Source organism: Nonomuraea sp. NPDC051191 (assembly GCF_044455665.1).
GTDB lineage: Bacteria > Actinomycetota > Actinomycetes > Streptosporangiales > Streptosporangiaceae > Nonomuraea.
The window spans coordinates 219,229-274,005 of record NZ_JBITEZ010000012.1; the positions used below are offsets into that span (position 1 = coordinate 219,229).

Below are 54,777 nucleotides of genomic sequence, written 5' to 3' on the forward strand. Positions count from 1 at the left end.
TCCCCGGCGAGGGCGAGCGCATGGAGCAGGCGATGCGGACCTACCGGCTGGTCTTCCGTCCCAGGCCAGCGGCCTTCTTCGCGCGCAGCCTGGCCGATCTGGCGTGGGCCGCGGTCCGCAGGCAGCCCGGGGTCGGCGAGTTCGCCGACGCCAGGTGGCCCGCGCACCTGCACATCAACGTGGCACCCGAGGCGCGAGGGACCGGCGCCGCCGACGGGCTGATGAGCCGATGGCTCGACCGGCTCAGGAAGGCCGGATCTCCCGGCTGCCACCTGCAGACCCTGGTCGAGAACACCCGGGCGGTGCGGTTCTTCGAGCGCATGGGTTTCGCCGAGCACGGCCCGGCACCACTGGTGCCCGGCCTCCGGCACGACGGCCGGCGGGTCCACCAGCGGACGATGATCTGGAGTGCCGGCCGCGCTGTCGAGGAGGCCGGAGCGCGGACGTCCGCCGAACGTCACTAGTCCCAGCCGCACCGGGCCGTAGGGGCTGACGTGCCCGGGGACCGGCGTGCGCCCACCGACGACGAGCCGAAGCAGTGACGATCAGCGCACCCTGGGCCGGCTGCCGGGCCGGGGTCCTGGGATTCCTCGTAGACCCTGGTCTTGGTGGGCCATCGCCGGTGCGCGGCCTCACCGCTCGGACGGCACCTGCGCGCGCCCCATCAGGACCCGCAAGCCCTCCAGCAGGTCCGCCGGAGCCGGCGCGCCGTCCGGGTCCACCAGCCACTGCGCCGCCAGGCCGCCCACCAGCGTCTGGATCACCGCCCCCACCTTCTCGGAGTCGGAGCCGAACAGCTCCGCCAGCCCCAGCCTGGCCTGCCGTCCCGCCTCCGCGAACGACTCGCGCAACTCGGGGGTGCGCGCCATGTGCGCGACCAGCTCGAACTGGATCACCCAGAGCGGCCTGGCGCGGGTGAAGGACTCGATGACCTTGGCCCAGGTCGTCTCGAAGTCTCCCGGCTCGGCCAGGGCCCGGCCGAGGTCGTCGGCCCATTCCTGCATCGCCTCCACCACCGCCTCGTTGAGCAGCGCGTCCTTCGTGCCGTAGTGGTAGCCGATCGCCGCCAGGCTGACCCCGGCCGCGGTGGCGATGTCACGTGCGGTCGTGTGGAAGTAGCCCTTCTCGTAGAGGCAGAGCTTGGCGCCGTTCAGAAGATCCTCTCGATTTCCCATGACGCCATCTTACACATCCGTGTTGCACATCTGTCTAACACGTGCGTACTATTCGGGACATGAAGAATATCCTGATCTCCGGCGCCAGCATGGCGGGCACGACCCTGGCCTACTGGCTTCGCGAGCACGGCTTCACCCCGACTGTCGTCGAGCGCGCCACCGATGTCCGCGAAGGCGGCTACAAGGTCGACATCCGGGGCGCCGCCCTCGACGTCGTCGAGAAGATGGGCCTGCTGGAGGAGATCCGTGCCCTCCGCACCGACGTCCGCACCGGCTCGGTCGTCGACGGCGAGGGCCGCAAGGTGGCCAGCATGGACGGCGACAGCTTCGGCGGCCGCGTCCACCAGGACGCCGAACTGCACCGCGGCGACCTCGTCCGGCTCCTCCACGAGGCGACTGACGGCGTCGAGTACGTCTTCGGCGACTCCATCGCCGCCATCGACGGCACCCGGGTCACCTTCGCCGGCGGGCTCGTCCGCGACTTCGACCTCGTCATCGGCGCCGACGGACTGCACTCCAACACCCGCGCCCTGGCCTTCGGGCCCGAGGAGCGCTTCGTCCACGACATGGGCTACAACGTCTCGATCTTCAGCGTGCCCAACCACCTCGGGCTCGACCGCGAGGAACTCACCTACGTCGGCCCCGGCCGCACGGCGCTGCTCTACAGCACCCGCCAGGACACCGGCGCGAAGGCCATGTTCCTGTGGGCCACCGCCGGCAGGGCAGGCGACCGCGCCGAGCAGCAGCAGGCCCTGGCCGACGCCTACCGCGGATCAGGCTGGGAGGTGCCGCGCCTGCTGGAGGCCATGACCGGCGCGCCCGACTTCTACTTCGACTCCATGAGCCAGGTGCGCATGGACACCTGGCACGCCGGCCCGGTCGCGCTGGTCGGCGACGCGGCCTACTGCGCCTCGCCCGCCTCCGGCCAAGGCACCAGCCTCGCGCTGGTCGGCGCGTACGTGCTGGCGGCCGAGCTCAAACGGGCCGGCGGCGACCACACCATCGCCTTCCCCGCGTACGAGGCGCGGATGCGCTCCTTCGTCGAGGCCAACCAGGCCCTGGGCACCGCCAACATCAAACGGATGGTCCTGTCGAGCCGTTCCCAGGTGCGCCTGTCGATGCTGATGCTGCGCCTGGTCGGCCTGCTGCCCGGCAAGGACCGGATCATGGCCAAGGTCGTCGAGCCCATCCACCGCGCCGCCACCGCCATCGACCTGCCCACCTGGTGACACCTCGCGGCCCGCGAGCCTGCGCAGAAACGACTCGTGTCCCCTGCCCTCGAAGTGAGCCTGACATGTCAATGATCGTAGAAACGGCAGTCGTCCACGAGATCGACGCCGAGACCATCATCTCGCCCACCGCCACCGGACGACTGCTGCTCGACTCCAGCGACACCGGCGGCGCGCTGAGCACCATCAGGATGACGCTCGCTGACGGCGCCGACGGCGCCGTGCCCCACCACCACGCCACCTCGACCGAACTCTTCTACATCCTGGACGGCAGGGCGCGCGTCCTGGCAGGCGAGGAGATCGTGACCTTGGAGGCGGGCGACGTGGCGTCCGTGCCCCCGTTGACGCCCCATGCCTTCGCCGCGGCCCCCGGCTGCACAGCCGACCTTCTCATCATCGTCGCCCCTGGCATTCAGCGCTTCGAGTACTTCCGCCTGCTCGACCGCCTACGCAAAGGCGAGGCCACGCTCGAGGAACTGCTGGCCTCCCAGGACCTTTACGACAACCACTTCCTCGACAGCCCCGCCTGGACCCGCGACCGCCAGGCGTCCTGACCCCATCAGCTTTGAAGGAGATGTTCTGATGTCCGCAAAGGTGCCATCTCGTACCACTGTCGGTGTTGTTCTCGCTTTCGTCGGCGCCCTGTTCATCGGCTATGTCGGGGTGAGCTATCTGCTGGCCCCTCAATCCATGGCGCCCAACTTCGGCCTGCCGAGCTGGCCGCATGGCGAGGGTGCGGGATTCCTTGCCGTCAAGGGAGTCCGGGATCTGGCGTCCGGCCTGGTGATTCTCGCGGTCCTGATGACTGGCAACCGCCGGGTCCTGGGGTGGGTGATGCTGGCTGCGGCGCTCACCCCGATCGGCGACATGTTCATCGTGCTGCTCTCCGGTGGAGACCCCGCAACCGCCTTCGGCGTGCACGGCGCCACCGCCGCGGCGGTCGTCCTCGCCGGCGGCCTGTTGCTCAGCGGTTCCCGGACCGGGTCACCACGACCCGTCGCTTGACGGGCCGGCCCCCCGGCGTGGCGTTCCCCCGCGTTTGGGGCGGGCTGTGGGGTGGCGTCATGCGATGATCTTGGCGACCAGGCGGACGAGGGTGTCGCGAGCGTTGTCCGCACCGTCCTGTCCCATGATCATGTGAACGAGCTGCGGCGTGGCGTACCACCATCCGGCCAGGGCGATCACAGCGTGGAGCAGTTCGCTGGGCGCGAAGTCCGCGTTCAGGGCACCCGCCTTCTGGGCGGCGGCGAGCGCTGCCAGCTTGGAGGCGTAGTGGGCGCCGCGCTGCTCCCCCGCCGCGATGGGGCCGGCGGCGCGGTGCAGCCCCTCCCAGTGCAGCAGACGGATGAACTGCGGATGCTCACGGTGGTAGTCGTACACGCGGCCGGCGTACTCCGGCAGGTCGCCGGCCAGGGCGTCGTCCAGCGGCACGGCCTCGGCGAGCTGTTTCAGCGCCCAGGTCAGCACGGCGGCGAACAGTTGCTCCTTGTTGCCGAAGTACTGGTAGATGCGCTCCTTGTTGACGCCTGCGGCGGCGGCCACCCGATCCAGCCGGGCCGCCTCCGGGCCGTGGTCGGCGAACTCCCGCACCGCCGCGTCCAGCAGGAGCTGCCGCGTCCTCTCCGTGTTCCAGGCCATGGCCGAAGCATAGCCGAAAATCCAACTGGACAGTTGGAGTCTGTCATGCCAGTATCCAACCAGTGAGTTGGAAATACACTTCGAAGGGCTTGATCATGACTCCCGCTCCCTCCGTTCACCGTCGCGCCGCGATCACCTGGCTGTCGGTCTATTCGATGATCATGCTGGTCCAGGTGGTGATGGGGCCCGTCCTCGCACCGCTGCCGCTTCCGCTGCGCACCCTCGTCCTCACCGGCATCGTGGTCCCCGCCGTGGTGTACGCCATCGTCCCCGGCCTCCTCCGCGTCCACACCCGCTTTCACCGGCGCCCCCGCTGACGCCGGAAGACCAGGTGTCAGTTTTCGAAGTCGTCTGCATGTGACCTGCTCTTTCGTGGCGTCACCTGTCCATAGGTCCTGGTCACCGCATTGAGGACGACCGCGTGATCCGCGCGGACGGCCAGCACCACCCGGCCGCCCTGATCATTGACCAGGGCGTCGATGAACGCCCGTTGTTCGCCCGGGTCCTGGCACAGTGTGAACGTCTCCTCGAACTGGTCGACCACGACCACCTCGCCCGCGCCTGCCTCCGGCAGCGCCGCCCGCGGATGGGCGCCCGGCGTCACCACCCGCACCACGCGCGGCCGCAGCCTCGGCACCAGCCCCGCACGCAGCAGCGAGGACTTGCCGCCGCCTGACGGGCCCACCACCACGACCAGACGATGCGCGTCCACCAGTTCGGCCACCCGCTCGACCAAGCCGGTCCGGCCGAAGAAGTACGCCTGATCGGCGGTCTCGAACCTGGCCAGTCCCCGATACGGCGCCCGCGCCACGTCGTTACCTGCGGGGGTGGCCTCACGGAGGGCCGCGAGGATCTCCTCCCATCGGGTTCGCCACTGCTCGATGTCCCCGCCGCACGCCTGAACGTAGGCCAGGGTGACCGGCAGGGTCGGCAACCGATCCCCAGCGGCGGCCTGCGCCAGAGTGGCGGCCGAACACGGCACCCTCGCGGCCATCGCGCGATAGGACGGGCCGCCTGCCTCATGCCGGAGCTTGCGCAGTGCCACGGCGAAGGCGGCTACCGGGCCGTCCGCCGGATCGACCGGTCGTTCACACGATCCCCCATATCCCCGAATACGGGCAAACCAGCACAACGTACCCAGCCAGGTGGAGTTGATCGAGTTTTGTCCAGGCGGCGAATCGGGCTTCCAGACAATTCAGCAGCCACCAAGACTGGCCCCTGCCTGCCGTTATCCGCTCGGCGGGCTGACGTTTCACGACCTGGGCCGACCCAGGCAACAAGCGAGGAGAACTCATGCTGAGAAGGCTCATCCCGGCCGCCGTCGCCGCCGCCTCCCTGGCAGGGCTGGCGTTCGCGTCACCTGCGAGCGCTGACAGCCTTTCCTCTTCCACCCAGTACGGCTGCGCGGCCGGAGACTTCTGCGTGTACTCGACAGAGGTCATCTCCGCGGGAACGAAGATCAGCATCGGCCGGGGCGAAGATTATGGGCCGGTCAGCGTGGCCAGCAGCCCGTACAAGGGCGTCCGATCCTTCTTCAACAACGGCGTGGTCGCCACCTATGACCACGTCCTTGTCTCATACGTCTACTCGAACGGTGCCGCCTTCTCGAAGTGCATTCACCGCGCGGAGGACGGTGACCTCGGGGCGGGACACGAAACGGTCGACTCCCCCGTGACCGTCACCCGGATCCAGTGGAGAAAGGAAAACTGCGCCGCATAGTCCGAATCCGCCGATAATCCAGCGGAACCGGTCCGGTCCGACGCCACGGAGGCCGCCGGACCGGACTGCCGTGGCCGCGCGACCCGGGACCGCCCCAACCGGGCCTGGGTCGCCGACTGGGCTGTCCGATAGGGCGCTGGCGGTATGGCGGTGTGCACCCGCCGAGCTCAGCGTTCAGGCGCTCGAACTCGACCAGCGCGGCCACCAGGGACCCAGCAGACACTCCACCAGCCGCCAAGACCAGCCCCTGCCTGCCGCTACCCGCTCGGCGGGCCGTCCCTTTCCCAACCTGGGCTTGCTCAGGCAACGAACGAGGAGAACTCATGCTGAAAAGGCTCATCCCGGCAGCCGTCGCCGCCCTCTCTCTGGCCGGGTTGGCGTTCGCGTCGCCGGCGAGCGCGGCACCCCTTCCCGACGGCATCTACGACTGCCCACGGGGATCCTTCTGCATGTATACGGAAGATGGGAGGCGGATCATCATCGGCTCGGACGAAGACTGGGGGCCGGTCAGCCCGGCCAACAGCCAGTACAAGAATGTCCGATCCTTCTTCAACAACGGCGTGGTCGCCCCCTATGACCACGTCCTTGTCTCATACGTCTACTCAAGCGGCACCGCCTACGCGAAGTGCATTCACCCCGCCGAGGACGGTGACGTCGGGGCGGGACACGAGACGGTCGACTCCCCCGTGACCGTCACCCGGATCCAGTGGAGAAAGGAAAACTGCGCCGCATAGTCCGAATCCGCCAATAATCCAGCGGAACCAGTCCGGTCCGACGCCACGGAGGCCGCCGGACCGGACTGCCGAGGCCGCGCGACCCGGAACCGACCAACCGGGACCGGATCGCCACCTGGGCCGTCCCGGGGTCGAGGATCCCGCTGCAGCTCATCACGGGTAAAACCCCCGCACCACCGGGCGCTACGTGAAGCCATCGCCAAGGTCACCGAGGTCCTGGCGCCGTCCGGTCGTACCCGGCCGGCCGGAGCTGTGGGAGGTCACGGCCGTCACGTCACGGCTCGCGGACAGGCGAAGAAGCCCCAGGTCGCTACCGCTGATTCCGGCACTCAGCCTCCTCGAAGGCCCTTCTACGCCTGGGGGTCGAGGAAGACTCTGCCGATCGGGCGGTCCTCGACGACCCGGCGCTGTGCCTCGGCGGCCTGCTCCAGCGGATAGATCCGGTCGATCGCCGGTCGCAGGGCGCCTGCGGCCAGATGCCCGAGCAGGGTGCCGTAGGCGTCGGCGAGTTCCTGCTGGGCGAACGCGGTGAACAGGAATCCTTCGAGTCGGGCGGTCTTCCAGATCAGGTCGGTGACGTCGATGGCCGCTTTGGTGCCGGCCGTGTATCCGATGCTGACCACGACCCCGCCCTGACGCAACGCACCGAGCGCCTGACCGATGAGATCGCCGCCGAGACCGTCGAGGACGGCGTCCACGCCGGCGCCGTCGGTCAGCCGGGCGACGCCGGAGGCCAGTGTTTCGGTTTCGAGGTCGATGACGTCGAGGCTGTCGGTCTGCGGGAGCGCCGCGAGACGGTCGGCGCCGCGGGAGGTGGAGATGACCCTGGAGGCGCCGAGGAGCGGGGCCACCTGCGCCGCGGCCGAGGCCACCGCGCCGTAGATGCCGGGCGCCAGCACGACCTGCCCCGGCTGGACGCGGGCGACTTCAGTGAGCGCCAACCAGGCGGTCAGATATCCCGCACCGGCCGCCAGGGCCGCGGCCTCGTCATCGCCGACCTGCTCCGGGATGGGAACGAGGTGGCTGGACGGCACGGCCGCCTCTTCCCGCCACGTGCCGTCGAGTTTCGTCCCGTAGCCCCAGCCGCACAGCAGGACGCGCGTCCCGGGCGCGGGTCCGGAGGCGCCGGGGTCGGTCACCCGGCCCACGGCGCTGGCGCCGGGGACCAGCGGCAGCGGTTTGCGCATCGACGGGGGCAGCACACCGTTGCGGACCTTGTCGTCGAGTGGGCTCACCCCGGCACGGGTGATCTGGATCAGCACCTCGGCGTCGTCCGGCGTCGGTCGCGGCACCTGGTCGATCCGCAGGTTCTCCAGGCCGCCGAACTCGTGGACCCGTACGGCGCGCATCATGCCAGCCGCTGCGCGTTGAGCCAGACGGTGCCCGGGTTGAGGCGGTCCGGGTAGCGCTGGGTCATCTCGTCGAAGAACGCCCGGGGGGTGGGCTTGGCGGCGACCACCTCAAGAGCGGTACGCAGGTATTCGGCGGTCTCGTCGAGGATGCGTGGATCGTCCGGGCGATCCGGATCCTTGTGCCCGGCCACCACCGCTGCGGGCCGCAGGGCGCGGACCGTCTCGATGGCGTGGAGCCAGGCGTCGATGCCGCCGTCGAACCCGCCGTCGGCGAGGTACTGGTGCACGTTGTTGTACGCGACGTCACCGGCGACGACCAGGCCGAGCACCGGTACGTGCAGCACGGTGGAGTCGTCGCCGTCACTGTGGCCGACCTCGATCGGACGCAGCTCGTGCCCTTCGAGCACGAGTCCCCCGGCCGGCACCGGCTGGGCGGTCACCCGCAGGTCGGGAAGCTGCCCGGGGAACAACGTGTCCCAGAACGACCGGCGCCGCCCGCTGATCGAGGCGTGCATCAGCCGGATCGTGCCCTCGGTGGCGACGACCACCGCTCCCGGAAAACGCTCGGCCAGCAGCGACGCGCCGAACCAGTGATCACCATGACCATGGGTGATGTAGACGTGGGTCAGATTCTTGCCGGAGCGTTCGACCCGGTCGCCGACCTGCCGGGTCTGCTCGACGGTGAAGGGCGGGTCGACCAGGATCGCGTCGCTCGCGCCGTGGATGAGCGTCGTCGAGAGCGGCGACCACTGCTGTGGCGCGCCGGTCGGAAGCGTGCCGCTCGTGGGGATCTGTCCTGATACCCACACTTCATACGATGGCTCCGCGGTTGTGCTCACCTTGGGCATGCTTGCTCCTTGCCGCCAAGCTACTATCAATAGGCAAGAAGCTATCTAAAAGATAGTAATCCTGGAAGGTGAGTCATGTCACATCGCCAGCTGGATCCTGACGACATCCGGCCGTACTGCCCGTACTACGCCGCGGCGATGGACACCCTGAGTCGCCGCTGGGCCGCGACGGTGCTGCGCGCGCTGCTCGGCGGGGCCACGCGGTTCAGCGACATCGCGGCGGCCGTTCCCGGCATGACCGACAAGCTGCTGTCGCAGCGCCTGAAGGATCTGGAGGCCGACGGGCTCGTCGAGCGGGTCGTGCAGGCCACCACTCCGGTACGGGTCGACTACCGACTGACCGAGAAGGGCGCCGCGCTCGGCGCCGTGCTGCTCGACCTCAACCGCTGGGCGCTGGACTGGATCACCCTCCCCACCAACCCTTGAGGGGCGCTCGCCCGGCGGGTGATGCATTCGGGAAGGAGCGCGCCCGGGGCGGCGGAAAGGTGGTCGGATACCTGGGGCTCATCCACCGGGGGGACGAAGATGTTCCACCTGCTGTTCGTCGGCCGTCAGTCGATGCGCTGGCAGATCGTCACCGGCAGTCGTGGCGACCAGGTACGGGTGGCCTCGTCGTAGGCCTGCGCGTAGCCGTTCTTGCCTCCGGCGCAGGGGGCGGCGATGGTCGTCTCCACGTAGACGGCGCCGCCGGGCGTGACCGGGTGGGTGCGGGCGATCACCCACCTGGAGAACTTCGTGACGCCGTTGTTGAACTTGACGGTCACGAAGACGCGGCGGTCGACGGTGAAGTTGCCGCCGGCGACCTTGAGGTGGTCGTTGAAGGTGTAGGTGAACAGGAACGAGCGCGCCCGGGCGAGATCGTGGGCGTGGCTGGGGTTGTTGATGTCGGAAGGCGTGGGCGGCGACGCGTTCGCGGCGACGCTCATGGCCGGGACGGCCAGGGCGATGGCCGCGGCGGTGGCGGTCAGGCCGAACAGGGTACGCAAGCTGCGGTTCATCGGATCCTCCTTTTGTATGGGGACTTGACCACCATTGAGAAGCAGACCGCCTGCAACGCACTTTCAACGGCCCAACCTGGTTCGGGCACGGCGAACGGCGCGTGCCATGAGCTCCGAACGCGTCCAGCCGTACCTCGCCGTAGGGCTGGACGTGCTGCCGAAACAGCGGCGTCAGCTCGTCCCAGACGCATGCGCGGCGCCGACCGTTGATACGCTCTCAGGCGTGATCGAGAAGTTCATCCGTCTTCGCCGTAGCTGAAGCGGTCTGCCCGCCGGTCGTTCGACGACCGGCGCGATCTGAGGCGACCCCGCGGACAGGTGCGGTGGCACAAGCCGCGCACCACATGGGTTCCGCCCGCAGCCGACCGCCGGCCTTGTCCCACGGCTTGTCCTGTCGCGTTCTCACCCGGCAGCCGCACGCCGTTCCCGGCAAACGCTCGCCTACCAGGCCCACCATGACCTCGACGCGTGGGCGACCGAGCCGTCCACGCTGGCCGACGTCACCCTGCGGGACAACGTGGACGCGGTCGTCGACGTGGTCCGGCGCGTGGCGGAGCACGGGCCCGTGGTGCTGGTGGCGGCCAGCCTCGGCGGCCTGACCATCAGCGGTGTGGGCAACGTCATCCCCGACCTGGTGGATCGGCTCGTCTACATCTCCGCCTGGTCGTGCGTGCGGCGCGCCGACCCGATCGAGTACATGCAGGAGCCCGAGTTCGCCGGCAACCTGATGGCCCCACTGGCCGCGTTCAACGTCGGCGACCCCGCCCGGCTCGGCGTCGGCCGGGCCAACTACCGCACCGCGGACCCGGAACTGCTCAACGCGCTCAAGGCCGCCACCATGGCGGACGTCAGCGACGAGCAGTTCCGTGCCTTCCTCAACATCCTGCAGCCGGACGAGTCCATCGCGGTGATGACGGCACCTGGGGCACCATCGCCCGCACCTACATCCGCCTGGCCGGCGACCGCTCACTGCCGGTGGCCATGCAGGACAGGCTGATCGCCGAAGCGGACGCCCTGACACCCGGTAACCCGTACGACGTGCACACCCTGGACGCGTCACATGAGGGGTTCGTGTTCAGGGCCGATGAGGTGGCCGCCCTTCTGGACCGGGCCGCGATCTAGCAAAGGGCCGGGGACGGCCGCCGGCCATCCCCGTTCCGTCCCTTCGGTCAGGCCGGTCCGTACGGCGCACGCCGGGACGAACCTGGCCTGCTGCGGGGCGATCCTGGTGGCGAGGCTGTCCCCCCGATGAACGGGACCTCCTGCCCGTGCGAACGAGACGGTTGGCTGGAAAGCACTCGGGCAGGGGCCGTGGCAACGGAAGGCCCTGCGGATGCCCTGGCTTCTCCGAGGACGGAGCCGGTCGGGCCCAGGTCCGGAAACAGGAGCAGTGGGACCGCCCGGTGCTCGACGCGCTCCTGGCCCGGTTTCAACGACTTTCGAAGGAAATTCATATACGTGGCGTAGTCCTGCATGCCCCCGGTGACGTCCGTGTCGACGAGCGGACGGACCCGGCGATCGTCCAACCCACCGACGCGATCATCCGCGTGACCGCGGCGTGCGTGTGCGGCTCGGACCTGTGGCCCTACCGCGGGATCCGGAAGCTCGACGGGCCGGCTCCGATGGGCCGCGAATACGTCGGCGTCGTCGAGGAGGTCGGCAGCGAGGTCACCACGATCAAGCCGGGCCAGTTCGTGGTCGGCTCGTTCTGCGCCTCCGACAACACCTGCGAGATCTGCCGCTCGGGCTACCAGAGCGCCTGCGTCCACCGCGTCCTCATGGGCGCGATCGGCACCCAGGCCGAGTACGCCGTCGCCGCAGAGGCCGGACCTGGCAGGACCGTCGCGGTCGTCGGCGACGGGGCCGTTGGCCCGTGCGCGGTGCCGGCCGCCAGGCAGCTCGGCACGGAACGTGTCATAGCGATGAGCCGCCACGAGCCGCGCCAGAACCTGGCCCTGCGGTTCGGCGCCACCGCCCTCGTCACCGAACGCGGCGACGAGGGCGTGGCCCGGATCAAGGGGCTCACCGGCGGGCTCGGCGCGCACAGCGTCGTCGAAGCCGTCGGCACCCAGGAGTCGATGACGCAGGCCATCGGTTCCACGCGGCCCGGTGGACACGTGGGCTTCGTCGGCGTCTCCCACGACGTCGTCCTCCCCCTCGACCAGGCCGCCGAGGCCTACCGCGCCATGGACGAACGCCGGGCCAGAGCCCACGCGCCGACCCGGTCGACAGCTAGATCCAGCCACGCTCCCGGGCCTCCAGGCCGGCCTGGAAGCGGGTCACGGCGTTCAGGTCGCGCATGACGGCGTGGATGCGGCGCTGTACGGTACGCAGCCCGAGCCCCAGTGCCCGCGCGATGGCCTCGTCCGTCAGGCCGCCCGCGAGCAGCCCGAGCAGTTCCCTGGTCAGCTCGTCGAGCTCATCGGTGTGCGCGGCGGGTCGGGGGGCGGCGCGTAAGGGCAACGCCCGCTGCCACTCCCGTTCGAACAACGCGATCAGCGCGTCGAGCAGGGCCGACTGGTGCAGGATGAACGCCGCGTCGATGGAGTTGGACCTGTTGCGGATGGGGATCAGCGCGAGCGCGTCGTCGGCGATCCAGATCTTGGCCGCCGCCTCGGCCACCACGCGGGCCTTCTCCCCGTGGGCGATGGACTCCTGGATGAGGCGTAACTTGCCGGGGACCTCCAGGGCCTCCCGGTCGTACACGGTGCGGTAGTCGATGCCCGACTTGAGCATGTGCCGCTCGCGCGCGACGTTGTCGCCGTGACCGCGCATGGCGTACGGGGGCTTGTCGATGTTGCGGAACATGACCTGGGCGCTGTCCTGCAGCGCGTACGCCCTGTTGACGATGTTGTCGGTCCCCGTGATGACCTCCACCTGCTCGGCCGGATGCGTCGCGTAGCGGGAGGCCAGGTTGAACGAGCTGGTCAGCTCACTGATGGCCGTACGTACCTGGTGAAGCTCCTCCTCGTGACGGGCGAGCAGCGGCCTGATGGCGATGTCGGGAGCGACGGCGACATAACGGGCGCGGCGGCCCGGCAGCCTGCTGGCGAGGCCGCGCCGCGCGAAGGCCGCCAGCGTGCGGCCCGCGAGCAGCGGCGAGATCCCGCACTGGGTGGCGAGCTCGTCGGCGGACGATCGCGGGTTCTCGACGAGCGTCGCGTACAGACGGCTCTCGGCCGGTGAGAGGCCGATCGCTTCGAGCATCGACGGCTCCCCCTTCTCCCGGCGAAGAGGCGGCGGGTTACCGCCACCTGGCGGGTTTTGGCCCGTTCTGCGCTCTTGTGTCCTGACTGAATCCCAGATTAGGTCAGCGAGGAAACGATCTCCATCGCGTATAGGCGACGATGGACGATCTTTCAGTCTGGAGAGAGTTGTGCGCATGCTGTCCACCCCTCGGCGCCGCAGACTCGTGGCCTTACTCGCAGCCGCACTCGCCGTGCCGCTCGTCGCGGTGCCGGAAGCGGCCACCGCGACGACCGCGCCACCCCCGGCCGCCAAGACGGACGCGCGGGTGACCGGCACGCCACCGGTCAAGATCACGCTGATCACCGGGGACACCGTCACCTACACCAAGGACGGCAAGGGCCGCGCGTCGGCCACCCTGGAGCCCGGCGACGGCCGGGAGGCGCGGACGTTCCAGGCCCAGCAGGACGATCACGGCTACTACGTGATCCCCGCTGACGCCGGGCCTTACGTCACCAAGGGAATCCTTGACAAGGAACTGTTCAACATCGACTACCTGGCGGCCAACGGGTACGGGGACGCCAAGTCCGCACAGATCCCCCTCATCGTCCAGTACCCGCCGCAGACCAAGGCCGGCGACCTGGCGGGCAAGGCGAGGTCGCTGAAGGGCGGCGCGGAGCCGATGGTGCTGGACAGCATCGACGGCGCCGCGATCAAGGTGGACAAGAAGCAGGCCACCACGTTCTGGCAGTCCCTCGGACGGGAACAGGGCCTCGGCAGCGCCAGGTCCGCGGCGGGCGGCCTGCGCAAGGTGTGGCTCGACGGCAAGGTCAAGGCGTTCGACGACGTCAGCAACACGCAGATAGGCGCACCCGCCGCCTGGGCGGCCGGCTACGACGGCACGGGCGCGAAGGTGGGCATCATCGACACCGGGATCGACACCGCGCATCCCGACCTGCAGGGCATGATCGCCGCGGCGCGCAACTTCGTCCCCGAAGGCAGCCCGGGCGGCGGCAACCCTGACGAGGTCACCGACCGGTTCGGCCACGGCACCCACGTGGCCTCCATCGTCGCGGGCAGCGGCACCGCCTCGAACGGCAAGTACAAGGGCGTCGCCCCCGGCGCCAAGCTGGTCATCGCCAAGGCACTGAGCGACAACGGGAGCGGCAACGACTCCGAGATCATCGCGGCGATGCAGTGGCAGGCGGCCGGCGAGCACGTCCGGGTGGTCAACATGAGTCTGGGCAGCTCGAACCCGACCGACGGCACCGACCCGCTGAGCCAGGCGGCCAACGAGCTCACCGCCCAGTACGGCACGCTGTTCGTGGTCGCGGCGGGCAACTCGGGCCCCGGCCGGTACACCGTCGGCGCTCCCGGCGCGGCGACCTCGGCGCTCACCGTCGGCGCGGTGGACCAGGCCGACAAGGTCGCCTCGTTCTCCAGCCGCGGTCCCCGCCTGAGCGACGACTTCGCGATCAAGCCGGAGATCACCGCACCCGGCGTGAACATCATCGCGGCGCGCGCGGCGGGCACCTCGCTGGGCTCGGGCAGCAGCATCCCGGGCGGCGGCCCGATCGACGACAACTACACCGCGGCGTCCGGCACCTCGATGGCCGCGCCGCACGTCGCGGCCGCCGCCGCCATCCTCGCCGCGCAGCACCCCGACTGGACGTCCGAGCAGCTCAAGACCGCTCTGACGGCCACCGCGAAGCCGGGCGACGACCCGCTCTACGACCAGGGCTCCGGGCGGCTGGACATCGGGCAGGCCGTCACCCAGCAGGTCTTCGACGACCTGGCGACGGTCTACGCCGGTTTCAGCGACCCGTACACCGGCCAGACGCTGACCAGGAAGGTGACCTTCCGCAACACCGGCAAGGAACCGGTCACGCTGAACCTGTCCATGACGCTGAAGCACGGCGACGCCCAGCCGCCCTCCGGGATGGCCACGCTCAGCCCGTCGTCGCTGACCGTCCCCGCGGGCGGGTCCGCGAGCGCGGACCTCACCATCGAGCCCACCCTCGGCGACCCGGGCTGGTACGAGGGGCGCCTGACGGCCACGGCGGGCACGACCCGCCTGACGGCGCCGATCGCGTTCCGCAAGGGCGCCAGGACGGACACCGTGCGCGTCAGGTTCGTCGGCCGGCCGGAGTGGACGGTGCTCCAGAACGTGCTGTCCGCCGTGCGCGTCAGCGACACCGACCCGCTCCTCGAAGGGGAGCCGATGACCACGGACGTTCTGGACTGGCGGACCACCGACACGCCGGGCACGCTGGAGACCGAGCTCAAACTCGCTCACGGCGGCGTCTACTCCCTCAGCGCCACGCCTTCGTGGTTCACCAAGCCGGACCGGCAGATGCAGTACTCCGTGCTGCTCGCTCCCGAGATCAAGCTCGACGGCGACACCACGGTGACCCTCGACGCGACCGACGTCGAGCCCATCCAGGTGAGCACGCCGCGCCCGTCAGAGCCGGTGTTCACGAACGTGATGGCCGCCCGTACGACCGCCTCGGGCCAGATGTACGCGAGCGCTTCGCTGCTGAGCTACCAGGTGCTCAACAGGGGCAAGTACTGGGTCACGCGGGTGCGGAAGGCGCCCACGGTGGGCACGTCCACGGTGCTCTTCGACCAGATCCGCCGCGCTCCCGAGGTCGAGCTGGCCGTGCCGGGGCTCCGGCTCAACCCCCACTACATCAGCGAGCACGACGCGCTGGTGCCGAAGTTCGCCGCCGACCGGCGGCTGAGCCTGACCACGGGCGACGACATGCGCGGCGGCGCGGACGCGCGCGGCAAACTCGTCTTCCTCCCGGCCAGGGACGCGCTCGACCCCTTCCTGGCCGACCTGGACCTGGCCATCAAGGCGGGGGCCGCGGGCGTGGTCACCAGCGACCGGTTCGCCTGGATCCTCCATGACCCCGCCTACGCGGCGCAGAACAGGATCCCGCTGTTGTGGATCGACAGCGGCGAGGCCGACGAGCTCGGCAAGGCCCTGGCTCGCAAGCCGTACCCGAGCGCCGGCCTGCACGTCACGCCCACCACCCCGTTCGAGTACAAACTGGCCTATTACATGAAGGGGACCACAGCGGGCCGCCTGAACTTCGCCCCGAAGGCCCGCGACCTCACCGAGGTCGCGACCACCTACCACGCGCAGTTCCCGCCGCCGGCGGGCACGTGGGGGCCGGACGCGAACTTCATCGAGGCCGACCACACCTACTCCCCCGAGCAGCGCTTCAGCATCCGCGGCTCGCACAGTTTCACCGGGCCCACGACCAGGACCGAGTACTACAACGCGGCCGGCCGGGACGTGCTGTGGGGGCGTGACTACGCCTTCTTCGACCTCACCACCTCGGGCGAGGCTCGCGTCGCCAGCTCCCTGCGCGGCTTCGCCGGCGCCGCCAAGGAACGGGAGGACTGGAACGAATCCATCGTCCCCTCCCAGTTCACCACCGGCCCCGACCTGCCGGACTGGGTCACCTCGGCCGTCTACTGCGACGGTTGCCGCCAGGGCGACCGGCTGCGGCTGCGCGCGCTCACCTCGCTCGGATACGGCTACTACTCCGACGCCTCCAACCCGGGCCACATGTACCAGGGCGCTCCGGGGACCGAGGAGATCCACCTGTTCAGCGGCACCACCGAGGTCAAGCCGCAGTACGACGACATGGGCCTGCCCTACTACACCGTCCCCGCCGGGTCGGGCGCGTACCGGCTCACGGACTCGTGGAAGGACGGGTTCGCCGGCAAGCACTCCGGCACCGGCGTCGAGACCACCTGGACGTTCCGGTCCGCCCGTCCGACGGGCGACAGCGCCCCGCAGCCCTGCCTGGACACGGTGCTGTGGGGTGACAAGCAGCCCTGCGCCCAGGCGCCGCTGATCCACCTCGCGTACGGGCTCGGGCTGCCGGAGAACGACACCGTCCAGGCGGGCAAGCCGTTCACCTTCACCGTCAAGCCGCAAGGCGGCAGGTCGCCGTCGCTGCGAGGAGTCTGGATCTCCGCCGACAAGGGCGCGCACTGGACGGCTGCCACGGCGGTGGCCGGCGAGAAGGTGCTCGTGCAGAACCCCGGCGGGCCGGGCAGCATCTCGATCAAGGTCGAGGCGAAGGACAAGGACGGCAACTCCGTCCAGCAGGTCCTCGCCGACGCCTACTCCGTGAAGTAACCGCCGTAGCGGGGGCAGAAACATTCTGCCCCCGCTACCGCCCGGAGGCGCTCAGGGTACGGCGGCGGCCATGGACGCCGTTGACGGTGTGCGTATCAGGTGACGGATGCTCAGCGACGGCTGGGCCCGCCGGTCAGTCGTTGCCTTCGATGATGCGGAAGTCGCGCTCGACGCCGTCGGGGAAGGCCACCAGCGCCTTTTGGTATGCCTCGCTCTCGTATGCCGCGACGGCCTGTTCAAAGCTGTCGAACTCGATCAGAACGACGCGCTGCGTGATTCCGGCCTCGTGGGCGACGACTCGACCGCCAAGGGACGGGAGGAGGGCCAGGTTGCGCCCGCCCCCGGCCTGGACGGCCGGACCGGCCAGCTTGTCGTAGGCAGCCAGCCGCTCAAGGTCGGAAATGACGGGGTAGACACTGACCCAGTAGCCCTTGGCCATGGAAGCCTCCTATGTTCGGCCGGACACGTCCGACTGCGAATTGACACTCAGATCGATCGATCCCGGCGACGGGTAATGCGGTCGGCTGAATCGTCATATGCGCAGGTTAGGGCTGTATGTGCGATCGAGGGAAAGACCGGTTCGGGATAGGCTCAGAACGGATCGTTATCAATCGGCAGGGAGGGCGCGTGGCGCCGGATACGGTGAGCCTGCGGTACTTCCTGGTGCTGGCGCAGGAGTTGAACTTCACCCGCGCGGCCGCACGCATCGGCATCGCACAGCCCGCACTCAGCGCCCGGATGCGCCGATTGGAGGCGGAACTCGGTACGGCCCTGCTGGTCCGCAACACCCGTACCGTCGTCTTGACCAGGGCCGGTGCGGCTTTGGCGGAGTCCGCGCCACCCGCGCTGGCGGCGCTGGACCGGGCATGGGACACCGCCCGGAGCGCGGCGGCCGGTGAACTGGGGACGCTGCGCATCGGATACAGCCTCAGCACCGGGGCCGAGACGGCACCGGCCCTGGTGGACAGGCTGATGCGCGGCAGCAGCGGACTGGAGGTCGGCGCGGTCCCGATGGCGACACCGGAGATCTCCCCCGCGGTCGCCGACGGCCGCATCGATGCCGGGATCACCCGCGGTGAACAGCCGGGCCGTGGCGTGCGCCGGTTCCTGCTGCGGCGTCAGCGCGTCGGGGTCCAGCTGGCGCAGCACCATCCGCTGGCCGAACGCCCGGAGATCGAGATCGCCGACGCGGCCGCGTATCCGCTGCGACTCCCGGACCGTGCGGCCAACCCCGTGATCCACGATCAGCTGTCCGCACTGTTCCGAGACGCCCGGCCACACCCCCGATTCCACACGCCCGCAGTCTCTTTCGACATGTCTCAGCACGACCTGCGCGACGGGGTCACCCTCGCCCCGGCCGGAGAAGCCGCGGTCATGACACAACCGGCCGGTCTCACCTGGCGACCGCTGCGGGGCGCGCCCAGCCTGACGATCCACCTGGTCCTCCCACGCGAGCCGTCGCCGCTGCACCGCCGCATCCGTGCCGTCGCCAAAACCCTGGCGCACGAGCTGCACTGGCTGCCGGACTGACGCGCAAGAGGTCAAGCGAGAGACGGACGCCTGCGCCGGCGAGGCCGAAGACCTTGCGCCCGGCGGACTTCGCGGTGATGACCACGACGGCGGTCTTGCCGTCACCGGCCGCTCCCGGTCTCCAGGTCGAGGTCCTCGACGTTCAGCGCCAAGATCTCGGCCGCTCTGACCGCCGTTTCATAGAGCATCCGCCACAGCGCCCGCTCACGTAGGGGGATGTCGCGGCGCGAGAGCAGCCGGTGGATGGTGGTCTTGGCCACGGCGCGGGTCTCGTCGGCGGTCTCCTTGCGGCGTTCGGCGTCGGCCGGGACCGACGGTGCGGCCCAGTGCTTCTTGGTCTGGCACCAGGACTGCCAGGAGGCGACGGCGGCGCGGTTGCGGTTCCAGGTCGCTGGCGCGCTCGCTCCCCACAGCTCGGCGAGTGCGGTGCCGATCTCGGCGTCGGTCACCTCCGCCAGCGGCCGGTCGCGGCCCAGCCGGTCGATGACGCGGTCGATGGCCGAGGAACAGGCGCGGTTAGTGTTGGGGTTCGCCGTCCGCTGCGTGGCCAGGAAGGTGGCGGCGGCCGCGGCGAGGGTGACGTGCCCGCCGCGCAGCGCGGAGACTTTCGGGGCGGTGCTCATGCCGGCCGCCCCGTAACGTTGGCGATGTACCGGATGACGTGCCGGAGTCGCGCACCGCCCCGGCGAGACGTTCTCCAGGTCGTCGCGCCGCCATGATCGCTCATGAACGTGATAAAGATCGTTATCGCGTACATCTAGGTGATCACGCTCTTACCTCGACGGCCCCTTATACCGCGCCGCTCTGTGGGCCTGGGCCTGCCGCGAACTCATCGGCATCCGAGACTGGCGAATTGGCTCTCGCCTCCGGCATACGGTCGGCTGCGTGCGAGAGCGTCTGGGACGGCCACCCCTCACCGGCGCCCTGATCAAACTCGACAGATCAGCTGGCGGGTCAGTCATACGGACACTTCTCACTGAGCAATACGAAGCCCACATCGGACCTGCGCACCCGTGAAGGCACTGCCGTTGAGTGCCCGGTGCTCGCCGGGCCTTGAGGCGAGAGATCCACCTGCACCGGCTTTGATGTCGTACGTCGCCAGCGGTGTCATCGCTCCGGTTGTCGCCGAACCTTCTGCGGTGTTTGGATGGGATCATGGCCCTCGATGAGCTGCGCGATCTCCTCAATCGCCATGCTCGACCCGATCTCAGGACTCCCATCGAGGATGTCCTGATCTTCAAGGCCGAACAGCCTCGACCGCCAACACCGACGACCTATGGCAAGGTACTGGCGGTCGTCGCCCAGGGCACGAAACGTTTCGCGCTGGGCGACCATCTGTACGAGTACCGAGAGGGTCAATATCTCGTCGCCTCGGTCGACCTGCCGGTGACCGCGCATTTCGTGAAGGCCAGTCCTGACCTGCCGGGGCTCGGCGTCGGGTTGACCCTGCACCCGACGGCCATCGCCGAGGTGTTGCTGCAGGTCAGTCCAGGCGACCTGCCGGACCTCGGCGACGACGCGCCGTTCGGCCTGGCGGTCAGCAACGCCTCCGCCGAACTCCTCGACGCCGTTGTCCGCCTGCTGCGTCTGCTGGACCGGCCCAGCGACATCACCGTCCTCGCGCCGCTCGTCAAACGGGAGATCCTCTGGCGGTTGATCACCAGTGATCAGGGCGGGATCGTGCGCCAGTTCGGGCTTCCCGACAGCAGGCTCAGCCACATGGCCCGCGCCGTCCAGTGGATCCGTGACCACTACGCGCAGCCTTTCCGCGTCGAGGAGGTGGCCAAACTGGCGGGAATGAGCGTCTCGGCCTTCCACCGCAACTTCCATGCCGCCACCGCGATGAGCCCGATCCAGTTCCAGAAGCAGATCCGCCTCCAGCAGGCGAGGCTCCAGCTCGCCGCGGCCCCCGGTGACATCGCCGCCGTCAGCCGCCGCGTGGGGTACGACAGTCCGTCACAGTTCAGCCGTGAGTATCGTCGCCAGTTCGGCGTCCCGCCCAGTTGGGATGCCATGCGCCTCACTCCAGCACGCGATCGAGACGGATCGGCAGGGACCGTTGTCTGACCCCGGTGGCGTGCCAGACAGCGTTCACGATCGCCGCTGCCGTACCGACATTGCCGATCTCGCCCGCGCCCTTCATGCCCAAGGGGATGCCCGGTTCGTGGCCAGGCACGAAATCGGCTTCGATGTCGGGCACGTCGGCGTGTGCAGCGATGTGATAGCCGGCGAAGTCGGCGTTGACATGCCGACCGGTGACCGGATCGCGCATGCCCTCCTCGTGCAGGGCCATGGAGAGCCCGCCGATCATCCCGCCGATGACCTGGCTGCGGGCCAGGAGCGGGTTGACCACCCGGCCCACGGCGAACATCCCGAGCAACCGGCGCACCCGCACCTCGCCCGTTGCCGGGTCGGCGGTCACTTCGGCGAAGACGGCGCTGTAGGCATGGCGTTCGCGATCTGCGAGACCGCCGAGCGACTGGGTCGTGTCGATCGTGACCGTCCCGCGCCACTCCTGGCCGCGAAGCTTCTCCGCGGCCTCGGTGATCGCCCAGGCCCAGGACGTGGTGCCCCGAGAGCCGCCGGCGCTCCAGGCGGGCCCGAGGTCGCTGTCGGAGATCCTGAGCCGGATCTGCTCCGTGGCGACCTCCAGCGCGTCGGCGGCGATCGCGGTGAGCGCCGTGCGAGCGCCGGTGCCGAGGTCGGTGGCGCCGATGGCTACCGTGAATGTTGCGTCCGCCTCGGCGGTGATGGTCGCCGATGAAGGAAAGGCCCCGGCGCTGAACGAGGTGGCGGCCAGGCCGGTGCCGACCAGCACGGATCCCTCCCGCCGTAACCGCGGCCGATGATCACGCGTGCCCCAGCCGAATCTACGGGCGCCCTCGCGCAGGCACTCGACCAGGTTGCGGCTGCTGAACGGCAGGCCGGACACCGGACCGGTCGCCGGCTCGTTGCGCAGCCTGAGTTCGAGCGGATCGATGCCCAGCCGTTCCGCCAGTTCGTCCATGGCGGATTCGAGGGCGAACGATCCGGGCGCGGCGCCCGGTCCTCGCATCGAGTACGGCGGCAGGATGTCGAGCGGGACCGCGGTGAGCCGGGTACGGATCGCGCGCGCCGCATAGAGCGTCTTGGTCAGCTCCGTACAGCCCTCGATGTACTCGACCAGCGGCGAGATCTCGAAAGCCGACTCATGCCAGATCGCGCGCAGGCGGCCGTCGGCGTCGGCGCCGATCCGGATCCGCTGGTCGGTCGCCGGCCGCATCGCGGTGGTGAGGAACACCTGGGTGCGCGTGAGCGTGACCCGCACGGGCCGCCCGAATCGCTGCGCGCCCATCGCGGCCAGGATCAACTGCGGCCCGCATAAGCCCTTTGACCCGAACCCGCCGCCGACGTGCTCGGTGCGGATTCGCACCTTCTCCAGGCTCAGGGAGAAGAGCGTGGCCAGGGTGGCGGCAATGACGAACGGTCCCTGGTTGGAGTCGATGGCCTCCAGCCGCTCGCCATCCCACCACGCGGTCGCCGAGTGCGGCTCCATGGCGCTGTGATGTTCCTCGGGCGTGCGGTAACGCTCCTCGACCACCACCGAGGACGCGGCCAGTTCCGCCTCCACGTCAGCGACGTCCACGGGCCCGTCGAAGATCGTCGACGCCGGGCGGCCCGCCGGATGATCGGCGGTGAAGCCCGTGTCGTGCGGCTCCTCGTCATAGGTCACCGGCAGAGCGTGAGCCGCCGCTTGAGCCTGCTCGAAGGTCTCGGCCACGACGAGCGCGACAGGCCGCCCTGCGAAGGGGATCACCTCGTCCTGCAGCAGTTGCAACTGGCCGTCCGGGCCGAAGAATCCCCCGGCCTTCGGGTTGAGGCGGGGCGCGTTGCGATGGTGGATCACGCCCAGCACGCCGGGCAGGTCGCAGACCGCGCCGACGTCGATCTCTCGGATGCGGCCACGAGACACGGTCGCCAGAACGACCGCTCCGAAGGCCAGGCCCTCGATCGGGATGTCAGCCGCGTAGCGGGCGGCCCCCGTGACTTTGGCCGGGCCCTCGATCCTTGGCTGCGCGACCCCTACTGCCTTCATGGCTGGAGCTCCTTCAGCACGATCTCGATCAGGTTGCGCGCCAGCGGCACCTTGTAGCCGTTGCCGGACAACGGTTCGGCAGCCGACAACTCCGCCTCGGCGGCGGCGCGGAAGCAGCCTGGATGGTCCACGAGAAAGGCTTCCGCCGTACGGCAACGCCAGGGTCGTGACGCGACACCGCCGAGCGCGATCCGCACCGAACCCTCCAGATCAAGGCCCGCCGCGATGGAAACGGTGGCGAAGGCGTACGACGCGCGTTCGCGGACCTTCCGGTAGCGCGAGCGCGGCGAGGCCGCGCGCTCCGGGAGGATGACCGCGGTGATCAGTCCCCCCGGCGGCAGCGCGGTCTCCAGATGCGGGGTGTCCCCGACCGGCAGGTAGAACTCCGCCAGGGGGATCTCGCCGGGACCGTTGAGGGTCTCGTAGCGCACAACCGCGTCGAAGGCGGCCATCGCCACCGCCATGTCGGAGGCGTGGGTGGCCACGCAGCTCGGCGTCCAGCCGAGGATGGCATGGTTGTGATGCACTCCGGCGATCGCGGGACATCCAGAGCCTGGGACCCGTTTGTTGCACTTCTGCGTGGCGAAGTAGGCGCACCGGGTCCGTTGCAGCAGGTTGCCGCCCACCGTGGCCATGTTGCGGAGCTGGCCCGACGCGCCGGCCAACACGGCCTGGCTCAGGGCCGGGTAGCGCCGCCGTACCTCGAGATGGGCTGCGAGGTCGCTGTTGGTCGTCATGGCGCCGATGACCAGTCCGCCGTCCGCCGCCTCGCTGATGCCGTCGAGCGGCAGTCGCCTTACATCGATCAACCTCGTGGGAGCTTCCGCCCCTTCCTTCATCAGATCGACGAGGTTGGTGCCGCCGGCCAGGTACCGGGCTCCGCCGCTACACGCTGCCAGCGCGTCACGGACGTCTGTCGCGCGCTGGTAGGCGAATTCCTTCATCGCCCCGCCTCCGTTTCCAGCACCGCGCGCACGATCGACGGGTAGGCGCCGCAGCGGCACAGGTTGCCGCTCATCCGCTCACGCACTTCGGCCGCGTCCAGTACCGGTGCCGGGCCGTCCGGTGTTACGTCGGTGGTGACCGCGCTGGGCCAACCCGCCGCGTGCTCGGCCAACATGCCGATGGCCGAGCAGAGTTGCCCGGAGGTGCAGTATCCGCATTGGAAGCCGTCGAACCGGATGAAGGCCCGCTGAAGCGGCAGCAGCTCGCCGTCACCCGTCAGGCCCTCGACGGTCGTGACATCGGCACCCTCGGCGGCCACTGCCAGCGTCAGGCAGGACACGATGCGCCTGCCGTCGAGCAGCACGGTGCAGGCGCCGCACTGGCCGTGGTCGCAGCCCTTCTTGGGGCCGGTGTGGCCGATGTCCTCGCGCAACGCGTCCAGCAACGTCGTTCGATTGTCGACGTCCAGCCTGTGCGCCATGCCATTGACGTGCAGGGAGATCTCGCTGTGGTGGTGGTTTGTCACTGTCCTTCCTTTCTTAGGTCTACGGAAGCAGCCCCGCACCGTTCGGACGATCCCCAAAGCTCGCGCGTCCTTGTCCGTTCCTGCTCTCGGTGACGATCAAAGCGACCAGGATGACCACCACGCCGGCCAGCCCGGCGAGCGGCGGCAGATCCATGGCGACCGCCGCCACCGCAAGGAGGACGCAGGCCACCACCAGGTAGCGCCAGGCCAATGCGCGGCGCATGCGGAGCCTGAACAGCAGATGTCCGACGAGGCAGAGCGCTGCGCCGCCGTAGAGCGCGAGCGCGGAGAACACTCCCAAGGATTCGCCGTCGCCGGTGTGGGCGACCACGGCCTCGATGCCCAGCGCCGTGAGCAGGATCCCGGCGATGATCGGGAAGTGCAGGTAGGTGTAGGCCTCGACAGCCAGGATGACCTGCCCCTCCCCACCCAGCCTGCTGAGCCGCTGCCCAGCCGCGTGGGCGGCGACGTCGAAGTACAACCACCACAGACACACCGTGACGCCGATGCCCAGGATGGCCGCGAGCAGCAGCGGCACGGTCGCGGGCTGCCCAGCGGCACCGACCCCGACGGCGATGACCGACTCGCCGATGGCCAGGATGATGAACAGACCATGCCGCTCGGTCAGGTGTGCCGGGCTGTGCAGCCGCCAGTGTCCGCGCCTGGCTGTGAGGTAGATCCCAGCCCAGTCCACCAACAGGGCGACGGAGAACAGGAGCACCTGCGTCCAGCCGCCCAGTAGGGTCCCGGATATCAGCAGGGCCGCGCTCGCCAGCAGCGGCAGCCAGGTGATGGCGATCTGGCGTCGCAGACCGGGATCACCCTGGGCGGCCACGTCGTAGACCGCGAGGTGCACCGCTCGGACCAGCAGGTAGGCGCCCACCCAGACGAGGGCGCCCAGCCCGCCGTCCCACGCCTCCGGGATGGTCAGGCCGACCACGAACATCGCCGCCATCGCGACGACCATTCCGCCCCGCAGCAGACCCACGTCGGCCCGCGAGTGATTACCCAGCCAGGTGTAGCCGGACCACGTGCCCCACAGCAGGGCCAGCATCAGCAGTCCCCGGTACACGCCGCCGGCGTCGTGCTCGCCCGCCATGAAGCCGGTCAGCTGGGTTATCGCGAAGACATAGACCAGGTCGAAGAAGAGCTCGAAAGGCGTCGCCCGATGATCCTCTCCAGTCGGGCGAACGGCCTTGCCCTTGCGCAGCATGGCCGCTCCTAGACCAGGGCCGGGACGCGGGGTCTGCGGCAGAAATAGACGAACGCGGGTGGCAGGTTGGCCCACACCATCCGGCTGACCACGACCTCCTCGAATCGCCCGCCCAGAGCCCGCCGTAGCCGCCGGGCCGGCGGCGCCCAGCGTGTGTGCGCATACGCGAAGGTGGTGAACACGCCGTGCCGGCCCAAGACGCCGGTGAGGGCATCGAGCAGGTCGTGCTGCAGGCTCGGGTCGAACGCCACCCAGGGCAGCCCGCTCACGATCACGTCCGCACAGTGGTGACCGCGCTCCGCCAGCACTTCGCGGAGATCCCGGGCGTCGGCCACAGCGACGTCGACCTGCGGGTATCGGGTGGCGAGACGCTGCGCGAACCGCTCATTGACCTCTACGGCCAGGTGGTGGCCACGTCCGTCGAGCCGACGCTGGATCGCCGCCGTGAAGGCACCCGTGCCGGGACCGAGCTCAACAACCAGCGGGTCACCCTCTCGTGGTACAGGCGCTGCGATCAGGTCGGCCAACGGCTCGCCACTCGGCGCGATGGCGCCGACGGTGAAGGGAGAGCGGACGAATTCATGGAGGAACGCGACGCGGTCGTGGACCTTCATCGCGCAACTCCCTCCGACAACCCCAAGGTGCGGACAAGCCACTCATTTCGCGTACGGCGAGCCGACATCGAGACATGCGCCTGCGGATAGAGCGCGTCGAAGCCGTGGAATCCGCCGGCCCAGATGTGCAGCTCAGCCTGGCCGCCGGCAGCCCAGATCCCGCTCGCGTAGGCGACGTCCTCGTCGCGGAACACCTCAGCCGTCCCGGCGTCGATGTAGGTGGCCGGCAGGCCGGACAAGTCGTCGGCGATCGCGGGTGACAGGTAGCCGGATACCTCCCCGCCACCGATGACCGATCGCCAGCCGAACTCGTTCATCTCGCGGGTCCAGACTCCGGGCTCGCCTGAGTACTGGCGGCTGGAGACGGTGACGTTGCGGTGATCGAGCATGGGACAGATCAGCACCTGCGCGGCGATCGAGGGCGCGCGACGGTCACGTGCCATCAGAGTGAGCCCGGCGGCCAGGCCACCGCCTGCGCTGGCTCCCGCGACGATGACGCGGTCCGGGTCGATGCCCAGCTCGCCGGCATGCTCGACGACCCAGAGCAGGCCCTGATAGCAGTCCTCGACCGGGATCGTGCCGGTGGCCTCGGGAGCCAGCCGGTACTCCACTGAGACGACGACGGCGCCGAACAGGCTGAGCCAGTCCAGGGGGATGTCGATTTGCGAGAAGCGATCTCCCATGACCATGCCGCCGCCGTGGACCCAGTAGACACACGGGGCGGGGGCAGGCCCGATCCGGGCAGGAGTGAAGATTGACAACGGGACGGGAGCGTCGAGCTCGCGGTGGTGGGCCGCGCGGCCTTCGAGGAGCTCCTCGACCGACACCGAGGGCAGCAGGCGCAACTGGGCGAGCACCTCGGAGTCGAGGCTGGACATGAGTGGCAGGTCAGCGAGGAGCGTGCGCAGCTCGGGGTCGAGGTCGGGACGGGCCATGGTGGTCTCCTTCTTCACAGGACGGCCTTGCCGCCGACGGGAACCTCATCGGTGTACTGCGACTCCCCGGCCAGCAGCGGCCGCAGCGCAGCCACGAAAGCCTGGGCCTGCTCGGTCGCGAAGAACCTGGCATGGGCCTCCTGGCTGGCCCAGCCCTCGGTGACGTAGACGGTGTCCGGGTCGCCGGCCGAGCGGCCGACCAGGAAGACGAGGCAGTCGTCGTCCGGCAGGGACGGCGCGTCGAGCAGGGCCGCGATCAGGTCATCGCCCTTGCCGGGCTGCGCGGTCATGGAGGCGTGGAAGCCGTGGCTGATGGTCATGGGCCCACTTTCGGCGCCGCCCCGCCGTACGACATCAGTCATTCGACTCACGGGATGGCGACCGTGACCTAATCACTCAGGCAGTTAGGTCGTTTGACAGATGCCTGGTCCGGGCGCGTGCCCGACCATCGACAGGTGACGAGTCCTCCAGAGCCACCAGCCGTCCTACGCGCACGCGAGGTCCGTGATCGGGCATTGTTCGACCTGACCGACGGCCCGGTCACACCGTCGAACCGCGCCGAGCTGACAGCGGTTGCGCACCTGCTGAACACCTTGCTGTCCAGCTTGGTCGTGTCCTCGCTTCAGTTCGAGCAGCACGCGCTGCTCGTCCGCGCGCCGTCACACCGGCCGGTCTCGGAGTTCCTGTACGGCTGCGCCGACCGGGACCGAGCCGGGACGCGACTGCTCGCGAACCGCATCGTCCAGCTCGGATTCACCGCCGGCTATGACCCGCAGCACCTGTCAGCGTTGTCGCGCGTCACCTTCCAGACATTCGCGGACGGCGACCTCACCGGCGTCGTGACGCAGAACCTCGTGGGTGCTCGGATCCTGGTCCAGACCTTGCAGGAGGCGGTGCGCTGGGTCGGGGCCGACGATCCAACCACCCGGCGCCTGCTGGAGCGGTTGCTGGAGGACAAGGAGGCGCAGGCCGACCAGCTCAGCGCGGGGCTTCAGGATCCGGTGAGAGCGCGTCCCGGAGTCCGGCACGAGACGTGACGCCGAGCTTGGGGAAGATGCGGTACAGGTGCGCGCCGACCGTCCGGTGCGAGAGATACATCCGTTCCGCGATCTGCTTGTTGGTCAGGCCGCTCGCTGCAAGCCGAGCGATCTGCAGCTCCTGAGCCGTCAGGGCGATCAAGCCGGCCGACGATGCGTCAGCCGGCCGGTGTCCGGCGGCGCGCAGCTCGTTCCGCGTGCGCTCAAGCCAGGGCTCGGCGGTCATCGCGGCGAAGCCGTCGCACGCTGCGAGGAGATGCCGACGGGCCTCCGATGCCGATCTGGCCCTGCGCAACCTCTCACCGAGGATGAGCCGGACTCGCGAGGCGTCCCATACCCACCGTTCCGCGGCAGGACTCGACAGCAACGACTCCAACCGCGCCTTTGTCTCGTCGTCATCGAACACGAGGAACTCCCCTGCCGCCTGAATCAGCGCCATCCGGGTCGACAATCCGGCCACGCCGGCGGCCTGCATCGCCTCGACGTGCGCCCGGGCTTCGACCGTCCTACCTGTCCGAACCGCTGCCTCGACGAGATCGAACATGACCCACATGCAGTGGGGTACGTACGCGGCGAGGACACCGGGCGGGCTCATCGCCGCGGCGTGGTGGAAGGCCCGGTCGAAGTCTCCCTGGCCGAGCGCCGCGAGCGTCCGCGGATGCTGCGCGAACAGGGCCGCAGCCGTCACACCGCGAGGTAGTGCCCAGTGGGTGATCTCGTCGGCGAGCGCGTACGCCTCGTCGAAGCGTCCCCGCCCGGCGGCGAGGATTGCCCTGTTGTACAGGAAATACCAGGCGAAGAAGGAGTAGCCGCTGGTGTCACAGATCTGCTGTCCCTCGCGGGCGAACTGCTCGGCTTCATCCCACCGGCCCACAAGGTAGTCGTCCAGGCATAGGTGCATGAGGGCGCCAAGGTGTCGCCGGGGCGCTCCTCCCTCCCGTCCCTGCCGGACCAGCCGCCACGAGGACTCACGGCAGTCGCCCAGACGATCCAGATAGACCGAGGCCGTCCCGACCCGCATGATCCGGGTGGGGTCTGTTTCGTCGGCGAGGGTAGCGAGGACGGCCCGGCTGCTCGCGAGCCCCGACGTCCCCGTGCGGACCGGGTCAGGAAAGGTTCTGCTTGCCAGCGACAGCACGTCGGGCGGTCGTGGCTCCAGCCTCTCCAACGCGCGATAGAACGGCTCCCAGTATTCCGGGGCACTGCCGTACCAGCACAAAAGCATCAACGTATGCATGGCCTCGATGAGCGCGGGATCGCGGGCATCGTAGCGGTGCTCTGCGGTCTCGATGGCGCCGACCAGGAGCCGGTGCGCCGTGGCCACATCGCCGTCCCCGTTGAGCATCAGGAAGGCGGCCGCGTTGGCCGCGTGGAGCGAGCCGGTGGAATCCGGAGCGGCCCGCCTTGCATCGTTCAGAAGCGCCTTCGCGTCGTCGATGGCTCCGCTCGCCTCGGCGCCGATGTAGGCGGCCTCGGAAAGGCGACGCCCCCGACCGGCGTCCGTGCCGCTCAGTTCGGCTGCGCGGATCAGCGCCGCGACAGCGGCGAACACGTCGCCGCGGAGCATGGTGCGATGCGCTGACTCCTCAAGCAGCTCCGCCACACTCTCGTCCGGGCCGACGGCGGCCGCAGCGAGGTGCCACGCGCACCGTTCCCGGTCACCCGTCAGGGCAGCGGCAAGAGCGACGTGCGCCGTCCGCCGCTCCTCGTGCGTGGTCCCAGCGACGATCGCCGATCGGATCAGCGGGTGCCGGAACGCGATCCGTCCTGTGGCATCGTCCACACGGACCAGTTGAGCCCGCTCAGCCGGGGCGAGGTCAGCCAATCCGGTCTCATCCGCTAAAGCCGCTCTGAGAACCCGGACGTCGCCCGTGCCTTCGAATGTGGCCAGCAAGAGCGTTCTGCGGGTCGATTCCGGCAGGTCGGCGAACCGTGCGGCGAACATCGCCTGGAGCCGGTCACTGAGCGGGACCACCTCGGGTTGCGGACCGGCATGGGGCACCGCGCCCAGCAAGGTGGACGGCAACTCCGTCAACGCCAGCGGATTGCCCTGCGCGAGATCGAGCAACCGTTCCCGGATCCGCACCGGCATCTCCGGGAAGTTGACGTCGACCAACTGTCCGGAAGCCGCTCGATCCAGCGGCTGAACGATCATCTCGGTCAACCCGCGCGGATCAAGAAAGCTCACCGTCCCCGTCCTGGCGGAGGCCAACAGGCCAGCACGTACGCCGTCCAGACGGCGCGCGAGGAATCCCAGCACTACGGCGCTGGCCCGGTCGATCCATTGCACATCGTCCACGAGAAGGGCGAGCGACGCCTCAGTGGCAACTGTCCTGACGAGTAGGAGCGCGGCGTTGCAGACCATGAGCGCGTCTGTGGGAGTGCCGACGCCGAACCCGAGCGCCACCAGCAATGCCTCGCGCAGGGCTGGTGGCAGGCGCTCGATGTCGGCGCTGACCGGAAGGAGCAACTGATTCAGGCAGGAGTAGCTGACGTGGGCTTCGAACTCCGACCCGGATGCCCGCAGCACCCGCATATCCGATGTGATGGCCAGCTCGGCTGCGGCGGCCATGAGCGCGGACTTACCCACACCAGGTTCGCCCCACATCAACCACGCGTCGCCACGCTGCCGAGCGCTGTCGAGAAAGCTGGACAACTGTTCAAGCTCGGCGCAGCGACCGAAGAGAGCAGTGCTGGCCACAGATACCTCACGGCGTCGGTCAGTGCATGCCTGAGTCGGATACAGCTGCCGCGAGCATAACCGTCACGTGATCACGCTCAAAGGCCGCTTCCGTCTCTCTCGGAGAGAGGGCAGAATTGGGCAAGAGATTGCGAACATCGAGCACGTCCGCCTCTTGCACCGCTGTTTTCGTGTAAGCATTCAGCAGCTCAAGATCGCGATGGCGTGAGCAGCTCGTCATACGACGGGCGGCGATCCAGGGTCTTCGGCACCCGAAGATCACTCCACCGCGCAGGCGCTACCCGCTGCGCGACCTGGCCGGCGACGCCGCCTACGTCTCCAGCGTCATCGACACCATTCCCGGCCCGGTCATCCTGATCGGCCACTCCTACGGCGGCGCGGCCATCTCACTGCCGGCCACCATGGTGCTGGTGACGGCGAGCATGTACCTCGTCGGGACCTTCGGCCACGACGACAACTGGACCCATTTCCTGCCAGACATGATCATCGGTGGGGTCGGGCTCGGCTCACTCACAGCAGTCAACCAGGCCGCATCGCTGGCCTTCGCCTCGCAGGAGAACGCCTGCATGTCCAGTGCCACGTTCGGCACCCTGCGGCAGGTCGGCATGGCCACGGGCATCGCCGGGCTCGGTGCGGTGTTCAGCCACGTCGCTCAGAACAAGGCGGAATCCGGGCTCGCGGCGATCCCCGAGAGCGACGAGTCGGCCGCGTCAGCGCGCTGACCGGTCGGAACGCTCAATGCCCAAAGAGCAGGTGGCCGAAGCCCGCCCTCTTGACGTGCGCTGCGGTCAGGTGCCGTTTGGCGGATGCCGCGTGTGCGGTGCCGGACAACAGCGGGCAGGCGAGCGTCGTTGTGGCGCCGTGCCGAAAGAGGCTTGCATTCGGTCCCCAGGTACAGGCTTACCGTCGAGGCATGACGCAAGACATCACCCTTGACCGGGGATGGGCTCCCTCCGCCTGCACCCTGCCCACCGCCGAGCAGCCGCTGCGCGTGGCCGAGTTCGACGCCTTGTTCGCCGACGCGGTGCAGGGCCTGACGCGGCCGGAGAGCACCCGGCTGCGCCTCGATCTCGTCTTCGGCCCAGGCACCGCCGCCCGGACCGCCGAACTGACGGCTCGCGAGAACGGCTGCTGCTCCTTCTTCACCTTCACTCTGATCATCGCCGACGGCTGCCTGACCCTGGACGTGTCGGTGCCGCCCGAGCGCGTCGACGTGCTGGACGCGCTGCAGGCCCGCGCGGGCGCCGCAGCCACCCTGCGAGCTCCGGGGGACGATGGTGATGGACCGCATCAGCCGTGAGGACCTCTGCGGCGGCTGCTGACCTTCCTCCCTGCTCAGACGGTGCTGATCGGCGCCGGGTTCTCGGGGAGCCGCCAGTTGCCGCCGCGGTCCTCCTTCGAAAGGCGTGCGACGAGATCGGGAAGGCGCAGGAAGCAGGCCAGTGCGGTGGCGGCCTCGAAGGCGTCGATCGCACGCTGGGTCATCGGCATGCCCAGGCGCAGGAGACGCGGATTCACCTCGCCCTGGATCTCGTCGACGAAGGGCCGAAGCACGCTGTCGTAGTTCGCCAGTGCGGTCGGCAGGTCGCCCGGATGCCGGTTGATCTCGCCGGCCAGGACCACGCGGCCCTCGGACCAGGTGCCGGTCCGGACCTGGACGATCTCCTGGGAGTAGAAGAACGGGCTCGTCCGCATGCCGTCGATGAAGCGCTCGGTCTGCCAGCCCGCGTCGCGGAACCTGCTCGCCCAGAACTTCTGCTGACGCTCGACGGGTTCCCGGTGGATCGCCGAGGCTTCCTCGGATTCCTCCTGCATCACGAAGTACACCTGCGTCTCGGTCGGGTTGTGGCTGCGGCGCATGATCTGACGGCCACCCGGGACCATGCAGGTGTCCCGGAGGTTGCCGTCGGACGCGATGCGCGGGACGAACCAGTAGGCCATGTGGATGCCGACCCGCCAGTACGGGTCGCAGCCCGCGGGGAGGATCGCCCGCCGGATGCGCGATCCCTGCCCGTCCGCGCCGACCAGGAGGTCGAACTCGCCGGAGGACCCGTCGGAGAAGTGCGCGACGACCTTCTGTTCGTCCTGGTCGAAGCCGTCCATGCGCACGCCGAAGACGTACTCGGTGTCGTCCTTCGAGGCGTCGTGCAGGATGCGTACCAGGTCGCCGCGCATGATCTCGTACTCGGAGGTGAGGGTCTGCCGGCCCTGGCCGGAGGTGTTGGCCATGATCGTCGCCTTGGTCCTGCCGCGGACGCCCGCCTCGTCCACCAGCTTGCCGCGGACGGCGTCAAGAAGCCCCATCCGTTCGACGGCCTCGATGCCCTGTCCTCGGAGGTCGACCTGCGCCCCGGCGGCCCGCAGCACCGGGAAACGTTCGACGACGGTCCCCCTGTGGCCGCCCCGCGTGAGCCAGAAGGCCGGCGCCTGGCCCGCTATCCCGCCGCCGGCGACGAGGACCCGCAGGGGGGTACGGCCGGAGTACGCCAGAAACACACCGCGGGCTGGCAACTGATCGTTAGGGTGAGTGCCGTCATGTTGGTGGTGGTCTGGGAGGTTGTGGGTGACCTCGATAAACCGGACCGCATATCCGCGATCTCCGCGGGTGGTCACGGCGCGGGATCTGGCGGAGAACTTCACGCCGGTTGATGCCGAGGTGGCCTGGGCGCGGCCGCACGCAGGATGAGATCATCTGCTGATGCTGGTGGTGTGGCTGAAGTCCCATCAGCGGCTGGGGTACTTCCCGAAGATCGGCGAGATGCCGACGGCCGTGGCCGGGCATGTGCGTGAAGCGCTGGGGCTGGCGGAGGAGGTGAAGTTGCGGCAGGCGGCTGCGATGACGGCCAGCCGGCGCAGCGAGTTCGATCGGCTGAAGGACGTAGCCAAGGCGGCGTCGTTGGGCAAGTTCAAGGAGCGCCTGGCTCTGCTGGGTGACATCGACGCGCTCGGGCCGACCGGGACGTGGCTGCAGAGCGTGCCGCCGGGCAAGGCCGCCCATTTCGCGGGGGAAGCGCGGGTCACCGACGCGGCCGACATGCGCAAGGTGGGCGAGGACAAGCGGCTGACGCTGCTGGCGAGCTTCGTCCACACGGTGGCCATCGGGATCCGCGATGACGTGGCGACCATGTTCTGCAAGCGCATGGCGGCCATCCACAAGAAAGGGCGCGATCAGCTGGAAGCGCTGCGCGAAGCTCATCGGGCCGAGTCTGAACGCCTGCTCGGGGTGTTCGGTGACGTACTGTCGGCCGTTCGCGACGCCCTGGTCCTGGAAGAGAGCAGCACGCCGGAGGGCGACCAGATCTCACCGCAGCAGCCAAAGGGGCCGGCGCACGGGGCGGGGCCCGAGGTCGCCGAACGGGCCGGGCACCTGGTGCTGAAGACGCTGGAGCGGGCCGGCGGCGTGGAGGCGCTGACCGGGGCCCATGAGGCGATCTCGGCGCATCACAGCAACAACTATCTGCCATTGCTGGAGCAGTACTACCAGAGGGCTGCTGGTCGGGCTGCGTGGCCTCGGCCGAGTCGGGAGCGCCGCCCTGTTGCGGCTCGCCCTGCGGCTGACCTTCGCCCCTTCCCTCTCCCTCGGGCGCTCCTCCGGCGATGAGCCGGATCGGCTGGCCGTTCTTGCGGTAGCCGATGATCGCGCCAGGCGTCGTCGGCAACATCGAGTGATCGAACATCGCAGGCCCTCCCGGAGCCGGACATGAGAAAGGGCCCGCGCCAGGCGGACCCGGAATAATTCGATCCTGCTAGAGGTGGCATGACACAGCGCCGCATCAAGCAGGCGAGGCCAAATTGGCAGCAAGCCGCGTAAATCGCCAGGTCGAACAGCACATCAGCCCTGGTCGCTTGCTTGTCCATGATGTCAAGTCGCCGTTTATGGGGACATTGGTTCGGGACACACCTGGAGAATTCACTCATCGGGTGTGGTGTATTCGGGGACTGACACACACGGGGACTTCCTCGTTTAATGAAGAACTGTCAGCAACTTTCTCTTGGAAAGGCAGGCCAGCGTGCGCATACCAACGCGAGCGCTCAAGCTCGCCCTCGCGGCAGCAACTATCGCCGCCCCCATCGCGCTCGTCGCCCCAACTCCAGCCTTGGCCGGGGAGCTTCCCTGGTGTACGGCCGGAGTAGACGGCGGCAGACGAGGAATGCTCAATTGCAGTGGAGCAGCCGGGCATGTCCGGCTGATCACACACTGTTCCTGGGCGCTCTGGGCCGACAGCGGGTGGCTGTGGAAGAACGAGGGTTCGTTCCACTACGAGAACGAATGCCTTGGCCACGCAGATGCGGCAGAGTGGTCAGCTTCTCCGTGATCACGGCATGGGTGCAGGGCCAGCGCCCGCACATGATCGCTAGATCCGCTCGCGATCACCTCTCCGAGGCATGCCAGCGTCGTGGCTGAGCTGAGTCAGCCGATTTTCCAGAGCGGCAACACGAGCACCGGCCTTGCGCCGGTGCTCCGTGTCGAGCGCTACCGCCGCCTGCCGTTTCGCGCCACGCAGCTCGGACTCCAGGCGGCGCATCTTCTGGGCCGCCTGGTAGTCGCCGCGGTGCCGGATCGGCGGCGGCGGCCGGGTCGCGCCCGGCAGGTAGCCGCTGAGCGTGTGCCCGCAGCCGGGATGCAGCAGGCCGGCGGCGCGGGCCTGGGCGACGGTGCCCTCCACGAGCACGTCCACCATGTCGTCGGACACGGCGGACTCAACCTGCCGGAAGCCGATCGGCCCGTCCTGCGACAGGATCTTCCCCTCCCAGAGGGCGCACCGCGGGCACGTGAACGGCAGCCGAGACACGATCATGAGGTCGATGCCGTTCTCGGCGAGCGTGGCGAGGTGGCCGTCCGTCGCGGCCTGCGCCATCGCGGCCCGCGCCGCCGCTTCGGCGTACGCGGTCACCGACCAGACGCGGCCGGAGGAGTCGGTGAACCCGGTGATGCCCCGGCGGGCCACCTTGTCCAGCGCGCGGGCCTGCGCCTCGCGGCGGGAGATCGCGCCGGTGAGCGCCTGCGCGGCCACCTCGTTGACGATCTGCCTGAAGATGAACTCCGGCGCCGACCGCATGCCCGGCTGGGCGGAGGCGATCAGCCGCGTGGCGCGGCGGGCGATCTCTATGACGCCCTGCCCCTGCGGGATGCCCTTGCGGGAGCTGAGCCGTTCCGATCTTTGGTGGCGCGTTCCGCGCCGCGCCGCCACGCCGCGTTGACCCCGGTCGTCACCAGCCGTTCAGACAAGCGTTCCAGCCGACCGGCCTGCGGGCAGCGACGCCGCCGCCGCCCCCGCCGATGCGAGCGCCGGATCCGGGCACGTCGCCACCATGTCGGCGAGCATCTTCCCGCATTTGTCCAGCTCGGCGGCCAGCTTCTCCGGCGCGCTCGCATCCGGCCGCTTCACCGAGACCTTCGCTCCGCCCCGCCGGGGGTGGAGAGCGCGCAACCAGGTGGGCGGCAACGTCAGCCGGTCCTCGTCCTCGACGCCGCCGGCGGCCGCGGGCGAAGCCTCCTGCGGTAAGGGGGCCGTTTCGTCCTCCGTGTAGCCCTTGCGTAACTTCTCCGCCACCAGCTTGTCCGCGGCAGCCGTGGCGGCGGCGGCCGAGCCGAACGACTTGACCTGCGTCTGACCGGCCGCGCCCATCCGTCCATACCGGATGTGCAGCTCCACGCCGTCCTGGCGCACCTCCCAGAACTTGGCCGAACCCCCGCCGACGAACGCCAGCGTGCGCTCCACGCTCATGCCGATACCTCCCCCCTGCCTGCTCTTGATCGACAGCGGCGAGTATGGCGAGAACGACCGACAAAGTCGCGCGGAAGGTCAGACGGGGAGGCCCTCGGCGGCGGTGGTCTCGCGCTCGGCACGCGTGCCGTGGTCGTTCCCGACGACCTGTTCGGACAGGGCCGCCGTCTCCCGTACGGCGGTGACGGCCGCCGTGGGGAGGTAGTCGTCGGGCAGACCGTCGACCATGATGATGTCGCCCTCGATGTGCCGCGAGCGCAGCGGTGCGATCTCCCGGTACGCGGGAGAGTCCCACCATGCCCGTGCCTCGGCGATGCCCGGGAACCCCAGCATCACGACATGGCCGGGCCAGTTGCCTTCCTTCACCTCGTGCTGGGTGGCATGGACGAGGTAGCGGCCGCCGTACGGCTCGAAGGTGGTGGGGAGCCGTTCCATGTACTCGGCGATCTCCGGATGCGGGGCCGCCTCCTGCAGGTGGGCGATGACGTAGGCGGGCATGGTGTCCTCCTGGTGCAGCCGTGTTCGGTGCTGCCGATCCTGACACGCACCTCGTAGGCAGGGCGATTACCTGACAGGTAGGCGATCAGGTGCAGCAAACGGGCATGCTCCGATGACGGTGGCTTGTACGCTGATCATCTGTTCGGGCCAGGGCGATGGCAGGAGACGGGGCATGACTTCGAGGCTGGCCGGTTACGTGGTCGGCGGGCGCTACCGGCTTGCGGACGAACTGGGGTCCGGTGGTTTCGGACGGGTCTGGCGGGCTCGCGACGAGACCCTCGACGTGGACGTCGCGATCAAGGAACTGCGGCTGCCGCCCTGGATTCCGGAAACCGAACGGGCCGAGCGGCTGGCGCGCGCCACACGCGAGGCACGCAACGCCGCCCGGTTGCGCCAGCACGACGGCATCGTCGCGATCCACGACGTCGTCATCGAGGACGGCCTTCCCTGGATCGTCATGGAACTGATCGAGGGTTGCTCGCTGAGCGAGTACGTCGAGGAGCACGGACCTCTTCCGATGGACAGGGCCGTCGAAGTCGCCGCGGCACTGCTGACGTCGATCGGCGCAGCACACCGGGAAGGCGTCGTGCACCGCGACATCAAACCGGCCAACGTGATGCTCGCCGAGAACGGAAAGGTCCTGCTCACGGACTTCGGGACAGCGATCCACCACACCGATTCCGCACTGACCGCCACCGGGATGTTCATCGGCTCGGCGGAGTACATGGCGCCCGAGCGGTTGCGCGGCAGTGACGGCCTTCCCGCCGGGGATCTGTTCTCCCTCGGTGTGACCCTCTACCAGGCGGTGGAGGGCGTCTCACCGTTCCGCCGCGACACCCAGGAAGCGACCTTGGCCGCGGTGCTGCTGGACGAGGCCCCGGCACCGCAACGCACCGGACCGCTCACGCGGCTCATCACCCGGCTGCTGGACAAGGACCCGGGCCGCAGGCCGACGGTCGACGAGGCGCTGGCCATGGCAGGTGCGCGGTCCGCGACCACGGTCCACGTGCGGCGCGACACCAAGATCCTCCCAGTCCGGACGAGGGAGGGGGGACGCTCAGGCGTCGCCGCGCTGATCGTGGCCATGACAGCGGTGGTGGGCCTGACGGCGCTCGGCGTCGCAGGACTCCCCGATGCCGGCGGCACGTGGGAGCACTTCGAGCGCTTCAGGGACGACACCGCACTGATCGTCGCCGTTGCCGATGTCGTCATCACCGGCTTGCTGTGCGCCAGTCTCGCGCGGTTCCTGCCGAAGAACGCCGGCAGGACCGTGACCGCTGTCGCCGGTGTCGCCGGGCTCGTCTTCGGCTGTGGCGCGACCGCTTTCGCCTTCCACGGCGCCGGCGAAACCCTCCGGAACATGATGGAGTTGCCCGGACGAGATGCCGCGACGGTGTCGCTGGCCCTGATCAGCATCGTCGTCCTCGTCGCTGCGGGGGCGGCCTGGACCTCGCATCGCACCGATCGACGCGGAGGGATCAGAGGTCGAACACGATCCTGATCGCCCGCACTGCCGTACGTCACGCCGTCGCGCCACTCGCCCGCATGGGCACTCGCTCAGTTGTCGAAGGCCCATGCCGCGGCGGCGATCGGCTGGAGCCCCGCGGCCAGCTCGTCGAGCTCGTCCGCGCTGAGCACGTCGTACGCGGGGGCGGCCAGGTCGTCGGTGAGCGCCTCGATCCGCTGCTTGGTCTCCCGGCCGGCGGGGGTGAATCCGCCGGCGGCGTCCACGAGGCCGCGGTCGCGCAGCCCGTCGACCACGGCGGCCAGCTGAGCCTTGGGCAGGTGGTGGACGCGGCCGAACTCCTCCGCCCTCATTCCGAGGGAGAGGGCCATGAGGACGTGGGCCTCGGTGCCGCCGATGCCGTGGGCGAGAAGGGCGGCGTTGTGGCCGTCCCCTCGGTGTTCCCGCAGCAGCGTCGCCACGTGCCAGAGCCTGGCCACCGGCTCTTCGGGCACGTCGAGCGCGCGCAGCCCGGCGTACAGTGGCCGGCCCTCGGTCGGCGCGCTGAACGCTGCTCGGATGGCGAGGTCGGTGGCCCGCACCAGACCGGGCGAATCGGCCAGCTCCCCGATCATCTGCCGTAGGGCGGCGGCGCTGCCCCGTTCGCGCAGGGTGATCGCCTCCTGCGGGGTGATCTTTCCCCACACCCACGGGATGTGGCGTGCCACCTCGCCGTCGGCGAAGTTGTAGAAGACCGCGTGCACGACCTCGGACGGTGCCGTCCCCAGGGGCGCGGCCCGGCCCGCGAAGTATCCGTCCCAGTAGTTGCGCATGCCGACGGCCAGGAACGCCTCGTTCGCCACCTCGGAGAAGGTCGCGGTGGCGATCGGCTCGACGAGCTCGGCCATGTGGCGGATCTTGGCCTGTGGGTGCTGCTGCATCGGTCGGCATCTCTCTTCGTCGTGACGGCTGGTCGTGACAGCGCCCTTGTGGGGCGGCCGTTCACCTTGGCTACGAACGCCGCGGCCCAGATACGACAACCCCGGTCGAAAATTTTTGGGTCGATTCTGCCAGGCAGCGTCGGGATGCCACCCAAACTCGGTCACCGCTCGGTCATGGCGGTCATCCGTCCACGCATGGAGCCCACGTCCGCGGGCATCCAGGGATCTCCCGTCCTGGCGAGAGGGCTCCGCACGGAGAGGAGCCCCCGGCCCTCTCACAGTTCATGGGGACCGGGGGCTCGCGGGGGTGCCTGTTCAGGCGGTGGGGGTCTGCTTCACGTAGCTGACCTCGACGTTCAGGTAGGTCGCGACGCCGTAGTCATGGCCGCGGATGGCCAGGAGGTTGCAGCGCTCCAGGTGTCTGACGGGTATGACGACGTTGATCGCGCCCGCGGCGCAGCCGCCGCTCCTGACGGTCTGAACGAGGCGGCCGTTGAAGTAGACCCGCGCGTCGTTGTCGATCGTTCCTTGGATGCGGACCTGCTGTGCGTCGCGCGGGATGTGCACCCAATGGCGTACCAGGATGTCGGTGTTCACCGCCCAGGACGTCTTGACGTTGGTGGAGTTGTTCCAGGCGCAGGTGCCGTTGGTGGTGCCGAAGCCTTCTTGTCCGCTCGCCCAGTCACTGTCATCGAAATTCGGATCGTAGAAACGCGGGGCATTGGTCCCGGGCGGCACCTGGAGGTATTTCCAGTCGGTGCTGTTGTAGCCGAGTACGGTGACGACATTCTGTCGCATTCCGGTCAGGGAGGCTGACGCCGATGCCGGAGCGGGCAGGGCCACGGTGGCCAGCAGCGAGCCGACCGCGAGGCCGGCGGGAAGGAAACGCAGCAGTTTTTTGAACATGGCGATCTTCCTCCGTCGATTGTTCGAAATGTCGATCCTGTGGCCGCCGAAAAGGACATGTCTATCCATGTCGCAATTCTGCCGCCTTACATCCCGGCCGGAATGGGTAAATCGAATCATAATCTCATCACGCGCGGACACGTTAGGCAATGGCCAAGAAAGGCCGACGAGAATGGGCGGGCGCAATTATGAGCAAAGAGGAAATTTTCCGATATGCCGATTATGAGTGCCGTCCTCTCGACCGGAGCCGAGAAACATCGACACAGCCGCCACCAAGGCGCTCTGGTACGAATCGCGCGTTCGCGCTACTGGCGAACAAGTCCGGGGCGACGCGGCTCGGCTTCGGTACGGTTCGGTCGAGCCGGGGATCCCTGCAGCGGGCAAGGAGTGGGTGGACAACCGGTTCAAGACCTACCAGCCGGAGGAGCTGGTGCGCTTCGCGATGTCCAGGCCGGCGCGGTTCGAGCCGGGAAAGGGCTGGAGCTACTCCAACACCAACTACACACTGGCCCAGCTGCTGATCGAGAAGGTCACCGGCCACTCGATCGCCGAGGAGATGAAGCGACGGATCCTGCGGCCGCTCAAGCTGCGAGGCACCGTGGTGCCGGATCCACGGATCTCCCCCACCCGCACGCCCACGGCTCCTACCGCTACCAGGACGCCGGCCAGTGGAAGGTGGTCGACGTCACCCGCCAGAACCCCTCCATGACGGCCGGCGCCGGTGACATGATCTCGACCACCGGCGTTCAACTCGTAATCATCTACGTGAGACTGGCCTGATTTCACGTACATGAGCGATCACGTCCGCGCGGCGACCAGAAGAACCGTCCGCCGGGACGGTGCGCGACTCCGGCACGTTATCCGGTACATCGTCGCCGAGGTCGCGGCGGCCGGCATGAGCGCCGCGCCGAAGATCACCGCCCTGCGCGGTGAAGGCGTCAGCCTCGCCGTGGCCGCCGACGCCTTTCTCGCCACGCCGCGCACGGTCAACCCCGACCCCCACCGCGCCTACGCCTCGGCCATCGACCGCGTTGCCGCCGCGGCTGGCTGACGGACGACGCCGGGCAGGCCCCCAGCACGGAGACCCTTGGAACGGGCGGCGCAGACGTGCCGCGCCCCCGGCAGAGGGCTGCCGGGGGCGCGGGGATCAGGATGACGCGAGCTTCACATCGAGCCCGGTGATCCGGTCGACGGCGACGGCGGCGGTGGCGGTCGTGGCGGCGTAGCCGCTCTTGGTGACCGTCACCTCCTGATCACCGGTCTGGGCGGAGAACAGCCAGTAGGCGCCAAAGGCGTCGGTGGTGGCCGTGCGCCCGTCGGAGGCGACCGCCGCCCCCTGCACGGGCTTGCCGGTGGCGGCATCGGTGACCGTGCCGGTCACCAGGCCGCCATTGACCTTCTGGCAGGTGCGGTCACCGACGTAGACGTCGTCGATCGCCCACCAGCCCGAGCGGTTGCCCCGGTAGTGGAAGCGGACCTGGGCCTTGGTCTTCCCCGCCGCCTGCGGCATCGCCACCACCTGCGCGGCCGGGCCGGAAGCGCCGGGGAAGCCCTTACGGGTCCACACCGTCGTCCAGGTACGCCCGCCGTCCAGGCTGAGGTCGGCCCAGGCGATGGCGTTCACGCCGGGCTTGAGGTCGCCCGCGAACTCCAGCACCGGGCTGGTGTGCTTGGCCAGGTTCAGCACCGGGCTGGTCAGGTAGGTGTCCTGGACATGCCCCTTGCCGGAGTGGTCGGAGTCGACGATGGCGAACCTGCCGCTCCCGCCGGTCCGGTTCTCCCGGGCGCCGGGGTTGTCGAAGACCCAGCCCGGCTGGTGGTCGAACCCGGGGAATCCGGGATCGACATTGGTGACCTGCCACCCGGTGGGCTTGCCCGAGCTGAACGGCTCGGGCGTGCCCGCCCTGCTCGCCAGGTAGCCGGGGGCCACGCACGCGAGGGCGGCGGGCAGGGCGGCGTCCACGGTCTGGTTCTCCGCCCCCAGACTGACCTTCCTGCTGACCGGGTCGTAGCCGGGTGCGCCCGGGGTGATGCGCAGCGTGTAGTCGGTGGCGGGCAGCAGGGACAGGGAGTAGTGGCCGGTGATCGCGTCGGCGGTGGCGTCCCACGTGTGGCCCTTGCCGTCGTCGGCGGTCACCTTGGCGCCCAGCGGCCAGCCGTGGCCGGAGCCGTCGGTGAGCGTGCCGGACAGGGTCTTGCGCTGGGTCGGGGTGAGCGGGACGTCCTGCTTGATCGAGCCGTCCTTGGTCACCTTGATCGCCACGGTGGCGTCCTGGTAGCCGTAGGCGCTCACCTTGAGCTGGTAGTCACCGGCCAGCAGCTTGAAGGTGTACGTGCCGTCCTCTCCGGAGGTGGACTGGCGGTTGAGCTGCCCGTTCAGCGACACGGTGGCGTCCTTGAGCGGCTCGCCGGTGGCGGCGTCGGTGACGGTGCCCGAAAGCGTGCCCAGGCCCTGGGCGCCCGCCTGCACCAGCGCCAGCGCGTCCAGGCGGCCCTCGCCGTAGACGTTGTTGTTGGCCGCGTCGCCGCCGCACTGCGGGTCGGCGGTGTCGATGGCGGTCAGGTCCAGCAGCGTGCGGGTGCCCTCGATGTCGCGGGCCAGCGACGGGTTGGCCGACCAGAGCAGGGCCACCGCGCCCGACGCGTGCGGCGTGGCCATCGAGGTGCCCGACATCAAGAGGTAGCCTCCGCCCTTGACCGAGGAGCGGACGTCCACGCCGGGAGCCGAGATGTCGGGCTTGATCTGCCCGTCCTGGCCGTCTCCCCGGCTGGAGAAGCTGGCGATCTTGTTGTTGCTGTCGTAGGCGCCCACGGAGTAGTTGAGCGTACGGCTGCCCGGGGTGCCCGAGGTCCGGCACTCGGGCCCTTCGTTGCCGTTGGCCCACATGCCGAAGATGCCGGACGCCGCCCAGGCCTCCTGGATCTCCTCGAACATCGGCTCGTTGGAGGGCAGGTCGCTGCCCCAGGAGTTGTTGACGATGTGCGGGCGCTTGGCCGGGTCGGGGTTCTGCCCGGCCGCGTCGGTGGGCGCCAGCATCCACTGGCTGGCCCGCATCAGGTCCAGGTCGCTGCAGCCGCCGGCCTGGCAGCCGCTGGCGGCGATCCACTTGGCCTTGGGCGCGACGCCGATCTGGTTGCCCTTGCCGTCGTCGCCCACCATGGTGCCCATGGTGTGCGAGCCGTGGTTGTGGCCGTCGCACGGGCCGGGCTCGTCGCAGTTCCCGGCCGCGTCGTACCAGTTGTAGTCGTGGGTGAAGGTGCCGTCGCCGTTGTTGCCCCGGTAGGAGCCGATCAGCGCCGGGTGGGTGTACTCCACGCCGGTGTCGACGTTGGCCACGACGATGTCCTCGCCGCGCACGCCGTACTGCTGCCACACCTGGTCGGCCTTGATGTTGGCGATGCCCCACTCCACGGCGGCGGCCGTCGCGGCGGCGCCCTTGGTCTCCACCGGCAGGGCCACCGGGTAGGTTCTGGGCGCCCGGACCTCGCTCACCCCGTCCATCTTCGCCAGCTTTTCGGCCAGCTTCAGGGGCACGTCGCGGACGTACACGGCGTTGGCCGCCCAGAACGTCTCGCTCTTGCGGCCCTCGGCCTTCAGCAGCTTGCGCAGCGGGGCCTGCGAGCGGTCGGCCGTGTCGCGCAGGGCGCGCACGACCTGCTCGCCGCGCGCGGTGCGGGTCCTGGCCCGCTCGGCGCTCTTGGTGTCGGCCTTGTCGGACAGCAGCACCCACAGGTCGGTGCGGTCCTTGGCGGCGTAGGCCGCGAGCACTTCCCCGCCCAGCGGACGCGGATCAGCCGGCGCGGCGGCCGCCGCCGCGGCGGGGGCCAGGAGGGAGGCGGCCATGAGCGCGCCCACCGCTGAAGTGATGATTTTCATGTCAGCGTCCTTCGCAGCTCAGGTGCGCGACGAGTGGCTGTGACGTGGTCTCCCAGCCAGTGCCGTTGAGAATCTGACCGCTCGCCCAGACGTCCTTGGGCCCGGAGCCGGTCAGCGCGGTGTAGATGTACGCCGAGCCGGGCGCCTGGACGCCCTCGGGCCGCACGTCCGTCCAGGACTTGCCGTCCCAGTGCTGCAGCGGGGGCTGCGACGAGCCGTCGGCCGGCGACGTCGCGGTGATCCACACGTCGTTGGGGCCCGCGGCGTAGACAGAGAAGGGCGAGGTCCAGGCCGCCGACGGCGTGGGCGCGGCACTCCAGGACTTGCCGTCCCAGTGCAGCGCCACGGGGGCGAAGGTGCCCGGCTTCCGCTCGTAGCCGACCGCCCAGACGTCGTCGGCGGCACGAGCGCTGACGGAGACGAGCTCGGCGAGCAGCCCGGGCACGCCGGGCATTTCCCTCCACGCCTTCCCGTCGTAGTGCAGGATCAGCGACTCGATCTGCGCGGGGTCGGTGTACTGTCTGCCGACCGCCCAGACGTCGTCACGGGACCGCGCGTGCACAGCGCGCAGGGTCGCGTTCGCCCGGGTCATCGCCGGGTGGTCGACGTTCTTCCAGACTCTGCCGTTCCACTGCTGGATGGCGGCGCCGGCGGAGTCCGCGCTCTGTGTGGTGTACTCACCGACGGTCCAGGCGACCGAGGGCGAGACCGAGTCGATGGACTGAAGATTGGGCCTGGTCGCGGTGGGGTCGGGGGAGATCGCGGTGGGCACGAAGGTCCACCGCCCGCCGTCCAGGCGCGCGAAGACCGGGACACCGCTGCCGAAGGTGTCGCCGTAGCGGAACTGGTAGCGCGCCCACCCGCTGGACGTCGAGTCGAAGGTCGTCTCCCAGGCGCCGCCAGGGGCCATGGCCGCGTGCGGGATCTGCTTGGGCAGGAGCTTGACCGACCTGCCGTCCGAGGTCAGGGTGGCGGAGGTGCGGTCACCCTCGGTGGTGAACACCGCCTGCTTGGATGAGACGGACGACGCGTGGGCCACCGAGACGCCGCCGTCGGGGATGGCGGGCACGTCGAGCAACTTCCAGGTGGGGGTGCAGGCGGCGGCCGAGGCCGCCGTCGCCGCGCCGGTCGTGAGCGCGGTGGTCAATGCCGTCGCCGCCAGGGCGACCGCGGTTCTGCGTATGCTGCGCACGAATGCTCCTCAGAAGGCGCCGATGCCGTTGGGTACGCCCATGCCGGTGGGCCCGTCGTGTCCGCGCCTGGCGGTGCACAGCGGCGAGCCGCCGCAGGCCCCGTTGGCGCCGGTGGTGATGTCGAACAGGTACTGGCCGGAGCCGTAGAGTTTCTGGCCGGGCACGATCTCCTGGCCGTTGTCGCCCAGCGCGTACACGCCGCCGATCAGCGCGACGCTGATCGGGGTGCCGCTGACGCCGATCCAGCCGCCCCAAGAGGTGCTCTCGTAGAGCTGCACGGGCGAGCGGGCATCGCCCACCGCGGCCACGTCGGCGACCGTGCGCTTGGCGCCGCACTGCCCCTTCGGCTGCCAGGCCGGGCGCGCCTCGTACACCGAGCAGCCCGAGCCGGACCCCGAGGAGGCCATCTCGCTCCAGCCGCGCGCGTTGCCCGGGTCACGCCACAGGGTGGTCGCGCCCACCGCGATCACCGATCCGTAGGCGGCCGGGACCATCTGCCTGCCCACGCCGTTGCCGAACCCGCTGCCGCCACCCGCGACGATCGGGACACCGGGGTGGTCGTAGTGCGCCGCGTCGGCCCGCTGGCCGGCGTACTCGTAGAAGCCGGTCATCACCGAGACCGCGTCGGCGCCCTGGACGACCGCCTGGTCGACCGCGGCGCCTATGCTGGCCGGCGTCTCGTCGTCGGCCTCGACCAGCAGCAGCTTGCAATTGGGGCAGGCGGCCGAGCCCAGGTCGAGCCCGGCCGCGGTGTGCAGCGCGTAGCCGTTGTGGGTCGGTGGCCTGGTGGTGCCGCCGCGCTGGTCCACGTGACGGAAGCAGGGGAACATCTCATCGCACAGCGGCAGGTCGTTGCCCTTGCGATACTCGTTCAGGTCGCGCTCGGCGCTGGGATGGCCGTACGGGACCACGACCGCGAGGGTCTGGCCGCCGCCCAGCCAGGACGAGGGCAGCTTGTAGGCGTCCTGCAGGTCGGCCGCCTTGAGCCCGTCGCTGACGTTCGCGTCGGACTTGGAGGTGACCTTCAGCAGGCAGTCGGGGGTGGAGCAGTCGCCGGCGGCCTGAGCCGACGCCGGAATCAGCAGGGTCAGGCCGAGCACGATCGCGGGGAGCAGCCGGGAGATGATCACGGTCACTGGTCCTTCGGTGCGAGCCGGTAGGCGCGGAGGTTGGTCTGCTCGACGGCGTTGCCGTCGCGGTCTACGGCCTTGATCCGCAGGGCGGCGTACCCGTCGCTGCCGGGGCTGGTGAGGGTCGTGGTGAAGCGGCCGTCGCGTCCCCGGTTCGCGGTCTGGGGCTCCGACCACGTCGTGCCGCCGTCGTAGGAGACGGAGACGGTGGCGTTCACCCTGCCGGGGTCGTCCTGGTACTGCTGGTGCCGCACCGTGAAGGCCACCTCGAACGGCTCGCCGGCGGGGGTGGCGTTGTCGATGTCCAGCGGCAGGTCGGGCCGTACGAACAGAAGGGGCAGGAACGAGCAGCGGCGGGTGGGGTCGGGCGCGCACATCGCCTGGTCGGGCAGATCGGCCGACCGGTCGCGGCTCGTGGTGCGGAAGGTCCAGTCGGTGGTGCTGGTCGCGTCCTCCACACCAGGGTTGTCGCCGGTCACCTTCAGCCGGTATTCGGCGGGCTGCGGCAGCAGCGGCAGGTCCAGCAGCTGCGTGAGGCGTGTGCCGTCGCCCCGGGTCGCCGAGGTGAAGGCGAGCGCGCCGTCGCGGTAGAACTCCACCTTCGCGAGTCCGTCGAGGGCCGAGCGGTAGTGGCCGGCGGTGGAGTCGGCGTACGGGTTGAGGTACAGCAGGCCCAGATCGCCCTGCCGGCAGGCCACGCACACCTGCTGCAGCGCGCTGGTGACGTTCGTGTCAGGGGTGTTCTGGATCCCGATCAGGGCCTCCTGCACGTACGGTGCACTGCTGGAGGGCACCTGCGGTCCCTTGTTCCAGGTCTCGGTGAGGTGCTGGCCCGGCCGGATCAGCCGGCGCTCCCCCAACAGGCGCAGCCCCAGGTCCGGTCGCAGGATGGGCTCCCAGGAGACCTTGCCGGGGGCGTTGCTGTACCAGTAGTCGGTGCGCTTGCCGCCGTACAGGGGGCTGGTGACGCCGAAGGTGGTCTGCGTCCACGGCAGGTAGACCGTGCTCAGGAGCTCTGGGTGCTGGGAGGTGGCTCCCGGAGTGTTGTGGATCGTGGAGTCCACGGTCGTCAGGTCCGAGCGCCTGACCGTGCGGGTGAGTGAGGCCGGCACGCCGCCGGGCTCGTGGAAGGCCACCTTGTACGTGGGATCGGCCCCGGTGGGACCGCCGATCGAGGTCATGGCCAGGAAGTCCAGGCTGCCCTTGGTCACGCGCCTGGTCGGCGTGGCGTACAGGGTGTGGACCCCGAAGTCCCCTCCGGAGACCAGGCGCATGAGGAACAGCGCCGTGACCGAGTTGCCGAAGGGCGGGTTGCCGACCTGGTCGCCCTGGACGGTGGTGCGGTTGTAGGTGATGAGGTCGTACTGCGTGTCGGCGGTCTCGGGCACGCCCTCGATCGTCGTCTCGTACGGCACGGCCTTGCGCGCGTCCAGCGTGAGCGACATGTCCTCGGTGACGGAGAACTCCGGCTCGATCACCAGGGCGCCGGTGGAGCCCATGTCCAGGACCGGTCCGGTCAGGACGCTGGCCTCGATGCTGTAGTGGCCCGCCGGCACGCTGAAGACGGCCTGGGAGGTGCCCTCCACGCCGTCGCCCACCTGGAACAGCGTGAACGTCGGGTCGTCCAGGCTGTGGATGGAGCCGAGCATGACGCCGGGCTTGCCGGTGCGGTCGATGGAGTCGACGGTGACCGTGTGGTACTCGGGATAGTCGGCCGGCGCCGCCATCGGATCGGCGGGCAGGGCCGGGGCGCCTTCGGGCTGGGCCAGCGTGATGCGGCCGGTGCCCGGCTTCTGCCCGGCCTTCCACTTGCCGGCCAGCTCCTGGCCGAAGCCTTCGGCGTCCTTCTTGGCCAGGGTCCTGGACTGCGGGCCGAGCGTGGCCACGCCGCCCGACTCGACCTTGACCGGCAGGGCGTCGGCGTGCGCGTCGTCCAGCCCGGCGCGCACCAGGTAACTGACGTTGAACAGGCGGACGTCCAGCGTGCTGCCCAGGAAGGGGGCGGCCTCGGCGGGGATGACGTACTCGTCGCCGTTCAGGGTGAGCTGGGCGAACACGCCGTTACCCGGGTCGATGACGGTGGCGCTGCCGGTGAGGTCCACCTGCACCTTGTCACCGGTCACCAGCGTGACCGTGGCGCCGGGCCCGGTCGCGGCCTTCGGCGGGGGTTCTGTCGTGGCCTCGGCGGTGCCGAGCCCGGTGACCAGCGTGAGCGCGAGGCAGGCCGCGCCCAGCCGGGAGGTTAACTTGTTCATGCCTTGACCCAGCCGTCCTTGTCGTCTTCGCTTGCGCCTTCTTCAGGCGCGATCTCCGCGCCTTCGTCCTCGGTGAGCTCGTCCTCGACGGGCTCGTCCTCGGCCTCGTGTACGTCGGACATGCGAAGAGCGTGACGAATAGGACATTCAGCTAGCTATGCGGGAGATCCCTCATTCCGCCGTGGCGGCGTCCCCCATGAGGGCCAGCTCGATCCGCGAGCGCAGGTTCAGCTTGCGCAGGACGGCGCTGAGATGCCGCTCCACTGTCTTGGCCGACAGGAACAGCTCCTGCGCGATCTCCTTGTTGGTCAGCCCGGAGGCGGCCAGCCGCGCGACGTCCCGCTCGCGGGGTGACAGGGCGTCGCCGTAGCCGCGGGTGCCGCCCCGGTGCCTGGCGGGCAGCGACAGGCCGCGCTCGCGCGCCAGGCGAGCCGCGCGGTCCAGGTCCCAGCGGGCGCCGAGCGCCTCGTAGGTCTCGATGGCCCGCCTGAGCTGCTCATCGGTCCCGGCCTGCTCCCTGGCCTGGGCCGCCTCGTACGGGCATTGGATGGCCTCGTAGAGCTCGGCCGCGGCGGTGAGGTGACCGCCGGAGGGGTCGAGGACGCCGCGGGCGTGACGCAGCGCGGCGGGAGCAAGCGGCGCGTGCAGGCCCGCCATCGCCCGTTCGGAGCGGTTCACCAGGTCCGCGGCCTCCGCGGCACGCCCGGCCGCCACCATCGCCTCGGCCAGGGCGGGCACGGTCCGCACCTCCGAGGGCCCCAGGCCGCGCTCGAACCACGACTCGATCAGCGGCAGGACCTCCGCCACCGCCCGGTCCGGCTCGCCGCGCGCGACGGCCTGGCGCAGCAGCGCGGTGATCAGCAGCGTCGTCTCGTCCATGGTGCCCGGGACCTCGGTCATCACCTGGCGGATGCCGAACTCGGCGCCGGCCGCGTCGGTGCGGGCCAGCGCCAGGCAGGCGGTCACGGTCGCCGCCGCGTACCTGTCCTTGGGCCGCTCGCTGAGCCGCTCGGCCAGCATGGCCGTCTCGGTGGTCAGCCCCTCCCAGGAACCCGCGCAGTAGTCGGCCACCGCCAGCGCGGAACGGCACCGGTCGATCATGTCCCCGCCGCTCACCTCGGCCAGGGGGGCCGCGCCCTCCAGGGCCACCCGTAGTATCGTCTGCGCCTGGACGTGGTCACCGACGAAGGCCAGCGCCGAGCCGATCGAGTAGTAGGCGTTGACCTTCGCTCGGTGCCAGGACCGGTGCCCGAGGCTCCCGCGCACCTCCTCGATCAGCTCGGCCCAGCGCGGGTCGCCCACCAGCACCATACTGCTGGTGATCTTGCCGAGCACGAAGATCTGCAGGGGCGCGTTCTTGACCGCGGGCAGGACGGCCAGCGTCCTGTCCATCCAGTGCCGGTCGGCGGTTCTGGCGTCCCGCCCCATGCTCAGGACGGTCATTATCCGCACCGCCAGCTCGGGCTGGGCCTCGATGTCCAGGTCCGCCACGGCCGCGGTCAGCGCCTCGAACCAGGGGCCGGGCTCTTGTCCTGTCGCATCCTTCAGATAGAGCAACAGCAGGGTCAGCTCGGCGCGCAGCACCGGCGAGGGGCCCTGGTCCAATGCCAGGGCCAGCAGGTCGATGACGTCGGGAATGTGCAGCAGCCCCTCGGCCGCCCAGCCGAGCTTGACCGTCAGCCGCCCGCGGTGCTCCGCCTCCAGCGGAGCGTGCCGCAGGACCGCCTCCAGGATCCTGACCACCTCGGCGTCGTCGCCCAGCCGCAGCGCCTGGTCGGCGGCTCGTTCGGCGGCCTCCACCCAGGCCGCCATGTGCCCGGCGCGCCGGTGGTGGTGGGCCAGTTGCCCCAGCGGCACCGACGGCATCGCCTCCACCGCGGCGGCGGCCCTGGCGTGCAGGTCGCGCCGCCTGGCCGCCGGAATGTCCTCGTACACCGCCTGCGCCGCCAGCACGTGCCGGAACGCCGCCGTCTCACCGCGCGCGGTCAGCAGGCCGTGCTCCACCGCCTCGTCCAGCCCGTCCAGCGCGCTCTCATACGGCAGGCGGGCGGTGGCCGCCAGCACCTCGACCGGCATCGGCTCCTGCAGCACCGAGGCCGCCCTGACCACCGCCTCGGCCTGCGGCGACAGGCGGCCCACCCGCTCCAGCACCGGGTCGCGCACGCCCGCCGGCACGTCGAGCCTGGCGATGGTCCTGCGCGCCCACTCCCCGCCCCGGTGCATGAGCGTCCCGCGCTGGCGCAGCAGCGCCACCAGCTCCTGCACCGCCAGCGGGACGCCGGAGGCCCGCTCGCACAGGTGCTCGGCGAAGTCGAGCGAGATCTCCTCGGTGTCCAAGATCGCCGCCGCCAGCGCCCTGGTCTGCGCCACGTCCATGGGCGCCAGCCGTACGCGGGCGTGGGCGACGGCGCGCGGCAGGCGGGCCGTCACCGCACGCAGGTCGGCGGAGGCCTCATCGCCGCGGTAGGTCAGGACCACGGCCAGGTCCCGGGGCGGGTCGGACAGCAGGTAGCCGAGGAACTCCACGGTATGCTCGTCGGCCCAGTGCAAGTCCTCCACGACCAGCACGGCCTGGCCCAGCGCGCGCAGGAGCTCACTCAGGCCGCGGAACACCCGGTGGCGCTCGCCCGCGCGGTCGTCCAGGGGCTCGGGGGGCTCCGGCAGGCGTTCGGCCAGCTCAGGCAGGAGCGGGCGCAGCGCGCCCGCGACCGCTGACAGCCCGGTCAGGTCATCGGGCACCTCGCGCAGCGCCTCGACGATCGGGCCGAGGGGGAACGGCTCCCTGATCCTGGCGCAGCCGCCGGTCAGGATGCGGAGACCGGTCCGGGACAGCTCGGCCACCAGGCGGGTCTTGCCGATGCCCGCCTCGCCCTCGACCACGGCGACCGCTGGGGTGTTGGAGACGGTCTCGGTCAGCTGGGCCAGCTCACCGGCGCGGCCGACGAGTGTCGGCGAGATCATCAGCCGCTCATGGATCACGTCTGTTCCCTGCTCGACCCAATGCCTAGATCACACAAATACCACAAAATCCCCTTTCCGGCCCGTCCCTTTCTCGGACTTCTGCTCGACGACGGACGGCTTCCGGCGGACGAGGCCGAGGACGAAGCGGATGGCCGCGTCCCTTCCCGGGCCGCATCCTAGGTCGGCGACGCGTCCTCCGGCGGGCAGCGCGGCAGCGAAGCGCGCTCGAAAGGCGCGGAACGCGGCGTCGGGATTCTCGGAGCGGGAGGCGAAGAAAGGGGCGATTCGGTCGTACGTAGCGGTGGTCCGGGCGGTGACCTCGTCCCGGCGGCCAGGCCGAGTATCGCCCGGGTGTTCATCTGGCCGTGCGGAACTCGAAGAGCCGCGCAGCCTGGGAGGGGGTGCGGTGTTGCGCGCGTCCGGGTATGTCCTGCACCAATGACATGCCTTCTGCGTAGAGCTGACCGGTGCTGGCATGCTTGGCCATGAGTGCCGCGTAGCGGGAGACCTCGGCTGCAGGCACGGCATTCCTCCGTTCCTGGTTCTGCTCCAGCAGGACCTTCTCGGGCTGGATGAAGCGTAGTGCGGTGACCGGCATCTGAAGCCGGTCGGCTATGGCGAGCAGTCTGGCGCGCGCGTGAGGGAGCACGTTGGTTGACTCGGCGATCGCGGTGCGGCCGGACGCAAGTCGCGCAGTGACTCGGCGATCTCGCTCCTGGAAGATCTGGGGGTCGGCTGATTCACGGTCAACAGAAGTGTTGCGGTAGTGCTCGGCGATGGCGTCGCTGGACACGACGGCCTCAGGATCGATCTTGTCTTGGTCGATCAGCGCCTGAATGAAAGAGCTCTTGCCCGAGGCCGGCGGCCCGACCAGCAGCACGAGCCCGACAGGGATCCAGACCTGTTCAGGCTGTCTGCCGGCGCCGGCGCCGTTGCGGATCTCACCCCCGAAGGCCATGGTCAAACAATAGACCTGCGCCCTGCGTCGTGACTTCATGGTTTATCGGCCAGGCCCTTGGCGTCATCGGCAGCCTCTCGCCGGGCGGATCACGGGGAGAGCAGCGGACCGGCACGTCCCTCAGCGCCGACGGTGCAGCGAAGTGACGGTCGGTCCGGGCAGCTCCAACTGCGCCCTCAGCTCCTGGTTCCTTAGGGTGAGCTGCTGGACGGCCCGGACGGCCCCATCTGAACACCGCCGCCAACCCCGCTGCCCGCCGGCTCTTTCCCGGCCGCCGAGCCGACCAACCCGCCAACCCCGGCACCCTTCGCGAACATCTACGTCTCACTGGATTCCTCACCGGTACCGCACGCCCAGCAGCACTACGCCAACTCGTCCTCCAGGCGCCCGCAGCGGTCATTGCCAGGGCCCTCGGCTTCCACGACAAGACCACCACCCGAGTGGCCGCTGACGCAGGCTGCACCTGGAACCGCTACGCCCCCAATGACCACTCACAGTGAACGCCCTCAGCGTGACTGGCTCGAATACAGACCACTTGATCAACGACTTCTACCAGTCTCGAAGGCCGGCCAGGTTGTCCGACCTGGCCCGCAGGAGGCCGGCCAGGTGGTTGGCCACCAGCGTTGCGGGCCGGCGGACCATCGTGACGTCCGTCCGCTCAGCCGGGGTCGGCACAGAGTTGGGAGGTCAAGGCGGTGCGGGCCCACTCTTCCCACGTGTCCGGTGACCAGTCGCGGTCGCGGACGAAGATCAGGTAGAGCTGCGGGCTGAGCAGGCCGAACAGCAGGTCCGCCGCCATCTCGACGGAGAGGCCGGGACGGGCGTCGGGCTTGCGGGCCAGGGCTTCGGCCGCTGCGTACTGGACGGTGTAACGCGGGTCGGGGCCGTCCGGCCACTGTGCGGCGATCTCGGGGTCGGTGGCCGCGGCAGCCGCGATCAGCGGCATGATCGGGGCGACCCGGCCCAGGATCTCGCGGGTGCCGTGGACGTGCGCGCGCAATTGCCCGGCTGCGGTGGGCTCGGCGCACGCGGCGCGAAACCACTCACGATCCATGGTGGCGACCGGCTCGCTGTCCCCGGCGATGGATGTGTCGACGACGTCCTTGAACAGCGTGCGCTTGTTACGGAAGACGAAATAGACCGTCTGGACGGCCACGCCCGCCCGGTCCGCGACCTCCTGCAGGTTCGTCGCTCCGTAACCCTGCGCGACAAACAGCTCGCGAGCCGCCTCGACGATCTTCTCACGGGTGCGGCGTGAGCGCTCGGCTCGCTTGTCCGGCCGTTTGACTTGGTCCATATTGCGAGTATATCTCTAGATTACGTCACTAGAGTTCAGCTCTAGATTCTTGGAGGAGACGATGGACCAGCTCAACGCCGCCCAGACGCCGGAACCGGACCTGGCCCCAACGCGGCGAGACCACGAGGAGGAGTCCGTTCGCCGCGCGCTGGAGGGCTTCTACCGCGCCGGCAAGGCGCCGTGGGACACCGGCGTGACGCCGCCCGAATTGGTCGCCCTGGTGGAGGGGCACGAGGCGCTGCCGCCCGGCCGCGTCCTCGAACTCGGCTGCGGTACGGGGACCAACGCCATCTACCTCGCGCGGCACGGCTGGGATGTGGCGGCCGTCGACCTGATCGACCGCGCCGTCGACCAGGCCAGGGAGAAGGCTGCGCAGGCGGGAGTGGCGGTACGGCTGCTGCACGGAGACGCCACCCGCCTCGACGAGTTGGACGTGCCGGGCCCCTTCGACCTGTTCTTCGACCTGAGCTGTTATTGCGGGGTCCCGCTGCACCGCCGCGACGCCTACGTCGCCGGGCTCACCGACCGCGCCGCTCCCGGAGCACGGTTGCTGATGTTCGGGTACGGCCCCGAGCCGCTCGGCAGTCCGATGCCCGAGGTCAAGTCGTGGGCGGCGGGCGTCACAGCCGACGAGCTCCGCGCCAGGTTCGCCGGCTGGGAACTACTCGACGTCACGCCGGGCACCAACTCGGTGCCGACCTTCTGGTTCACGCTGCGCCGCGACGCCTGACCATCTCCGGCCGCGGGTTTCTACAGGTCTGTGGCAGATCTCACGCCGCCCGAGCAAGTCGAGCTCGGGCGGCGTAGTGGTCGACACGCCGGGTGCCTGCCCTGAGCGCCGCGTCCCAACCGTCTTGGTGTCTCCCGCTGCCGACTCCTCGCCGTGGACGGCCTGAACGTGCACGTCGCCCCGGACGCGCTGTCAGGCACCCCCATCCTGGATATCAGGCCGTACCTGATCGAGTTCGCTCCCCGCC

53 protein-coding genes and 1 pseudogene (2 of these 54 cut by a window edge) are annotated in these 54,777 nt (G+C 69.6%); 23 read left to right on the forward strand and 31 right to left on the reverse strand.

Annotation, left to right across the window (positions count from 1 at the left end; all coding sequences use genetic code 11):
* Positions 1–464, forward strand: the 3' portion of a protein-coding gene (locus ACIA8R_RS32980; RefSeq protein WP_397041875.1) for a GNAT family N-acetyltransferase. It extends 229 nt beyond the left edge of the window; 464 of the gene's 693 nt are visible here — the last part of the coding sequence; its start codon lies off the left edge, out of view; the stop codon is at positions 462–464.
* 168 nt (positions 465–632) lie between these two features.
* On the opposite strand, the gene ACIA8R_RS32985 is transcribed toward ACIA8R_RS32980, so the two are convergent.
* Positions 633–1,175: a TetR/AcrR family transcriptional regulator gene (locus tag ACIA8R_RS32985; protein WP_397041876.1), complete on the reverse strand. Its 543-nt coding sequence runs from the start codon at positions 1,173–1,175 to the stop codon at positions 633–635.
* Positions 1,176–1,234: 59 nt separating this feature from the next.
* Here ACIA8R_RS32985 and ACIA8R_RS32990 point away from each other — a divergent pair, with 59 nt between their 5' ends.
* From ACIA8R_RS32990 to ACIA8R_RS33000, 3 genes are all read left to right on the forward strand, one after another.
* Entirely contained in the window at positions 1,235–2,404 is a 1,170-nt protein-coding gene (locus ACIA8R_RS32990) for an FAD-dependent monooxygenase (RefSeq protein WP_397041877.1), read from the forward strand.
* 65 nt (positions 2,405–2,469) lie between these two features.
* On the forward strand, positions 2,470–2,958 hold the full coding sequence (locus ACIA8R_RS32995; protein WP_397041878.1) for a cupin domain-containing protein: 489 nt from the start codon (positions 2,470–2,472) through the stop codon (positions 2,956–2,958).
* 28 nt (positions 2,959–2,986) lie between these two features.
* Positions 2,987–3,409: a DUF4267 domain-containing protein gene (locus ACIA8R_RS33000; RefSeq protein ID WP_397041879.1), complete on the forward strand. Its 423-nt coding sequence runs from the start codon at positions 2,987–2,989 to the stop codon at positions 3,407–3,409.
* Between the two features lie 57 nt (positions 3,410–3,466).
* Here ACIA8R_RS33000 and ACIA8R_RS33005 read toward each other — a convergent pair whose 3' ends face one another.
* Positions 3,467–4,042 carry a TetR family transcriptional regulator gene (locus ACIA8R_RS33005; RefSeq protein ID WP_397041880.1) on the reverse strand — a complete coding sequence of 192 codons (576 nt, stop codon included), beginning with the start codon at positions 4,040–4,042 and terminating at the stop codon, positions 3,467–3,469.
* Positions 4,043–4,137: 95 nt separating this feature from the next.
* Between ACIA8R_RS33005 and ACIA8R_RS33010 the strand changes: the two genes are divergently transcribed.
* A complete protein-coding gene (locus ACIA8R_RS33010) occupies positions 4,138–4,359 on the forward strand; it encodes a hypothetical protein (RefSeq protein WP_364091640.1) in 222 nt (73 codons plus the stop codon).
* Between the two features lie 17 nt (positions 4,360–4,376).
* Here the strand turns inward: ACIA8R_RS33010 and ACIA8R_RS33015 are convergent, their stop codons facing one another.
* On the reverse strand, positions 4,377–5,087 hold the full coding sequence (locus tag ACIA8R_RS33015) for a hypothetical protein (RefSeq protein ID WP_397041881.1): 711 nt from the start codon (positions 5,085–5,087) through the stop codon (positions 4,377–4,379).
* A 248-nt stretch (positions 5,088–5,335) separates the two neighbouring features.
* On the opposite strand from ACIA8R_RS33015, the gene ACIA8R_RS33020 reads away from it, so the two are divergent.
* Together ACIA8R_RS33020 and ACIA8R_RS33025 are read left to right on the forward strand one after the other, a co-directional pair.
* On the forward strand, positions 5,336–5,761 hold the full coding sequence (locus ACIA8R_RS33020; RefSeq protein WP_364091636.1) for a hypothetical protein: 426 nt from the start codon (positions 5,336–5,338) through the stop codon (positions 5,759–5,761).
* 323 nt (positions 5,762–6,084) lie between these two features.
* Positions 6,085–6,495 carry a peptidase inhibitor family I36 protein gene (locus ACIA8R_RS33025; RefSeq protein WP_364091634.1) on the forward strand — a complete coding sequence of 137 codons (411 nt, stop codon included), beginning with the start codon at positions 6,085–6,087 and terminating at the stop codon, positions 6,493–6,495.
* Positions 6,496–6,845: 350 nt separating this feature from the next.
* Here the strand turns inward: ACIA8R_RS33025 and ACIA8R_RS33030 are convergent, their stop codons facing one another.
* Together ACIA8R_RS33030 and ACIA8R_RS33035 are read right to left on the reverse strand one after the other, a co-directional pair.
* A complete protein-coding gene (locus ACIA8R_RS33030; RefSeq protein WP_397041882.1) occupies positions 6,846–7,847 on the reverse strand; it encodes a zinc-binding alcohol dehydrogenase family protein in 1,002 nt (333 codons plus the stop codon).
* The gene (locus ACIA8R_RS33035; RefSeq protein WP_397041883.1) at positions 7,844–8,656 is read right to left on the reverse strand and encodes an MBL fold metallo-hydrolase; all 813 of its coding nucleotides are present in this window, start codon (positions 8,654–8,656) and stop codon (positions 7,844–7,846) included. Before ACIA8R_RS33035 ends, ACIA8R_RS33030 begins: the two co-directional genes overlap by 4 nt.
* 114 nt (positions 8,657–8,770) lie before the next feature.
* Between ACIA8R_RS33035 and ACIA8R_RS33040 the strand changes: the two genes are divergently transcribed.
* Positions 8,771–9,121 (forward strand): helix-turn-helix domain-containing protein, encoded by a 351-nt coding sequence (locus ACIA8R_RS33040; protein WP_364091628.1) that lies wholly within the window; start codon positions 8,771–8,773, stop codon positions 9,119–9,121.
* Between the two features lie 125 nt (positions 9,122–9,246).
* Here ACIA8R_RS33040 and ACIA8R_RS33045 read toward each other — a convergent pair whose 3' ends face one another.
* Entirely contained in the window at positions 9,247–9,693 is a 447-nt protein-coding gene (locus ACIA8R_RS33045; protein ID WP_397041884.1) for a hypothetical protein, read from the reverse strand.
* Positions 9,694–10,210: 517 nt separating this feature from the next.
* On the opposite strand from ACIA8R_RS33045, the gene ACIA8R_RS33050 reads away from it, so the two are divergent.
* The 3 genes from ACIA8R_RS33050 to ACIA8R_RS33060 all read left to right on the forward strand — a co-directional run bounded on the left by ACIA8R_RS33050 (position 10,211) and on the right by ACIA8R_RS33060 (position 11,996).
* The gene (locus ACIA8R_RS33050) at positions 10,211–10,690 is read left to right on the forward strand and encodes a hypothetical protein (protein ID WP_397041885.1); all 480 of its coding nucleotides are present in this window, start codon (positions 10,211–10,213) and stop codon (positions 10,688–10,690) included.
* Entirely contained in the window at positions 10,675–10,815 is a 141-nt protein-coding gene (locus ACIA8R_RS33055) for a hypothetical protein (RefSeq protein WP_364091622.1), read from the forward strand. Before ACIA8R_RS33050 ends, ACIA8R_RS33055 begins: the two co-directional genes overlap by 16 nt.
* A 332-nt stretch (positions 10,816–11,147) precedes the next feature.
* Complete coding sequence (locus ACIA8R_RS33060) at positions 11,148–11,996, forward strand: alcohol dehydrogenase catalytic domain-containing protein (protein ID WP_397042027.1); 849 nt, start codon at positions 11,148–11,150, stop codon at positions 11,994–11,996.
* Here the strand turns inward: ACIA8R_RS33060 and ACIA8R_RS33065 are convergent.
* Positions 11,926–12,900, reverse strand: a complete 975-nt coding sequence (locus ACIA8R_RS33065; RefSeq protein WP_357708382.1) for a helix-turn-helix domain-containing protein — start codon at positions 12,898–12,900, stop codon at positions 11,926–11,928. The genes ACIA8R_RS33060 and ACIA8R_RS33065 overlap by 71 nt on opposite strands.
* Positions 12,901–13,075: 175 nt before the next feature.
* Here ACIA8R_RS33065 and ACIA8R_RS33070 point away from each other — a divergent pair, with 175 nt between their 5' ends.
* Positions 13,076–17,035: a S8 family serine peptidase gene (locus tag ACIA8R_RS33070; protein WP_397041886.1), complete on the forward strand. Its 3,960-nt coding sequence runs from the start codon at positions 13,076–13,078 to the stop codon at positions 17,033–17,035.
* 133 nt (positions 17,036–17,168) lie between these two features.
* On the opposite strand, the gene ACIA8R_RS33075 is transcribed toward ACIA8R_RS33070, so the two are convergent.
* On the reverse strand, positions 17,169–17,474 hold the full coding sequence (locus tag ACIA8R_RS33075) for a DUF1330 domain-containing protein (protein WP_364091616.1): 306 nt from the start codon (positions 17,472–17,474) through the stop codon (positions 17,169–17,171).
* A 188-nt stretch (positions 17,475–17,662) separates the two neighbouring features.
* Between ACIA8R_RS33075 and ACIA8R_RS33080 the strand changes: the two genes are divergently transcribed.
* A complete protein-coding gene (locus tag ACIA8R_RS33080; protein WP_397041887.1) occupies positions 17,663–18,565 on the forward strand; it encodes a LysR substrate-binding domain-containing protein in 903 nt (300 codons plus the stop codon).
* A gap of 101 nt (positions 18,566–18,666) precedes the next feature.
* Here ACIA8R_RS33080 and ACIA8R_RS33085 read toward each other — a convergent pair whose 3' ends face one another.
* Complete coding sequence (locus tag ACIA8R_RS33085; RefSeq protein WP_397041888.1) at positions 18,667–19,188, reverse strand: hypothetical protein; 522 nt, start codon at positions 19,186–19,188, stop codon at positions 18,667–18,669.
* Positions 19,189–19,720: 532 nt separating this feature from the next.
* Here ACIA8R_RS33085 and ACIA8R_RS33090 point away from each other — a divergent pair.
* Positions 19,721–20,632: an AraC family transcriptional regulator N-terminal domain-containing protein gene (locus ACIA8R_RS33090; RefSeq protein WP_397041889.1), complete on the forward strand. Its 912-nt coding sequence runs from the start codon at positions 19,721–19,723 to the stop codon at positions 20,630–20,632.
* Here the strand turns inward: ACIA8R_RS33090 and ACIA8R_RS33095 are convergent.
* From ACIA8R_RS33095 to ACIA8R_RS33125, 7 genes are all read right to left on the reverse strand, one after another.
* A complete protein-coding gene (locus tag ACIA8R_RS33095) occupies positions 20,586–22,640 on the reverse strand; it encodes a xanthine dehydrogenase family protein molybdopterin-binding subunit (protein WP_397042028.1) in 2,055 nt (684 codons plus the stop codon). The two genes, ACIA8R_RS33090 and ACIA8R_RS33095, sit on opposite strands and share 47 nt — an antisense overlap.
* Positions 22,637–23,584 carry a xanthine dehydrogenase family protein subunit M gene (locus ACIA8R_RS33100; protein ID WP_364091606.1) on the reverse strand — a complete coding sequence of 316 codons (948 nt, stop codon included), beginning with the start codon at positions 23,582–23,584 and terminating at the stop codon, positions 22,637–22,639. Before ACIA8R_RS33100 ends, ACIA8R_RS33095 begins: the two co-directional genes overlap by 4 nt.
* Positions 23,581–24,066, reverse strand: a complete 486-nt coding sequence (locus tag ACIA8R_RS33105) for a 2Fe-2S iron-sulfur cluster-binding protein (protein WP_364091958.1) — start codon at positions 24,064–24,066, stop codon at positions 23,581–23,583. The genes ACIA8R_RS33100 and ACIA8R_RS33105 overlap by 4 nt, the downstream gene beginning before the upstream one ends.
* 64 nt (positions 24,067–24,130) lie before the next feature.
* Complete coding sequence (locus tag ACIA8R_RS33110; RefSeq protein ID WP_364091604.1) at positions 24,131–25,324, reverse strand: low temperature requirement protein A; 1,194 nt, start codon at positions 25,322–25,324, stop codon at positions 24,131–24,133.
* Positions 25,325–25,332: 8 nt separating this feature from the next.
* Complete coding sequence (locus ACIA8R_RS33115; RefSeq protein WP_397041890.1) at positions 25,333–25,938, reverse strand: class I SAM-dependent methyltransferase; 606 nt, start codon at positions 25,936–25,938, stop codon at positions 25,333–25,335.
* Positions 25,935–26,873 carry an alpha/beta hydrolase gene (locus ACIA8R_RS33120; protein WP_397041891.1) on the reverse strand — a complete coding sequence of 313 codons (939 nt, stop codon included), beginning with the start codon at positions 26,871–26,873 and terminating at the stop codon, positions 25,935–25,937. Before ACIA8R_RS33120 ends, ACIA8R_RS33115 begins: the two co-directional genes overlap by 4 nt.
* Positions 26,874–26,887: 14 nt before the next feature.
* The gene (locus ACIA8R_RS33125; RefSeq protein WP_364091598.1) at positions 26,888–27,193 is read right to left on the reverse strand and encodes a putative quinol monooxygenase; all 306 of its coding nucleotides are present in this window, start codon (positions 27,191–27,193) and stop codon (positions 26,888–26,890) included.
* Positions 27,194–27,388: 195 nt separating this feature from the next.
* On the opposite strand from ACIA8R_RS33125, the gene ACIA8R_RS33130 reads away from it, so the two are divergent.
* The gene (locus tag ACIA8R_RS33130) at positions 27,389–27,910 is read left to right on the forward strand and encodes a ferritin-like domain-containing protein (protein WP_364091596.1); all 522 of its coding nucleotides are present in this window, start codon (positions 27,389–27,391) and stop codon (positions 27,908–27,910) included.
* Here ACIA8R_RS33130 and ACIA8R_RS33135 read toward each other — a convergent pair.
* Complete coding sequence (locus tag ACIA8R_RS33135; protein ID WP_397041892.1) at positions 27,852–30,611, reverse strand: AAA family ATPase; 2,760 nt, start codon at positions 30,609–30,611, stop codon at positions 27,852–27,854. The genes ACIA8R_RS33130 and ACIA8R_RS33135 overlap by 59 nt on opposite strands.
* Positions 30,612–30,868: 257 nt before the next feature.
* On the opposite strand from ACIA8R_RS33135, the gene ACIA8R_RS33140 reads away from it, so the two are divergent.
* Both ACIA8R_RS33140 and ACIA8R_RS33145 read left to right on the forward strand, forming a co-directional pair.
* Complete coding sequence (locus tag ACIA8R_RS33140) at positions 30,869–31,333, forward strand: alpha/beta fold hydrolase (protein ID WP_397042029.1); 465 nt, start codon at positions 30,869–30,871, stop codon at positions 31,331–31,333.
* 191 nt (positions 31,334–31,524) lie between these two features.
* Positions 31,525–31,911: a hypothetical protein gene (locus ACIA8R_RS33145; protein WP_397041893.1), complete on the forward strand. Its 387-nt coding sequence runs from the start codon at positions 31,525–31,527 to the stop codon at positions 31,909–31,911.
* Positions 31,912–31,946: 35 nt separating this feature from the next.
* Here ACIA8R_RS33145 and ACIA8R_RS33150 read toward each other — a convergent pair whose 3' ends face one another.
* Positions 31,947–33,107, reverse strand: a complete 1,161-nt coding sequence (locus ACIA8R_RS33150; RefSeq protein ID WP_397041894.1) for an FAD-dependent monooxygenase — start codon at positions 33,105–33,107, stop codon at positions 31,947–31,949.
* A 202-nt stretch (positions 33,108–33,309) separates the two neighbouring features.
* Here ACIA8R_RS33150 and ACIA8R_RS33155 point away from each other — a divergent pair, with 202 nt between their 5' ends.
* A complete protein-coding gene (locus ACIA8R_RS33155; protein ID WP_397041895.1) occupies positions 33,310–34,212 on the forward strand; it encodes a hypothetical protein in 903 nt (300 codons plus the stop codon).
* 754 nt (positions 34,213–34,966) lie between these two features.
* On the opposite strand, the gene ACIA8R_RS33160 is transcribed toward ACIA8R_RS33155, so the two are convergent.
* From ACIA8R_RS33160 to ACIA8R_RS33170, 3 genes are all read right to left on the reverse strand, one after another.
* Entirely contained in the window at positions 34,967–35,803 is an 837-nt protein-coding gene (locus ACIA8R_RS33160) for a phage minor capsid protein (RefSeq protein ID WP_397041896.1), read from the reverse strand.
* A gap of 30 nt (positions 35,804–35,833) precedes the next feature.
* On the reverse strand, positions 35,834–36,340 hold the full coding sequence (locus tag ACIA8R_RS33165; protein ID WP_397041897.1) for a WGR domain-containing protein: 507 nt from the start codon (positions 36,338–36,340) through the stop codon (positions 35,834–35,836).
* A 78-nt stretch (positions 36,341–36,418) separates the two neighbouring features.
* Positions 36,419–36,838 (reverse strand): DUF1330 domain-containing protein, encoded by a 420-nt coding sequence (locus tag ACIA8R_RS33170; protein WP_397041898.1) that lies wholly within the window; start codon positions 36,836–36,838, stop codon positions 36,419–36,421.
* A 172-nt stretch (positions 36,839–37,010) separates the two neighbouring features.
* On the opposite strand from ACIA8R_RS33170, the gene ACIA8R_RS33175 reads away from it, so the two are divergent.
* Positions 37,011–38,339 (forward strand): protein kinase, encoded by a 1,329-nt coding sequence (locus ACIA8R_RS33175; protein WP_397041899.1) that lies wholly within the window; start codon positions 37,011–37,013, stop codon positions 38,337–38,339.
* Between the two features lie 56 nt (positions 38,340–38,395).
* Here ACIA8R_RS33175 and ACIA8R_RS33180 read toward each other — a convergent pair whose 3' ends face one another.
* On the reverse strand, positions 38,396–39,223 hold the full coding sequence (locus ACIA8R_RS33180) for a MarR family winged helix-turn-helix transcriptional regulator (RefSeq protein WP_397041900.1): 828 nt from the start codon (positions 39,221–39,223) through the stop codon (positions 38,396–38,398).
* A 315-nt stretch (positions 39,224–39,538) separates the two neighbouring features.
* Positions 39,539–40,129 carry a hypothetical protein gene (locus ACIA8R_RS33185; RefSeq protein WP_364091573.1) on the reverse strand — a complete coding sequence of 197 codons (591 nt, stop codon included), beginning with the start codon at positions 40,127–40,129 and terminating at the stop codon, positions 39,539–39,541.
* 391 nt (positions 40,130–40,520) lie between these two features.
* On the opposite strand from ACIA8R_RS33185, the gene ACIA8R_RS33190 reads away from it, so the two are divergent.
* Together ACIA8R_RS33190 and ACIA8R_RS33195 are read left to right on the forward strand one after the other, a co-directional pair.
* Positions 40,521–40,838: a serine hydrolase domain-containing protein gene (locus ACIA8R_RS33190; protein WP_397041901.1), complete on the forward strand. Its 318-nt coding sequence runs from the start codon at positions 40,521–40,523 to the stop codon at positions 40,836–40,838.
* A gap of 81 nt (positions 40,839–40,919) precedes the next feature.
* Positions 40,920–41,180: a hypothetical protein gene (locus ACIA8R_RS33195; protein WP_397041902.1), complete on the forward strand. Its 261-nt coding sequence runs from the start codon at positions 40,920–40,922 to the stop codon at positions 41,178–41,180.
* Positions 41,181–41,276: 96 nt separating this feature from the next.
* Here ACIA8R_RS33195 and ACIA8R_RS33200 read toward each other — a convergent pair whose 3' ends face one another.
* From ACIA8R_RS33200 to ACIA8R_RS33235, 8 genes are all read right to left on the reverse strand, one after another.
* Entirely contained in the window at positions 41,277–44,006 is a 2,730-nt protein-coding gene (locus ACIA8R_RS33200; protein ID WP_397041903.1) for a S8 family serine peptidase, read from the reverse strand.
* Position 44,007: 1 nt separating this feature from the next.
* Positions 44,008–45,198, reverse strand: a complete 1,191-nt coding sequence (locus ACIA8R_RS33205; protein ID WP_364091562.1) for a hypothetical protein — start codon at positions 45,196–45,198, stop codon at positions 44,008–44,010.
* A 9-nt stretch (positions 45,199–45,207) separates the two neighbouring features.
* Positions 45,208–46,335 (reverse strand): hypothetical protein, encoded by a 1,128-nt coding sequence (locus ACIA8R_RS33210; RefSeq protein WP_397041904.1) that lies wholly within the window; start codon positions 46,333–46,335, stop codon positions 45,208–45,210.
* Positions 46,332–48,584, reverse strand: coding sequence for a hypothetical protein (locus ACIA8R_RS33215; protein WP_397041905.1), 2,253 nt, complete (start codon positions 48,582–48,584; stop codon positions 46,332–46,334). The genes ACIA8R_RS33210 and ACIA8R_RS33215 overlap by 4 nt, the downstream gene beginning before the upstream one ends.
* On the reverse strand, positions 48,581–48,706 hold the full coding sequence (locus ACIA8R_RS33220; protein WP_357708355.1) for a hypothetical protein: 126 nt from the start codon (positions 48,704–48,706) through the stop codon (positions 48,581–48,583). The genes ACIA8R_RS33215 and ACIA8R_RS33220 overlap by 4 nt, the downstream gene beginning before the upstream one ends.
* A 49-nt stretch (positions 48,707–48,755) precedes the next feature.
* The gene (locus ACIA8R_RS33225; RefSeq protein ID WP_364091556.1) at positions 48,756–51,563 is read right to left on the reverse strand and encodes an AAA family ATPase; all 2,808 of its coding nucleotides are present in this window, start codon (positions 51,561–51,563) and stop codon (positions 48,756–48,758) included.
* 337 nt (positions 51,564–51,900) lie between these two features.
* A complete protein-coding gene (locus ACIA8R_RS33230; RefSeq protein ID WP_397041906.1) occupies positions 51,901–52,503 on the reverse strand; it encodes an AAA family ATPase in 603 nt (200 codons plus the stop codon).
* 658 nt (positions 52,504–53,161) lie between these two features.
* Positions 53,162–53,800, reverse strand: a complete 639-nt coding sequence (locus tag ACIA8R_RS33235) for a helix-turn-helix domain-containing protein (protein ID WP_357708351.1) — start codon at positions 53,798–53,800, stop codon at positions 53,162–53,164.
* Positions 53,801–53,861: 61 nt separating this feature from the next.
* Here ACIA8R_RS33235 and ACIA8R_RS33240 point away from each other — a divergent pair, with 61 nt between their 5' ends.
* Positions 53,862–54,530: a class I SAM-dependent methyltransferase gene (locus ACIA8R_RS33240; RefSeq protein WP_397041907.1), complete on the forward strand. Its 669-nt coding sequence runs from the start codon at positions 53,862–53,864 to the stop codon at positions 54,528–54,530.
* A gap of 123 nt (positions 54,531–54,653) precedes the next feature.
* A pseudogene (locus tag ACIA8R_RS33245) lies at positions 54,654–54,777 on the forward strand (tRNA (N6-threonylcarbamoyladenosine(37)-N6)-methyltransferase TrmO) (its annotated part continues 53 nt past the right edge of the window); the annotation flags it as partial.

What these genes read in the sequence shown, in the direction of transcription:
- ACIA8R_RS33070 (WP_397041886.1), top strand. Translation starts at nt 13,076, where the DNA reads ATGCTGTCCACCCCTCGGCGCCGCAGACTCGTGGCCTTACTCGCAGCC.
- ACIA8R_RS33115 (WP_397041890.1), bottom strand. Translation starts at nt 25,938, where the DNA reads ATGAAGGTCCACGACCGCGTCGCGTTCCTCCATGAATTCGTCCGCTCT.
- ACIA8R_RS32990 (WP_397041877.1), top strand. Translation starts at nt 1,235, where the DNA reads ATGAAGAATATCCTGATCTCCGGCGCCAGCATGGCGGGCACGACCCTG.
- ACIA8R_RS33085 (WP_397041888.1), bottom strand. Translation starts at nt 19,188, where the DNA reads ATGAGCACCGCCCCGAAAGTCTCCGCGCTGCGCGGCGGGCACGTCACC.
- ACIA8R_RS33025 (WP_364091634.1), top strand. Translation starts at nt 6,085, where the DNA reads ATGCTGAAAAGGCTCATCCCGGCAGCCGTCGCCGCCCTCTCTCTGGCC.
- ACIA8R_RS33055 (WP_364091622.1), top strand. Translation starts at nt 10,675, where the DNA reads ATGCAGGACAGGCTGATCGCCGAAGCGGACGCCCTGACACCCGGTAAC.
- ACIA8R_RS33075 (WP_364091616.1), bottom strand. Translation starts at nt 17,474, where the DNA reads ATGGCCAAGGGCTACTGGGTCAGTGTCTACCCCGTCATTTCCGACCTT.
- ACIA8R_RS32985 (WP_397041876.1), bottom strand. Translation starts at nt 1,175, where the DNA reads ATGGGAAATCGAGAGGATCTTCTGAACGGCGCCAAGCTCTGCCTCTAC.
- ACIA8R_RS33095 (WP_397042028.1), bottom strand. Translation starts at nt 22,640, where the DNA reads ATGAAGGCAGTAGGGGTCGCGCAGCCAAGGATCGAGGGCCCGGCCAAA.
- ACIA8R_RS33065 (WP_357708382.1), bottom strand. Translation starts at nt 12,900, where the DNA reads ATGCTCGAAGCGATCGGCCTCTCACCGGCCGAGAGCCGTCTGTACGCG.
- ACIA8R_RS33195 (WP_397041902.1), top strand. Translation starts at nt 40,920, where the DNA reads ATGAGCGATCACGTCCGCGCGGCGACCAGAAGAACCGTCCGCCGGGAC.
- ACIA8R_RS32995 (WP_397041878.1), top strand. Translation starts at nt 2,470, where the DNA reads ATGTCAATGATCGTAGAAACGGCAGTCGTCCACGAGATCGACGCCGAG.
- ACIA8R_RS33185 (WP_364091573.1), bottom strand. Translation starts at nt 40,129, where the DNA reads ATGTTCAAAAAACTGCTGCGTTTCCTTCCCGCCGGCCTCGCGGTCGGC.
- ACIA8R_RS33240 (WP_397041907.1), top strand. Translation starts at nt 53,862, where the DNA reads ATGGACCAGCTCAACGCCGCCCAGACGCCGGAACCGGACCTGGCCCCA.
- ACIA8R_RS33000 (WP_397041879.1), top strand. Translation starts at nt 2,987, where the DNA reads ATGTCCGCAAAGGTGCCATCTCGTACCACTGTCGGTGTTGTTCTCGCT.
- ACIA8R_RS33020 (WP_364091636.1), top strand. Translation starts at nt 5,336, where the DNA reads ATGCTGAGAAGGCTCATCCCGGCCGCCGTCGCCGCCGCCTCCCTGGCA.
- ACIA8R_RS33175 (WP_397041899.1), top strand. Translation starts at nt 37,011, where the DNA reads ATGACTTCGAGGCTGGCCGGTTACGTGGTCGGCGGGCGCTACCGGCTT.
- ACIA8R_RS33110 (WP_364091604.1), bottom strand. Translation starts at nt 25,324, where the DNA reads ATGCTGCGCAAGGGCAAGGCCGTTCGCCCGACTGGAGAGGATCATCGG.
- ACIA8R_RS33180 (WP_397041900.1), bottom strand. Translation starts at nt 39,223, where the DNA reads ATGCAGCAGCACCCACAGGCCAAGATCCGCCACATGGCCGAGCTCGTC.
- ACIA8R_RS33220 (WP_357708355.1), bottom strand. Translation starts at nt 48,706, where the DNA reads ATGTCCGACGTACACGAGGCCGAGGACGAGCCCGTCGAGGACGAGCTC.
- ACIA8R_RS33045 (WP_397041884.1), bottom strand. Translation starts at nt 9,693, where the DNA reads ATGAACCGCAGCTTGCGTACCCTGTTCGGCCTGACCGCCACCGCCGCG.
- ACIA8R_RS33170 (WP_397041898.1), bottom strand. Translation starts at nt 36,838, where the DNA reads ATGCCCGCCTACGTCATCGCCCACCTGCAGGAGGCGGCCCCGCATCCG.
- ACIA8R_RS33030 (WP_397041882.1), bottom strand. Translation starts at nt 7,847, where the DNA reads ATGATGCGCGCCGTACGGGTCCACGAGTTCGGCGGCCTGGAGAACCTG.
- ACIA8R_RS33120 (WP_397041891.1), bottom strand. Translation starts at nt 26,873, where the DNA reads ATGGCCCGTCCCGACCTCGACCCCGAGCTGCGCACGCTCCTCGCTGAC.
- ACIA8R_RS33100 (WP_364091606.1), bottom strand. Translation starts at nt 23,584, where the DNA reads ATGAAGGAATTCGCCTACCAGCGCGCGACAGACGTCCGTGACGCGCTG.
- ACIA8R_RS33235 (WP_357708351.1), bottom strand. Translation starts at nt 53,800, where the DNA reads ATGGACCAAGTCAAACGGCCGGACAAGCGAGCCGAGCGCTCACGCCGC.
- ACIA8R_RS33090 (WP_397041889.1), top strand. Translation starts at nt 19,721, where the DNA reads ATGGCCCTCGATGAGCTGCGCGATCTCCTCAATCGCCATGCTCGACCC.
- ACIA8R_RS33165 (WP_397041897.1), bottom strand. Translation starts at nt 36,340, where the DNA reads ATGAGCGTGGAGCGCACGCTGGCGTTCGTCGGCGGGGGTTCGGCCAAG.
- ACIA8R_RS33155 (WP_397041895.1), top strand. Translation starts at nt 33,310, where the DNA reads ATGCTGGTGGTGTGGCTGAAGTCCCATCAGCGGCTGGGGTACTTCCCG.
- ACIA8R_RS33125 (WP_364091598.1), bottom strand. Translation starts at nt 27,193, where the DNA reads ATGACCATCAGCCACGGCTTCCACGCCTCCATGACCGCGCAGCCCGGC.
- ACIA8R_RS33040 (WP_364091628.1), top strand. Translation starts at nt 8,771, where the DNA reads ATGTCACATCGCCAGCTGGATCCTGACGACATCCGGCCGTACTGCCCG.
- ACIA8R_RS33200 (WP_397041903.1), bottom strand. Translation starts at nt 44,006, where the DNA reads ATGAAAATCATCACTTCAGCGGTGGGCGCGCTCATGGCCGCCTCCCTC.
- ACIA8R_RS33230 (WP_397041906.1), bottom strand. Translation starts at nt 52,503, where the DNA reads ATGGCCTTCGGGGGTGAGATCCGCAACGGCGCCGGCGCCGGCAGACAG.
- ACIA8R_RS33105 (WP_364091958.1), bottom strand. Translation starts at nt 24,066, where the DNA reads ATGGCGCACAGGCTGGACGTCGACAATCGAACGACGTTGCTGGACGCG.
- ACIA8R_RS33010 (WP_364091640.1), top strand. Translation starts at nt 4,138, where the DNA reads ATGACTCCCGCTCCCTCCGTTCACCGTCGCGCCGCGATCACCTGGCTG.
- ACIA8R_RS33145 (WP_397041893.1), top strand. Translation starts at nt 31,525, where the DNA reads ATGACGCAAGACATCACCCTTGACCGGGGATGGGCTCCCTCCGCCTGC.
- ACIA8R_RS33005 (WP_397041880.1), bottom strand. Translation starts at nt 4,042, where the DNA reads ATGGCCTGGAACACGGAGAGGACGCGGCAGCTCCTGCTGGACGCGGCG.
- ACIA8R_RS33215 (WP_397041905.1), bottom strand. Translation starts at nt 48,584, where the DNA reads ATGAACAAGTTAACCTCCCGGCTGGGCGCGGCCTGCCTCGCGCTCACG.